The sequence below is a fragment of the Flavobacterium solisilvae genome (assembly GCF_012911605.1).
Classification (GTDB): domain Bacteria; phylum Bacteroidota; class Bacteroidia; order Flavobacteriales; family Flavobacteriaceae; genus Flavobacterium; species Flavobacterium solisilvae.
Genome location: NZ_JAAMPT010000194.1, coordinates 1 through 45,536 on the forward strand (window position 1 = coordinate 1; position 45,536 = coordinate 45,536).

General features: G+C 32.8%; 33 protein-coding genes. 16 read left to right on the forward strand and 17 right to left on the reverse strand.

The features are described from left to right. Positions 1-342 precede the first annotated feature (342 nt). Positions 343-744 (reverse strand): TerB family tellurite resistance protein, encoded by a 402-nt coding sequence (locus G6042_RS02340; RefSeq protein ID WP_169522654.1) that lies wholly within the window; start codon positions 742-744, stop codon positions 343-345. 57 nt (positions 745-801) lie between these two features. Here G6042_RS02340 and G6042_RS02345 point away from each other — a divergent pair, with 57 nt between their 5' ends. Genes G6042_RS02345 through G6042_RS02355 form a run of 3 tightly spaced genes read left to right on the forward strand, consistent with a single transcriptional unit; the run spans position 802 to position 2,528 of the window. Beyond that, complete coding sequence (locus tag G6042_RS02345) at positions 802-1,602, forward strand: alpha/beta hydrolase (RefSeq protein ID WP_317168030.1); 801 nt, start codon at positions 802-804, stop codon at positions 1,600-1,602. A 41-nt stretch (positions 1,603-1,643) separates the two neighbouring features. Then, positions 1,644-2,063 (forward strand): DUF1456 family protein, encoded by a 420-nt coding sequence (locus tag G6042_RS02350; protein ID WP_169522655.1) that lies wholly within the window; start codon positions 1,644-1,646, stop codon positions 2,061-2,063. A gap of 6 nt (positions 2,064-2,069) precedes the next feature. Continuing rightward, positions 2,070-2,528, forward strand: a complete 459-nt coding sequence (locus tag G6042_RS02355) for a DUF1569 domain-containing protein (protein ID WP_169522656.1) — start codon at positions 2,070-2,072, stop codon at positions 2,526-2,528. Between the two features lie 124 nt (positions 2,529-2,652). Here G6042_RS02355 and G6042_RS02360 read toward each other — a convergent pair whose 3' ends face one another. From G6042_RS02360 to G6042_RS02375, 4 genes are all read right to left on the reverse strand, one after another. Next, positions 2,653-3,540 (reverse strand): bifunctional 5,10-methylenetetrahydrofolate dehydrogenase/5,10-methenyltetrahydrofolate cyclohydrolase, encoded by an 888-nt coding sequence (locus tag G6042_RS02360; RefSeq protein WP_169522657.1) that lies wholly within the window; start codon positions 3,538-3,540, stop codon positions 2,653-2,655. A gap of 126 nt (positions 3,541-3,666) precedes the next feature. After that, a complete protein-coding gene (ffh, locus tag G6042_RS02365; RefSeq protein ID WP_169522658.1) occupies positions 3,667-5,004 on the reverse strand; it encodes a signal recognition particle protein in 1,338 nt (445 codons plus the stop codon). A 135-nt stretch (positions 5,005-5,139) separates the two neighbouring features. After that, positions 5,140-5,589 (reverse strand): hypothetical protein, encoded by a 450-nt coding sequence (locus G6042_RS02370; protein WP_169522659.1) that lies wholly within the window; start codon positions 5,587-5,589, stop codon positions 5,140-5,142. 136 nt (positions 5,590-5,725) lie between these two features. Then, positions 5,726-6,760: a hypothetical protein gene (locus G6042_RS02375; RefSeq protein WP_169522660.1), complete on the reverse strand. Its 1,035-nt coding sequence runs from the start codon at positions 6,758-6,760 to the stop codon at positions 5,726-5,728. A 105-nt stretch (positions 6,761-6,865) separates the two neighbouring features. On the opposite strand from G6042_RS02375, the gene G6042_RS02380 reads away from it, so the two are divergent. The 3 genes from G6042_RS02380 to G6042_RS02390 are packed head-to-tail and all read left to right on the forward strand — an operon-like array spanning position 6,866 to position 10,857. Beyond that, positions 6,866-7,387, forward strand: a complete 522-nt coding sequence (locus tag G6042_RS02380; protein ID WP_169522661.1) for an RNA polymerase sigma factor — start codon at positions 6,866-6,868, stop codon at positions 7,385-7,387. 45 nt (positions 7,388-7,432) lie between these two features. Further along, on the forward strand, positions 7,433-8,335 hold the full coding sequence (locus tag G6042_RS02385; RefSeq protein WP_169522662.1) for a FecR family protein: 903 nt from the start codon (positions 7,433-7,435) through the stop codon (positions 8,333-8,335). After that, positions 8,335-10,857 carry a TonB-dependent receptor gene (locus tag G6042_RS02390; RefSeq protein ID WP_169522663.1) on the forward strand — a complete coding sequence of 841 codons (2,523 nt, stop codon included), beginning with the start codon at positions 8,335-8,337 and terminating at the stop codon, positions 10,855-10,857. The genes G6042_RS02385 and G6042_RS02390 overlap by 1 nt, the downstream gene beginning before the upstream one ends. 39 nt (positions 10,858-10,896) lie before the next feature. Here G6042_RS02390 and argS read toward each other — a convergent pair whose 3' ends face one another. Further along, positions 10,897-12,678, reverse strand: a complete 1,782-nt coding sequence (gene argS, locus G6042_RS02395) for an arginine--tRNA ligase (protein ID WP_169522664.1) — start codon at positions 12,676-12,678, stop codon at positions 10,897-10,899. A 198-nt stretch (positions 12,679-12,876) separates the two neighbouring features. On the opposite strand from argS, the gene G6042_RS02400 reads away from it, so the two are divergent. Next, a complete protein-coding gene (locus tag G6042_RS02400) occupies positions 12,877-17,484 on the forward strand; it encodes a T9SS type B sorting domain-containing protein (protein ID WP_169522665.1) in 4,608 nt (1,535 codons plus the stop codon). Between the two features lie 149 nt (positions 17,485-17,633). After that, on the forward strand, positions 17,634-20,084 hold the full coding sequence (locus G6042_RS02405) for a TonB-dependent receptor domain-containing protein (protein ID WP_169522666.1): 2,451 nt from the start codon (positions 17,634-17,636) through the stop codon (positions 20,082-20,084). 100 nt (positions 20,085-20,184) lie between these two features. Here the strand turns inward: G6042_RS02405 and G6042_RS02410 are convergent, their stop codons facing one another. Together G6042_RS02410 and G6042_RS02415 are read right to left on the reverse strand one after the other, a co-directional pair. Further along, entirely contained in the window at positions 20,185-21,192 is a 1,008-nt protein-coding gene (locus G6042_RS02410; RefSeq protein ID WP_169522667.1) for a 3-oxoacyl-ACP synthase III family protein, read from the reverse strand. 150 nt (positions 21,193-21,342) lie between these two features. Further along, positions 21,343-21,672: a YegP family protein gene (locus G6042_RS02415; RefSeq protein WP_169522668.1), complete on the reverse strand. Its 330-nt coding sequence runs from the start codon at positions 21,670-21,672 to the stop codon at positions 21,343-21,345. 259 nt (positions 21,673-21,931) lie between these two features. On the opposite strand from G6042_RS02415, the gene G6042_RS02420 reads away from it, so the two are divergent. After that, a complete protein-coding gene (locus G6042_RS02420) occupies positions 21,932-22,468 on the forward strand; it encodes a DUF2975 domain-containing protein (RefSeq protein WP_169522669.1) in 537 nt (178 codons plus the stop codon). A 3-nt stretch (positions 22,469-22,471) separates the two neighbouring features. Then, positions 22,472-22,687, forward strand: coding sequence for a helix-turn-helix domain-containing protein (locus tag G6042_RS02425; RefSeq protein ID WP_169522670.1), 216 nt, complete (start codon positions 22,472-22,474; stop codon positions 22,685-22,687). Positions 22,688-22,693: 6 nt separating this feature from the next. Here the strand turns inward: G6042_RS02425 and G6042_RS02430 are convergent, their stop codons facing one another. The 5 genes from G6042_RS02430 to G6042_RS02450 all read right to left on the reverse strand — a co-directional run bounded on the left by G6042_RS02430 (position 22,694) and on the right by G6042_RS02450 (position 27,024). Next, the gene (locus G6042_RS02430) at positions 22,694-23,617 is read right to left on the reverse strand and encodes an ABC transporter ATP-binding protein (RefSeq protein ID WP_169522671.1); all 924 of its coding nucleotides are present in this window, start codon (positions 23,615-23,617) and stop codon (positions 22,694-22,696) included. A 108-nt stretch (positions 23,618-23,725) separates the two neighbouring features. Then, positions 23,726-25,036 carry an ABC1 kinase family protein gene (locus G6042_RS02435; RefSeq protein ID WP_169522672.1) on the reverse strand — a complete coding sequence of 437 codons (1,311 nt, stop codon included), beginning with the start codon at positions 25,034-25,036 and terminating at the stop codon, positions 23,726-23,728. Next, positions 25,036-25,704: a TetR family transcriptional regulator C-terminal domain-containing protein gene (locus tag G6042_RS02440; RefSeq protein ID WP_169522673.1), complete on the reverse strand. Its 669-nt coding sequence runs from the start codon at positions 25,702-25,704 to the stop codon at positions 25,036-25,038. Before G6042_RS02440 ends, G6042_RS02435 begins: the two co-directional genes overlap by 1 nt. 145 nt (positions 25,705-25,849) lie before the next feature. After that, positions 25,850-26,545: an OmpA family protein gene (locus G6042_RS02445; protein WP_169522674.1), complete on the reverse strand. Its 696-nt coding sequence runs from the start codon at positions 26,543-26,545 to the stop codon at positions 25,850-25,852. 5 nt (positions 26,546-26,550) lie between these two features. Beyond that, complete coding sequence (locus G6042_RS02450) at positions 26,551-27,024, reverse strand: lipocalin family protein (protein WP_169522675.1); 474 nt, start codon at positions 27,022-27,024, stop codon at positions 26,551-26,553. Positions 27,025-27,193: 169 nt separating this feature from the next. Between G6042_RS02450 and htpG the strand changes: the two genes are divergently transcribed. From htpG to G6042_RS02480, 6 genes are all read left to right on the forward strand, one after another. Then, on the forward strand, positions 27,194-29,077 hold the full coding sequence (gene htpG / locus G6042_RS02455; RefSeq protein ID WP_169522676.1) for a molecular chaperone HtpG: 1,884 nt from the start codon (positions 27,194-27,196) through the stop codon (positions 29,075-29,077). A gap of 234 nt (positions 29,078-29,311) precedes the next feature. Beyond that, on the forward strand, positions 29,312-31,186 hold the full coding sequence (locus tag G6042_RS02460) for a tetratricopeptide repeat-containing sensor histidine kinase (RefSeq protein WP_169522677.1): 1,875 nt from the start codon (positions 29,312-29,314) through the stop codon (positions 31,184-31,186). A gap of 87 nt (positions 31,187-31,273) precedes the next feature. Continuing rightward, positions 31,274-32,035 (forward strand): LytR/AlgR family response regulator transcription factor, encoded by a 762-nt coding sequence (locus G6042_RS02465; protein ID WP_169522678.1) that lies wholly within the window; start codon positions 31,274-31,276, stop codon positions 32,033-32,035. Between the two features lie 103 nt (positions 32,036-32,138). Further along, on the forward strand, positions 32,139-35,639 hold the full coding sequence (locus tag G6042_RS02470) for a T9SS type A sorting domain-containing protein (RefSeq protein WP_169522679.1): 3,501 nt from the start codon (positions 32,139-32,141) through the stop codon (positions 35,637-35,639). Between the two features lie 180 nt (positions 35,640-35,819). After that, the gene (locus G6042_RS02475) at positions 35,820-37,103 is read left to right on the forward strand and encodes a citrate synthase (protein ID WP_169522680.1); all 1,284 of its coding nucleotides are present in this window, start codon (positions 35,820-35,822) and stop codon (positions 37,101-37,103) included. Positions 37,104-37,202: 99 nt separating this feature from the next. Further along, positions 37,203-38,015: a DUF3667 domain-containing protein gene (locus G6042_RS02480; RefSeq protein ID WP_169522681.1), complete on the forward strand. Its 813-nt coding sequence runs from the start codon at positions 37,203-37,205 to the stop codon at positions 38,013-38,015. Between the two features lie 39 nt (positions 38,016-38,054). On the opposite strand, the gene pafA is transcribed toward G6042_RS02480, so the two are convergent. From pafA to G6042_RS02500, 4 genes are all read right to left on the reverse strand, one after another. Further along, positions 38,055-39,668: an alkaline phosphatase PafA gene (gene pafA / locus G6042_RS02485; RefSeq protein WP_169522682.1), complete on the reverse strand. Its 1,614-nt coding sequence runs from the start codon at positions 39,666-39,668 to the stop codon at positions 38,055-38,057. 143 nt (positions 39,669-39,811) lie between these two features. After that, a complete protein-coding gene (locus G6042_RS02490; protein WP_169522683.1) occupies positions 39,812-41,692 on the reverse strand; it encodes an OmpA family protein in 1,881 nt (626 codons plus the stop codon). Between the two features lie 9 nt (positions 41,693-41,701). Beyond that, positions 41,702-42,655, reverse strand: a complete 954-nt coding sequence (locus G6042_RS02495) for a PorP/SprF family type IX secretion system membrane protein (RefSeq protein ID WP_169522684.1) — start codon at positions 42,653-42,655, stop codon at positions 41,702-41,704. A gap of 17 nt (positions 42,656-42,672) precedes the next feature. After that, a partial coding sequence (locus tag G6042_RS02500; RefSeq protein WP_169522685.1) for a gliding motility-associated C-terminal domain-containing protein occupies positions 42,673-45,536 on the reverse strand: 2,864 nt, incomplete at its 5' end.

The window sequence follows — 45,536 nt, forward strand, 5'->3', positions numbered from 1 at the left end:
AAAATAAAATGAGTATTTTAAATGCTATCAGAAATAAAATTATTCATAGAATTTTTGCCTTAATAAATAATGAAACTATTTATCAAAAAGATTTTGTAATATCATAGAAATCGAACTGACGGATGGTTGACGCTAGTGATTGTGTTTGTGGAATTGTTTATGGTGATGGATTGATATAGTACTAGGCGAAGGGATTCGCGCGGTAGCTGGGATTATCAAAGCTCGAAAGTTTAGATGTTCTTCTAAAAAAGACTTGGTTTTTGTAACTTTCAAGAAAGGATACACCATTCAATTTCAAATTGTTGATGGTAAAATAAATGCTGTTGAGAATAAATTGAGAAACTAATTTAACTGCTCGTGAAAGACTTCCAGTAAAAACTCAGGAGAAATCATTTTGGTTGGCGACTTTTCCATGGCTTTCAAGACGCGTTTAATGGCATGAGGATTTAAACCCATGTTGATGCCTATTTCGTGGATTTTTATTTGTTCGCGTTCATGAAGTATACCGTCGCAATGCATTAACAAAGCCAAACGATAAAATTGTTGAATGCGCTCAAACTCACTTTTGATGATTTCACTTCGATGTTCTTCATGGAATAGTTGGTTTAACTCTGTTTTGTTGATGCCTAATTCTACTGCTACAATTGACAAAAATTGATATTCTCTATCGTGGAGTTCGCCATCAACAATGGCAAAAGCAATCATATCGGATAATAAAGCTAATTTTTGTTCGTAGTTTTCCATCAAATGAGTAATTTTAGCTAAAATATAATTTTTTGTTAAAACTTTAAAACAAACCGCGTGAAATTTCTTTTAATCTTCTTCTGTTTTTTAAGTTTCCTGCTTACTTATGCGCAGCAAGCCGAAACCAATCAGCGCTATTCAACCTTTACTATTGATGCGCCACAACTGAAAACCAAAAAGAAAATTTGGGTTTACCTTCCAAAAGATTATGAGAAAACTACCCAAAAATATCCTGTCATCTACATGCACGATGGTCAAAATTTGTTTGATGCAAAAACATCCTATGTAGGCGAATGGAATGTGGATGAAACACTAGACAGTATCAATGCCAAAGTAATCGTAATCGGTATCGAACACGGCGGCGAGAAACGAATTGAAGAACTAACGCCTTTTCCTCATGCCAAATATGGTGGCGGAAAAGCTGATGATTATCTAGATTTTCTGGTAAACACTTTAAAACCTCATATTGACAAAACCTACCGAACTAAAACCACTGCAAAAAACACCGCTATTTTTGGGAGTTCACTCGGTGGATTGATTTCTTTTTATGCTGCTTTAAAATATCCCGAAGTCTTTGGAAAAGTAGGTTGCTTCTCGCCTGCTTTTTGGTTCAACCGAAATGAATTAATCGAGTTAATGCAAAAAACAGAGAAATTTAAAACCAAAATCTACTTCCTTTGTGGCGATAACGAAGGCGATGCCGATGTAGTTCCTGATATGGAAAACGTGGTAAAATGGGTAAACTCTATGCGATGTGAATGCAAAAAACTAAATAAATCCGTAATCATAAAAGGCGGACAACATAATGAAAAACTTTGGCGTGAGAACTTTAAAAACGCTTACCTTTGGCTGTTTTAAAGAATTTAGAATTTAGAATTAAGAATTAAAAAATAGGAATTATGAATAACAACGATATATTTAAAAAGCTTCGCGTTGCGCTTCAATTGCGTGATGATCAAATAGAAGAAATCCTTAAACTGGTAGATTTCAGAATGTCGAAAGGCGAAATTGGAAACTTCTTCCGCAATGCTGATCATCCTAAATATATGGAATGTGGCGATCAGGTTTTGCGTAATTTCTTGAACGGATTGGTAATCTATCTTCGTGGTACGAAAGAAAACCCAACGAATGCCATGGATGTTATCAAGAAAAATCAAGCGGAAGTTAAAAAGAACATTGCTGCCAAAGCAAAACCAGAAACCAAACCAAAGGTTGAAGTAAAAAGCAAACCAGCTAATAAACCGAAACCAAAGCCAAAAACTCCAAAAGTTCAAGTGGTAGAGAAGTTTCAGTACAAAAGCGGAAAGAACAAAAAATAACTTGATATGCAAGAGCTAAAAGAGTTAATTCATCAGCTGGAAAACCATATTGCGGTAGAAAATAAATTGAATGCAAAGGTTTCAAAAGTTGCCGTTGGTTGGCATATAGATCACAGCTTGCGACTAATAACTGCTGTAATTAATGGTTTAAAAAAATCAAATCCTGATGAATTCAAGAAGACTTTTAGCTTGAAGAAAAAGATTTTGTTTGGATTAGGTTTTTTTCCAAGAGGAAAAGCCAAAGCTCCAAAATATGTTAGAACTTATGAACCTATTACCGAAAATGATTTGGTTTTGATGGTTCAATCTGCAAAAAAATCGGTGGAAGAAATTCCAAGTTTACATCCAGATAGTTTTATTGCACATCCACTATTTGGTGATTTAAAACTGAAAGAAACTATTTATTTCATTAAACTTCACACCAAACATCATATCAAAATTATTGAAGATATTATTAAGAAGTAATTTTTTTTATTTCACAGAGTTGCGCAAAGTATTGCACAGAGTTTCACAATGGAATTTTAAGAATAAAAAAAGGAATCTCAACATGGTGTTTTGAGATTCCTTTTTTATTTAAAAGACTATTTTATTATTCTAAACTCAATCGTTTTTGCTCTCTTGCCAATAACGTATTTTTCAGCAACATAGCAATTGTCATTGGTCCAACTCCACCAGGAACTGGCGTAATGTAAGATACTTTTTTAGATACCATTTCAAAATCTACATCGCCTGTAATTTTATAACCACGCGGATCGGTTTCGTCAGCAACTCGTGTAATTCCAACGTCGATAACGACAGCATCATCTTTTATCATTTCGGCTTTTAAATAATTAGGAACGCCAAGTGCTGTAATGATAATATCGGCTTGCGTGGTGATTTGAGCGATATTTTTAGTATAACTATGCGTTAAAGTTACCGTTGAATTTCCTGGAAAACCTTTTCTTCCCATCAAAATACTCATTGGTCGTCCAACAATATGACTTCTTCCGATAACAACAGTGTGTTTTCCTTTGGTTTCTACATTGTATCGTTCTAATAATTCCAAAATCCCAAATGGCGTTGCTGGAATAAATGTACTCATATCCAAAGCCATTTTTCCAAAGTTTTCAGGATGGAAACCGTCAACATCTTTGCTTGGATCGATAGCCATCAAAACGCGTTGTGTATCAATTTGTTCGGGTAACGGCAACTGAACGATAAAACCGTCGATGTTATCATCTTCATTTAATTCGATGATTTTTTTTAGCAATTCGGTTTCTGAAGTTGTGCTTGGCATTTTGATTAACGTAGATTCAAAACCTACCAATTCGCAGGCTTTTACTTTACTGCCAACATAAGTTAAACTTGCTCCGTCGTTACCAACAATAATGGCAGCAAGATGTGGCACTTTTTCGCCATTTTTTTTCATCTTGTTTACTTCGGCTGTAATTTCTGCCTTGATGTCGCTGGAGATTTTTTTTCCGTCTAATAATTCCATTTCTGTTTCGGGTTTAAATGTTTCATGTTCAAAGTTGTGTAAGCAAACATGAAACGCAGTAGTTAGTTGTTATTTAAAAAACTTAAGGTTTAAAATTTCGCACTCGAAACTTTAAACCTTACCTTATTATCTCATTCCTTTCATTCCGCCCATCATTCTCATCAAATTTTTTCCGCCTGAACCTTGCATCATTTTCATCATTTTGCTCATTTGGTCAAATTGTTTCATCAATTGATTTACTTCCTCGATTTTTCTACCAGAACCTTTTGCAATTCTAGTTTTTCTTTTCATATCGATGATTGACGGTTTTGTTCTTTCTTTTGGTGTCATCGAATAAATGATGGCTTCGATATGCTTGAACGCGTCATCTTCTATTTCTACATCTTTTAATGCTTTTCCAGCTCCAGGAATCATTCCGACTAAGTCTTTCATGTTACCCATTTTTTTCACTTGCTGAATTTGTGCCAAGAAATCATCAAAACCAAATTCGTTTTTAGCGATTTTCTTCTGAATTTTTCTTGCTTCTTCCTCGTCATATTGTTCTTGCGCTCTTTCAACTAAGGAAACAACGTCTCCCATTCCGAGAATTCTATCTGCCATACGCGAAGGATAGAACACGTCGATAGCTTCCATTTTTTCACCTGTTCCGATGAATTTGATTGGTTTATTAACTACCGATTTAATCGAAATAGCTGCTCCACCACGAGTATCTCCATCTAATTTGGTTAAAATAACTCCGTCAAAATTCAATCTATCGTTAAATGCTTTTGCTGTGTTTACCGCATCTTGACCTGTCATGGAGTCAACAACGAACAACGTTTCTTGTGGTTTAATTGCCGCATGAACATTGGCAATTTCGTTCATCATTTCTTCATCGATTGCTAAACGACCAGCTGTATCGACAATGACTACGTTGAATCCGTTTGATTTTGCGTGTTGGATAGCATTTAATGCAATTTGAACTGCATTTTTATTTTCTGGTTCTGAATAAACCTCAACACCTATTTGGTCACCAACTACGTGCAACTGATTGATTGCCGCTGGACGATAAATATCACAGGCTACTAAAAGTGGTTTTTTATTTTTCTTAGTTTTAAGATAGTTTGCTAATTTTCCAGAAAAAGTAGTTTTTCCCGAACCTTGCAAACCAGACATTAAAATAACCGATGGATTTCCCGAAAGGTTAATTCCTGTAGCTTCGCCACCCATTAATTCGGTTAATTCGTCTTTAACAAGTTTCACCAATAATTGTCCTGGTTCTAATGTTGTTAAAACGTTTTGCCCGATTGCTTTTTCTTTAACCGCAGTTGTAAAATCTTTTGCAATTTTAAAATTGACATCGGCATCAAGTAATGCACGACGTACTTCTTTCAAAGTTTCGGCTACATTGACTTCGGTAATTTTTCCGTGTCCTTTTAAAATATGAAACGCTTTATCTAGTTTATCACTTAAGTTATTGAACATAATAGTAAGCTTTGTTATTTTTAATGAAGTGGCAAAGATAACTTAAAGTTAGAAAGTTGACAAATAAAGAAAGTTGAAATTATGCAATAAAAAAACCAACTTTTCAGTTGGCTTATTTTTAGTTTTTGTTCTAAATTAATTTTTCTCAAAAGTAAGTAAATCGATACTTCCATCGCCGCCAGAAACGTGCTTTAGTTCAAGCTTGGTTGCCGATGAAGATAGAACTCTCCAATCTTCGGTTATTTCTTCAAATGGTCCATTGGCATCAGGAAAAGTGATATCAAATTTTGTTGAACCACTATCAGAATACGTTGACCATGTTCCGTTTTTGGTCGTTGAACCGTTAACCGCTACCATTGTTCCATTAGAATTAATAGAAAAATTATATCCATTAAAATTACTGGTTTGGTTGGTTCCATCTTCTTGAAACAAAGTTACACGCCAAGTTCCCGAAGTAACATTTGTAGTAACGGTTGATGTTGATGGCGAATTATCATCAGAATTATCGTCATCAGAACTGCACATTGATGCTACATTTAGCATAAAAAGGAAAAATAAAGCTGGGATTAAAATTAGTTTTTTCATTTGGTTACGTTTTAAAAGTTATTGTTTTAAGAAAAAATATGCTATTGATGTAATTGTTATCCAAATTATTACTTGCAATGCAATGTAAGCAACTGACTTTTTATTGGGATTTTCACAATTCATAATTCAACAAGATTTAGTTTTTAGTAAAAGTCAAATAGTCAATGCTACCATCACCACCGCTAACGTGTTTTAATTTTATTACGGTCGTAGAAAACTCAATTATTCGCCAATCTTCTTCAATTTCGTCAAGCACATTGCCGTTAAATTCTAATTCTAACTTGTTATAACCGCTATCGAGATATTGTTCCCAAGTTCCGTTTATAGTCGTTGAATTTTTTACTGTTATTGATGTTCCATTATTTGAAAAAGTGAAATTATATCCAGCAAAATAATCTGTTTCTATATCATCATCTTCTTGAAAATAGGAAATGTACCAAGTTCCTGAAGTTAATACTTCTGAAAAATCAGGATTACTTCCACCACCAGAATTATCATCACAATCATCGATTGAATCTTCAATAAAATCTTCCAGCTGGGAATTTGAATTAATTGTAATGGTTTGACCATTAGAATTTACTGCCGAAATTGGATAACTAATGGCAACAAAAGTGGCAGAAGACAAATTAGCTAAAAAATTAAAAAACATTGAGTTACTAGTTATCGTTACGGTATCTGCTATTTGATTATTACTATCATAAACATTTATTACAATTGGATACACTAATGAAATACAATCAATCTCATCAAAACCATCATCGTCGCCACAATCGTCTAAAATATCATCTAATTGATCGGGAGTTTGAACTACAAGAGTTTGAAAATTTTGGAATTGGATTGTTATTGGATAAATGAAGTTTACAATATCATCATCGTTTGAAAATTCGTTAATTGCATCTTGCACTATTTGATAATCATTTTGATTTGTTACCACTATTTCTTGCGAATTGACAATAACCGTAACGGGAAGCACAACGCTGAAACAACTTGAATTGTCTAATATATTATCGATAGACGTTGGGTTCTGAGAAGTTCTTGCTAACAAACTAGCTATTGGCGATGTTTTTGCAAAACTTTGCGTGTTGTCTTGAATTATAGTTTCTTCTTCTTTTTGACAACTAGTCAATAAAAGAAAAACAAAACCAAGCAATATGTAAAAAGATGTTTTCATACAATATAAATCCGTTTGATTTATTAGTTAAACAATTGATTTCAAAGTTACCCTACTTTAATCAAAAAAAATAATTATTTTTACTTCAAGTTTATCACAAAAAACATGTCAAAAGACAAAATCACAGGTATTTGCAAAGAAAATATTTTTTCTTCTTTTTTTAAAAGCCACGCTAAATCGCTCCGAAACTATTTATACTATAAGTTTGGGAATGAAGAACAAGCTGAAGATGTAACTCAAGAAGCTTTTATCAAATTATGGCAAAATTGTGCTGATGTTCCATTAGAAAAAGCAAAATCTTATATCTATACTATTGCCAATAATGCTTCTTTGAATGTAATTGCGCATCAAAAAGTTGTGTTGAATTATGCCAAAAGTTCTGCAACTAAAGAAAGTACCAACGAAAGTCCTGAATTTTTATTAGAAGAAGAACAGTTTAAAACAAAATTATTACAAGCAATAGAAAAACTGAATGAAAAACAGCGAGTTGCCTTTTTGATGCATCGAATAGACGGAAAAAAATATGCAGAAATTGCTTTGGAACTCGAAATTTCGGTAAAAGCCGTGGAAAAAAGAATTCACTTAGCACTTTTAGAATTAAGAAAAGAATTTGAAAATTTTAAGTAGGGTAAAATTACTTTAATATGTTTTAGTATTGAAATGTATTAGATTATGGAAGAAAATTACAAATTATCAAAATGGCTAAACGATGAAATGACTGCTGAGGAATTTACTGAATTCCAAGCAGACAAGGACTTTGCCATTTTTGAAAAAATAAAAAAATATTCCTCAGAGTTGCAAACACCAACTTTTGATGAAGAAAAGATGCTTTCCAAAATTGTGACTTCACCTAAAAAAGAAGTCAAAACCATTTCTTTATATAAACATTGGGCTTTGAGAATAGCTGCAATTTTTGTGATTAGCATTGGAATATTTTTTGGTGCAAGAAATTTTGCTTCCTATACAGAATATGCTGGCAATGGAACGCAAAACACTTTTTTACTTCCCGATAATTCAGAAATTGTATTGAATTCGGCTTCTGAAATACAATATAAAAAATGGAACTGGGACAACAACAGAAGTTTAAATCTTGATGGCGAAGCTTTTTTTAAAGTAGCCAAAGGGAAAAAATTTGAAGTAAATACTTCACATGGAAAAGTAACGGTTCTTGGAACGCAGTTTAACGTAAAACAACGAGAGAATTATTTTGATGTAAGCTGTTACGAAGGAAAAGTAAAAGTAAATTTTGACACCAAAGAATATATTTTAACCAAAGGAATGAGCGTTGCGTTTCGAGATGGAAAAGCATTAGATATTCCATTAAAAAACAATACAAAACCCGAATGGTTATCTGATGAAATGGTTTTTTATCAAGAAAGTTTACCATCAATAGTAGCCGAATTTGAAAGACATTTTAATATAGAATTAGAATTAAATACTACTGGAAATGGACAACTATTTACAGGAACAATTCCAGCAAAAAATAGTGACACAGCGCTCCAAATTTTGTGTACTACTTATCATTTGAAACCTACAAAAGTGACTAAAACTAAAATCATTTTAGAAAACAATTAATGTTTCAAAAGAGAGCGGTTTTTCTATTTATTTTTTTACTCTTTTCTATCTTGAGTTATGCCCAAGAAGATAAGACGGTTATTCCTTTGAAAAATATATTAAATCTTATTACTTCACAACACGATGTGAGATTTAATTATATTGAAGATGAAATTATAGTTTATGCTATTGTTTCACCTAACAAAAAATGGTCGTTGGAACAAAAAATAAAATACTTAAAAAAACAAACTAATCTTCAATTTAAACTTGTTAGCCAAAAATATTATTCCATATACAATGACAAAAAATTGGACAAACCACTTTGTGGGTTTTTGCTTGATTATGAAACAGGAAAACCGATTGAAAACGCACTGCTAACTATTGAAGGAACAACAAATACAACTTTTACTGATGCTGATGGTCATTTTAAATTGCCGAAAGTTTCTTCAAATAATATCAAAATCCAGCATCCAAGCTATAATTCTATCACATTAAATCCAAAAGAATTATATGTTGTTGACTGCCCAAAATTCAAATTACAAGCAATAATTCAATCCTTAGACGAAGTCATAACACAACGTTATATAGCAACTGGTATCAGTAAAAAAAATGATGGAACCATTCAAATTAAACCGAAAAAATTTGGAATTCTACCTGGTTTAATCGAACCCGATGTTTTACAAACCATGCAACAAGTTCCGGGAATTATTAGTGTTGACGAAGCCATTTCAAATATTAATGTTCGCGGCGGAACGCATGACCAAAATTTATTCCTTTGGAACGGAATGAGGATTTTTCAAACTGGACATTTTTTTGGATTAATCTCAGCTTTTAATCCATCATTATCCCAAGAAATAACCATATCAAAAAACGGAAGTTCAGCTTTTTTTGGCGAAAGTGTTTCCAGTTTAGTAACCATTTCATCGCGAAGTAACACTATTGAAGAAACCCATTCGAGCCTGAGTTCCAATTTAATTAGTGCCGAATTTTTTTCTAAAATTAAACTTTCAGATAAAGCAAATGTAACTGTAGCTGGAAGACGTTCTTTAACCGATTTTTTTTCATCACCAACCTACAAAAACTACAGTAATCGAATTTTTCAAAACACGATTATTACTGATTTGAATGACAATCAAATTATCAACTACAATAACGATGTTGATTTTTATTTTTATGATGCAAGTCTTCAATATCAACAAAAAATTGGAACAAAAAATGAACTTAACATTGATTTTTTAGTAATCGAAAATTCGTTAGATTTTAATCAAACAGTATCCAACTTAAGCGAAAACAGTAAACTTACTCAACAAAATTTTGGAAGTACATTTCGATGGAAAACCAATTGGAACAAAAACAATTTTACCGAAATAACCGCTTACCTATCACAATATGATTTACAATCAAACAATAAATCAATTGAAAATGACCAAATTTTATCGCAAAGAAATAAAGTTTTGGATTATAGTTTGAAAATTAAAAGTTCAAACAAACTATCATCTAGTTTTACCTTAAACTCAGGTTATCAATTTAACGAAACTGGTGTTACTAATTTTGATGAAATTAATTTGCCCATTTTCTCAAGAACAATTACAAATGTCTTACTTACTCATGCTGGAATTGTTGAAGGAATTTATGAACCTGAAAGTAAAAAAACATTAATTACTGCTGGATTGCGAGCCAATTACTTTGACAAATTTGGAACTTTTCTTTTTGAACCAAGATTGCAATTTAATCAATCCATAACTCCAAGTGTCAGATTAGAAATTTTAGCCGAACAAAAAAGCCAAACCTTGTCCCAAATTATTGATTTACAGCAAGATTTTCTTGGCGTTGAAAAAAGAAGATGGACTTTGGCTAACAACAATACAATCCCAATTCAAAAAAGCAATCAATTTTCGATTGGGTTCAATTTTAAAAAGAACAATTGGTTGATTACACTTGATAATTTTTATAAAAAAATCACTGGAATTACAACAAGCAGTCAAGGATTTCAAAATCAATTTGAGTTAGAAAAATCGGTTGGTGATTATCAAGTTTTTGGAACAGAATTTTTAATTCAAAAATCATTTAACCAATTTTATACTTGGCTAAGTTATTCTTACAATGACAATAAATATGATTTTAATCAATTAACTAATTTCAATTTTCCAAACAATTTTGAAGTAACCCATGCCATTTCTTGGGCAGGAATTTATGAATGGAAACAGGTAAAATTTGCGCTTGGAACCAAATGGCATACTGGAAGACCAATTACAACTCCTGTAAATAATTTTGTAACCCAAACCAATCCAAAAATTGTATATAATTCACCGAACAATAGCAAACTTGAAGACTATTTTCAAGTAAATTTTTCGGCATCAAAAAAATGGAATTTGAGCAATACCATCAAACTAGAAACTGCAGTTTCTGTTCTTAATTTATTGAATACTAAAAATAGTATTAATCGTTTTTACAGAGTAAATTCAGCTAATAATTCGGTGGAAAGTGTGGATACTTTTTCACTAGAAATGACACCTAACTTTAATGTAAGATTGAGTTTTTAGTATAAAAAAAGCGATTGAAATTTCAATCGCTTTTTGTTTTTACATTCTTTCTGGAACTTCTATTCCGAGTAAAGCAAATCCTGATTTTATAGTATCGGCAACTTTTTTGGAAAGCTGAACACGGAAAATCTTTTTATCTAAATTGTCTTCGCCTAAAATCGAAACCGATTGATAGAACGAATTGTATTCTTTCACTAAATCATACGTATAATTGGCAACCAACGCCGGACTGTGATTTTGAGCTGCATTTTGAATTACTTCTGGATAAAGTTCAATCTGTTTGATTAATTCTTTTTCTTTATTATGAAGCTCGCTTTCGTTCAGACTAACATTTTGGTAATCAAAATCGGCTTTACGTAAAATGGACTGAATTCTGGCATAGGTATATTGAATAAACGGACCAGTATTTCCTGCAAAATCAACTGATTCTTCTGGGTTGAATAAAATTTGTTTTTTTGGATCAACTTTCAAAATATAATATTTCAAAGCACCAAGTCCGATGGTTTTAAACAATTTTGCTTTTTCTTCATCGGAATAACCATCAAGTTTTCCTAATTCAGAAGCAATATCTCCAGCGGTTTTGGTCATTTCTTCCATTAAATCATCGGCATCAACAACGGTTCCTTCACGCGATTTCATTTTTCCTGAAGGCAATTCTACCATTCCATAAGAAAGATGGAAAAGATTTTCTGCCCATTCGAAACCGAGTTTTTTTAGAATTAAAAACAATACTTTAAAATGGTAATCTTGTTCGTTTCCAACAGTGTAAACCATTCCGCCAACATCGGGAAAATCTTTTACACGCTGAATTGCCGTTCCGATATCTTGTGTCATGTAAACCGCAGTTCCATCAGAACGCAACACGATTTTTCTATCCAATCCATCAGAAGTTAAATCAATCCAAACTGAACCATCGGGATCTTTTTCAAAAATTCCTTTTTCCAATCCAAATTTAACGACTTCTTTTCCTAATAAATAAGTATTTGATTCGTAGTAATAACTATCAAAATCAACACCAAGATTTTTATAGGTTTGTGCAAAACCATCATAAACCCATTGGTTCATTTTTTTCCAAAGTTCGATTACTTCTGGTTTTCCGGCTTCCCAATCGAGAAGCATTTGTTGTGCTTCTTGAATGAATGGAGCTAATTTTTTAGCTTCATCTTCGGTTTTTCCTTCAGAAATTAAAGCGTTTATTTCTGATTTATATTGTTTATCAAAAGCTACATAAAAATTTCCAACCAACTTATCGCCTTTCAGACCTGATGTTTCAGGCGTTTGTCCGTTTCCGAATTTTTGCCAAGCCAACATCGATTTACAAATATGAATTCCTCTATCGTTTATGATTTGGGTTTTATACACTTTTTTGCCTGAAGCTTTGATAATTTCAGCAACGGCATATCCTAAAAGATTGTTACGAACGTGACCAAGATGCAAAGGTTTATTGGTATTTGGCGAAGAGTATTCAACCATTACCGCCTTTTCATTTGGCGAAGCCGAAACAAATCCGAAGGTTTCATTATCTTTTATTTGGTTGAAAAAATTAAGATAATAAGCATCCGAAATTACTAAGTTCAAAAATCCAGAAACTACGTTAAAACGAACAACTTCCTGAGTGTTTTCGACTAAATATTGACCAATTTTAGTACCAATTTCAACAGGATTTCCTTTGATTACTTTCAGTAACGGAAAAATCACCATTGTAATATCACCTTCAAAATCTTTCCTGGTTTGTTGAAATTCAATTTTTTCAACAGCAGTATTGAAAACTAATTCAATAGATTTTTTAATGTGTGGCAATAAAATTTCGGATACATTCATGATTATTAATTTAAGTGTGCAAAGATAAGGATTAATAAAAATATTTCTGCAAGATTTTATTATCGAACAAAAACGACATGGTTGTAATTTTAATTGTAAGTTTTAAACTTCAAAATATATAAATTTTATGTATTTCATCGATTTTTTTTGCTTTTAAACGATAAACTAAACAATATTTGTTGTGTCAAAATCACAATTATGAAAAAGTTATTACTATCAATCACATTATTGTTATCTGCTATTGGGTTTTCGCAGCCCATTTCGGTTAGTTCAACAAGCCATTCGGTTTCTCAATTGGTTAATGATGTTTTAATCAATACGCCATGTGCATCGGCTACAAATATCATGTGGCGAACAGGAACAAATTTTGGTTCATCAAACGGAATTGGTTATTTTCAAAATACAAATCCGAATTTTCCAATGCAAAGTGGTGTTATCTTAAGTACAGGAAATGCTGTAAATGCTGCAGGTCCAAATACTACTTTGTTAAATAATGGAAACAACGCTTGGACAGGTGATAGTGATCTTGAAGCGACTTTGGCAGCAGCAGGAATTCCTATGTCATCGGCAAACGCAACCGTTTTAGAATTTGACTTTACTCCAATTTCACCAAATTTTAGTTTTGATTTTATTTTTGCCTCAGAAGAATATGGTAATTATCAATGTCAATATTCCGATGCATTTGCTTTTCTTTTGACTAATTTGAATACAGGTGTAACGACAAACTTAGCTGTTGTTCCTAATACAACCGATCCTATTTCAGTAATCACGATTAGAGATTTTTTATATAACTCATCATGTCCATCGGTAAATGCGGATTACTTTGGACGATTTAATGGAGGTTCAAATGCTGCTTCATCGGCAATTAATTTTAATGGACAAACAAAAGTTTTAACAGCTTCATCGGTTTTAACAACTGGCGTTCCATACCACATAAAATTGGTTATTGCTGACCGATTAGATTATCAATCGGATTCGGCTATTTTTATCTCATCAAATAGTTTTAATATTGGTCAAGATGTTCTTGGTGCAGATTTAACAGTTGCAAATAATACAGCACTTTGCAATGGAACTTCTTATACAATTGATACTCAATTAGATCCAAGTGCTTATACTTTCGTTTGGAAAAACGGAACAACTGTAATTCCTGGACAAACTGGTCCAACTTTGACTGTAAATTCAGCAGGAACGTATAGTGTTACTTATCAAAATTCTTTTGGAGCTTGCTCGGCAATTACTAATGATATTGTTATTGAATATTCATCCCAAATTGCTGTAACAAACCCATACAATCTTTACAGATGTAATACTGGTGCAGGAAGTTATATTTATAATTTAGATTCTAATACTGCTCGTTTAAAAACTGGTTTAGATGCAAATACAATAGTTAGTTACCATACTTCATTAAGTGATGCCAATTCATCCAGTAATTCTTTGCCATTACAATACACTAGTGCGCCGAACACGACAATCTATGCTCGAGTTGAAGTTCCTGGTGGTTGCTTTGTAATTAAAACTTTTGTTTTATATGCTATTGCTCCTGCAATTGCAAATCAACCTCAAAATTTAACAAGCTGTGAAAATTCATATGGTAGTAATGTAGCGAGTTTTAGTTTATCAACACTTAGAGCTACTATTCTGGGTTCACAACTTTCTTCACTATATGATGTGTTTTTTTACAGCTCACAAGCCAATGCTGATAGTAATAACAATCCTTTAAATTCAGTCAATTACACAAGTGGTAACACCACTATATATGTTAGAGTTCATAACAAAAGTGATGTTGCCTGTTATAGTACAACAAGCTTTAATCTAATTGTAGCTCCATTACCTATGGTTGATGTATTACAAGACATTGTCGTTTGTACAGAATATATCTTACCTACAATTACAAATGGAAATTATTTTACAGAACCAAATGGAGGTGGAACTCCATTATTTGCTGGTGATTCAATAACTCAAACGCAAACTATTTATATTTTCAATCAATCAAATGGAACTAATGGATGTTCTGCCAGTAGTTCTTTTTTAGTAACTATTATTGACATTAATAATTTTGCTCCAACAGATGTAATAAAATGTGGAAGCTATAAATTACCTATTTTAACTAGTGGTAAATATTATACACAACCTGGAGGAAATGGTACGCAAATAAATGCAGGAACTGTAATTACAAGTACACAAACTATTTATTTTTATTACCAAACTACCATAGTACCTGTTTGTACAGTCGATACAAGTTTTACAGTTACCATATTGCCTACAGTCGAAGTAGGAACAAGACCTGATGTATTTGAATGTACTTCATATACTTTACCTCCATTAACAATTGGAAAATATTATACTCAAACTAATGGTGGTGGAACAGAAATTCCTGCTGGAACTATTATTACTACAAACAGAACTATTCATGTTTTTGCCACTACAGGTGGTGATAATCCATGTACAGATAGAGATTCTTTTAAAGTATTTATCGGGATAAACCAACCAGCAGATATTAATCAATGTAATGGCTATACACTTCCTAGTTTACCAATTGGAAAATATTATACTGGTCCAATGGGAACAGGACAAGAAATTCCTGCTGGGACATTAATTGATACTAATTCAACTATTTATATCTATGCACCAACTACAAGTGGTCAAAACAATTGTACGGATAACTTATCATTCAATTTAGCTTTTTCTGCACCGCCAATCGATACTTTACCTAGTGTTTCTGCTTGTGTAACTTACACTTTGCCAACAATAACAAATGGAGAATATTTTACTAGTGCTGATGGAACTGGAACGATGCTAAATGCTGGTGACGAAATTACTTCAACACAGACGATTTACATTTTCAAAAGACTGAATGCTTCTTGTGCAAACCAATCGAGTTTTACAGTTACTATTCATCCACTTCCTGTAATTGACTCTAGAGCTGATATTGATATTTGTGACCAATATGTTTTAACTCCTTTAACCGCTGGAAATTACTATACTGGACCAAATGGAACTGGAGATTTATTAACTGGTGGAACTGTGATTACTTCTACGCAACGAATTTATATTTATGCTATTTCCAATACAACTCCAGCATGTAGCATTGAGAATAGCTTCCAATTGAATATTTTCTCAACTGTTGCCGATGATCCAGCTGATGTTACCGTTTGTGACACTTATACTTTACCAACACTTTCTGCAGATAATCATTACTATACTGCAACTGGTGGACCAAATGGTTCTGGTGTAGAATTACTTCCTGGAACTCAAATCACAACTACACAAACTATTTATGTGTTTAGAGAAGCTTTAATTAGAACTTCATTCTCTTGTAGTGCCGAAAATTCATTTGTAGTAACTGTAAATCATACGCCAGTTATCGCGACAATTGCGAACATCAACGTTTGTAACTCGATAGATTTAGCAATTTTACCTGTTGGAAATTATTTTACTGGAACAAACGGAACTGGAACTATGCTAACGGCTGGAACTACAATAACATCTCCGCAAACGCTATATGTTTATGCCGAAACAGCAACCGAACCTAACTGTTCTGCTCAAAGAAGTTTCAATATTAATGTTTTCAATGTAAGCGAATTACCTAACATGACAATCTGCGAAAGTTTTACTTTACCTACTTTACCTGTTGGTCGCTATTATACTGGTCAAAACGGAACTGGAACTCAATTATTATCAGGACAAACAATAAACACTTCACAAACTATTTATATCTATCAACAAGCTCCTTTTTCACCAGCTTGTAGTGACGAAAGTTCATTCACAGTAACTATTATCGATACACCTGTTGCTAATAATGCAGCATTAGCATCAAGAACAGTTTGTGACGAAGATGGAACAAATGATGGTATTACTAATTTTGATTTGACAACTTTAAATTCCGAAGTTTTAGGAACTCAAACTGGTAGCGAGTTTACCGTTCAATATTTTAAAAACTACAATAATGCATTAACGCAAACCAATGCCATTACTTCTACCGATTTAACTTCGGTTTTTGTTAGAGTAAATAATACTTTGGCTCCAAATTGTTTTGACATTAAACCTATCACAATTATTGTAAACAAATTACCAGAACCAACTCCGCTTGATGGCTACGTTTGTATTGACAATGAAACTGGAAATCTATTAAAATCATATACTATATATAGTGGTTTGAGTGCAACAAAATATACATTTGAATGGAAAAATGAAAATGGCGAAGTTGTAGGAACAAATACTGCTTATACAACACTTGTTCCTGGAATTTTCTCACTGGTTGTAACCAATATTACTACTGGATGTGTATCAGAAGTTTTTGAAACAATCGTTGAACAATCAGAACCTGCAGAAGTTACGTATGTGGTTGAAGATGATTTCTCAGATAATCAAAGAATTATTGTAACAGCAACAGGTTTAGGTGGAAATTATGAGTATCAATTAGACAATGGTCAATTTCAAGACAGTAATATTTTTGAAAATGTAACATCTGGAATTCACACCATAACTGTTAGAGATAAAAACGAATGTGGTTCAACAACTATTCAGGCATTGGTTATCAATTATCCAAAATTCTTTACTCCAAATGGTGATGGATACAACGATACTTGGAATATTGGAGATTTAAAAAATCAAACAAATGCTGTAATCATGATTTATGACCGATATGGTAAAGTTCTTAAGCAAATAAGACCAAATAGTCAAGGTTGGGACGGAACTTATAACGGAAATCAAATGAACTCTGACGATTATTGGTTTACGGTTTCATATACTGATGAAAACCAACAACAGCGAGAATTCAAATCCCATTTCGCTATGAAGCGATAACCTACATAAACTATGTTTTAAAAAACTCTCAAAAAAATTGAGAGTTTTTTTCTTTAAATCTGTAACAAAAAAGAGTTGATGTAGTCTATTAAGCAACATTTAACAATTGTTAAATAATAAACATTCAAAATATTCTAATCATCATCAAAATGAAATTTAAAATTTTACTCCTTTTAGTTATTAGTAATTTCTCATTGCTTTTTGCTCAAGGTTCTGGAAATCCAGGTTCGGTTTCTGGAAAAGTAATTGATAACACGAGTAAGCAACCTTTGCCTTACGTTAACGTATCAATTCTTGAAAACGACAAAATCGTTACTGGTGGAATTACGCAAGAAAATGGTAGTTTCAACATTAAAAACCTAGCTTTAAAATCATACAAAGTTGAAATTCAATTTATTGGTTACAAAAAAATCATTAAAAACATTACTTTATCAGAAGATGATAAAAACATCAACTTGAGCAGTATCTTTTTAGAAGAAGATGCGGTTCAATTAAACACAGTTGAAATAGTAAAAGAACGTTCTACTATCGAACAAAAAATCGATAGAAAAGTAGTAAACGTTGGAAAAGATTTAATTGCTTCGGGAAATACTGCTTCCGAAATTATGAACAATATTCCAACCGTTAGTATTGATCCACAAACCAAAGAATTGAGTTTAAGAGGAAATTCTAACGTTAGAGTTCTTATTGATGGAAAACCGTCAAACATTGATGCAGCTCAATTGTTACAACAAATTCCGTCTTCATCAATCAAACAAGTGGAATTAATCACCAATCCTTCGGCAAAATATAATCCGGAAGGAATGAGTGGAATTATCAACATCATTTTGCATAAAAATGCCAACGAAGGTTTCAACGGAAGTATTAATTCGGGTGTAACCTTTGGAATTACGCCAAAAACAAATCAGGCTTTGAACTTAAATTACAAAGTTGGAAAAGTGAACTTCTATACCAACTATGGTTTCAACCACGGAATTAATACTAATAATGGATTTATTGACAGCTTTAGACCAACGCTAGAAAACGAGCAAGACTTTGAGTTTAGAAACAAAAACACTTCTCATTTAGTGAAATTTGGAATAGATTATTATATCAACGAAAAAAATACACTTTCGTTTTATACTAACCAAAACATCGTTGACGGAAGCGGAAGAGGTTTAACAGTTGTTGATTATTTAAACGCAGGTCAACGTGATTCTCGTCAATTATTTGATTCCAGAAACGATAATTTTACCCAAACCTATGACATGGTTTACAAACATGATTTTGACAAAAAAGGTGAAACTATCGATTTTCAAACCAATTTTTCTAATACAAAAGGTCCAGAATATACCGATTATAATTTAGGACAAATCAATCCAACCTCAACTACTTTAACTAGTAATGACATTAACCGAGTTACAAATTCACTTCAAGTAAATATTGATTATGTTAATCCACTTTCTGAAACATTAAAATTAGAAATTGGTGCCGAAAGTAGAATTCAAAGAATTACAAACAACTTTGATGAAAATATAAACGAAGCTTCTGTAGGTTACAATCGTGACGGAAATTCGAACTTTGAATTCAAAAGACAAATTCACTCATTATATACAAACATTGGAAAACAATGGAATAAATGGAGTGCGCAAGTTGGTGTTAGAATTGAAAACTACGACATCGATGCTGATTTTGAAAACGTGGTAAATTCAAGTAATCCTTCTGAAAACATCAACGATAAAAGCAATGTAAAAGACCATATTTTCACTGCTTATCCATCGCTTTTCTTCAACTACAAAGCAAGCGAAAACGACTCGTTTAACTTCAATTATTCTCGAAGAGTTGACCGACCAGGAATTGGTCAAATTAGCCCAATCCGAGAATGGACAACACCATTAGTTGAATCAAGAGGAAATCCAGCATTGGAACCACAATTTACCAATTCGTTTGAAGTAAATTATAATAGAACTACCAAAATTGGTTCAATTACAACTGGTGCTTTTTACCGTCAAATTAATGACGAAATCAGTAGAGTAATCTATAAAAATCCAGATAATCCAAACCAAGATATTCTTTCGTATGATAATTTTGATGACAATCATGCCTTCGGAATTGAAGCTTCGGCTAACTTGAAATTCAACTCTTGGTGGTCAGCTAATTTAAGTGCCGATAGTTATTTCAAAACCGTTAGAGGAACCGTTCAAAATGCCAATACTGGTGACCAAGAAAGAGCTGAAGTAGATGTTACTGTTTTCAATGCCAGAATGAACCACAATTTTACGGCTACTAAAAAATTACGTTTCAATTTATTTGCCATGTATCGCGGTAGAGATTTAAGTTTACAATTTGACCGTTCGCCAATGTATCGTGTTGACCTTGGTTCTACTTATACTATTTTAAAAGGAAAAGGAAGCATCACAGCGCGTTTTAATGATATTTTTGAAACGATGAATTTTGCTTTTGACGGAAGCATTCCTTACAGACAAACCGGAGCTTTCTACTGGGAAAGTCAAACGTTCTACATTGGTTTCAACTACATGTTTGGTGGTGGAAAAAACAAAGCGTTACAACGTAAACAAAGAGATGCAAACGAAACGCAAGGAAGTGGCGGAATGATGTAAAATCATCTCATAAAATGAATTAGTTATAAAAAAACCCGTTTCAAAATTTTGAAACGGGTTTTTTTATTATCTATTGTCTTGTAATCTATTATCTAAAAAACTACCACTTAATAATAGCACTTGCCCAAGTAAATCCTGAACCAAATGCGGCTAAAACAACCGTGTCACCCGATTTAATTTTTTCTTGTTCCCAAGCTTCGGTTAACGCAATAGGAATTGACGCTGCGGTTGTATTTCCATATTTTTGGATGTTGTTATACACTTGGTCGTCAGTCAATTTGAATTTCTGTTGAATGAATTGCGAGATTCTTAAATTCGCCTGATGTGGAACAAGCATATCAATATCGGAAACTTGTAAATTATTGGCTTGCAAACCTTCCATAATTACTTCGCTAAAACGAACGACTGCATTTTTAAACACAAATTGTCCGTTCATGTAAGGAAAATAACTTTCATCGTTTGGATCATTATCAGCAATAATATCATTTACCCAGCGTTTTCCCATTCCCGGAGCAATCAACGATAACTCTTCTGCGTGTTGTCCTTCGGAATGTAAATGAGTTGACAAAATTCCTTTGGTCAAATCTTCTTCTCTACTAATAACCGCTGCTCCTGCTCCATCGCCAAAAATCACGGAAACGCCACGACCACGAGTTGTCATGTCCAACCCATGCGAATGTAGTTCAGAACCAATAATTAAAATGTTTTTATACATTCCTGTTTTTACATATTGATCTGCAATAGAAAGTGCATAAACAAATCCCGAACATTGATTACGAATATCCAATGCACCAACGGTTTTTAAGCCTAAATCACGCTGAACTAAAACACCTGGACCAGGAAAATAATAATCAGGACTTAGTGTTGCAAAAATTATAAAATCGATATCGTCATAAGAAACTCCCGAACGCTCAATGGCAATTTTTGCCGCTTTTACTCCCATAGAAGTCGTTGTGTCTTCGCCTTTAATAACGTGACGTCTTTCTTTTATGCCGGTTCGTTCTTGAATCCATTCGTCATTAGTATCCATTATTTTGGACAAATCGTCATTGGTTACTACATTTTCTGGAACATAAAACCCTAATCCTGATATTTTTGAATGATACATAACTTGTCAATTAATTAAAAATAGAGGTTAAAAATAATCAACTTATTAAAAACCACAGCATAAAACACCTACTTTTTATCAAATTCTAATTTTTACAAAAAACAAAAGCCAGTTAAACTAACTGGCTTTGTATTAATTTTTGTGCTTTTGTTATGATTGGTCATCAACTGCAGCATCAGGCGCATTTTTCTTAACCGATTCAATTCCGTTATCGCGTGCAGCAACACTTTCATACATTTCACTTGTTCCAATGATTTGTCCATTAGTCGCTTTTAAATTAAAGTAAGGTTTTCCATTTTTAGCTTCTAATCTTTCAAAACGAGCATCGTCTTGCGAATTTTTCTTAACCGATTCTACTCCATTTAAGCAAGCTGCTTTAGTAGTATAACCTTCGCTTCCAAGAATTTCTTGACCATTTCCTGCTTTTAAACTGAATTGAAACTCACCGTTTTTTCTAGTTGTAATTACAAATTTTCCCATGTTTATTTATTTTGTTTTAATTTTTATCAGAATTATAAAGATAAGAAATTCCTTTTAATTATAATTTCAAAAAAAGTGTTTTTTTTAACAAAACCCGATTTCTATTTGTGACAAACAATTGATAAGTTATTAAAATCATAGCGTAAAAAAACAAACTCATGTAAATTTGAAGTTGCTTTTTTTTGAAAAAAAAACATTATTTATTGTTTATCAATAAATTTTTATTATTTTTACACCATAATCAATTCACTAATTCATTATGAAAACGAAAAACAATTTTATATTCAAAGCGCTGCATCTTGTAGCTTGGCTCATCTTTGTTGGTTTAAGCATCGAAGCTTGTGGTTTATTAGTCAACTTTATTGTTAGCATTTACAACCCTGAATTTGTTCCGAATTTGTATCAAAAATTAGATTTAACCGAAATGTACCGTCAAAACAAGTGGTATTTTTACCAAATCTATTCGCTTACTTTATCTATCCTATTTTTAAAAGCAATTCTTTTTTACGTTGTTATAATGCTCATGTATAAATTAGACTTGTCTAAACCTTTCAGCCAATATGTATCTGACACCATACTAAAGATTAGTTACTTCACTTTTTCGATAGGAATAGTAAGCTATATTGCAAAGGAAACCATCAAACACATTCAACACAAAGGTTTTGTTATCAATAATCTAAGTCCATTTGCTACCGATAGTGAAGCTTTTATATTGATGTCAGCAATTATCTATATCATCGGCATTATTTTCAAAAAAGGAATTGAAATTCAAAACGAAAACGAATTAACCATTTAAGTTATGCCAATAATTGTAAACGTAGATGTGATGATGGCAAAACGAAAAATGTCATTAAACGAACTTTCGGAAAAAGTAGATTTAACGCTTTCTAATCTTTCCATTCTAAAAACAGGAAAAGCAAAAGCCATCCGATTTAGCACGCTTGAAGCCATTTGCAAAGCTTTGGATTGTCAGCCAGGAGATATTTTGGAATATGTAAATGAGGAAAAAAAGTAACAAAAACTATCGTTTTATTTGCAAAAATACCTTTGCTCCTTTTTCTAACGATGAATGGCTTTCAAAATACAAAATGGTGTTTTGAAATACAGCTTCAACCAAAAAATGATTGCCTCTAAAAAATGATTGCAAAACCTCAACTTCAACTGTTGATTTTTCCACAATTTCTAGTTGATGAGGATAAACTAATTGCGATTTTCCGTCAATTTCAATTTCATTGACATCGCCAAAAAGAGAAGCGACATATTTATCTTTTGGGTTTTCATATAAATAATTAGCCGAGCCTTTTTCGATAATTTTGCCATTTTTCATTACCAAAACCTCATCGGCAAACGACAAAACATCGGTACTATCGTGAGTAGCAATAATCGTTGTAATTTTTTTTTGTTTCAAATACGCAAAAAGTTTTCGTCGTAAACTATTTTTTCTGAAATTATCAATATGACTGAAAGGTTCATCGAGCAAAAGCACTTCGGGTTCCAATGCCAAAACTCTCGCCAAAGCCACGCGTTGCATTTGACCACCACTTAAAAACTGAGCTTTTATAGTGGCAAATTCGGACATTTCTACAATTTCAAGAAGCTCGGCTACACGTTGGTCTTTCTTGTCTTTGTATATATTCGACAAGTATTTTCCAACATTTTCAGCAACCGTTATAAACGGCATTAAGTCAAAATCCTGAGCCAAATATTTCATGTATTCCATTCCGGGAATTAAATGATATTTTGGACCGAGAACTTCTTTTTCATTCCAAAATATTTGACCTTCGTTTAAGTCGTATAAACCATAAATGAGTTTCAACAAAGTACTTTTTCCACAACCACTTTCGCCGATAATTGCGACTATTTTTCCTTTTTCGGTTGAAAAAGAAATGTTTTTTACGGTTGGTTTTTGAAGATAGGAAAAAGAGACTTTTTTGAGTTGTAGCATGATAAATTTCTTGGTTACAAATTTAGGAAACTTTATTTGAAAAGATAAGAGCGACTTAACTTTAAAAGAAAAAGTGTCGCTCTTATCAACCTAACCAATAAATTAAAACTATTGTATATATTCTCTAAAAGTTGTGGTTTGAATTCTCGCTTTTAAATCATGAAGCAAATTATACAATCCGAAGAAAGTTCTGTTAATGTACAAAAAATGTTTTGAACCTCGGTTTCCATTCATTTTTCTAAGTTGAGTATCTTTTGAAAATTCTTCGCCCATTTGAGCTATTTTTCCAAAAAAATCTTCATCCGAAAAATCAAAAAACTCGCCATGAAAAGGTTTTGTAAACAAACTCAATAAATCATGGAATATTTTGGTAAAATAAATTATTTCTTCTTTCGTATCATCGTGGCGTAAAATCTCTAATTCGTATAACTTTTTATTAAAAAGCTCTGGATTATTGATAACTTCTGGTTTTGCTAATTCAAAATAAGGAACATAAAAATCCTCTGGAACTTGTTTTATACAACCAAAATCTATTGCAACCAGTGTGTCATTTTTGTCAATTAAAAAATTTCCTGGATGTGGATCAGCATGAACTTGTTTTAAATGATGCATTTGATACATATAAAAATCCCATAACGCTTGCCCAATTTTATCGCCTTTTTCTCTATCTTGATTATAAGCGGTAAACTCCGAAATATGTTCGCCATCAATCCATTCCATCGTTAGGATTTTCTCAGATGAATAGGCTGGAAAATACTTTGGAAAACGTAAATTTTTAATTTTTCCACATTGCTCCGAAACCTCCAAGCTTTGTTTAAGTTCCAAAACATAATCGGTTTCCTCGAGTAATTTATTTTCAACTTCTTTAAAATATTTTTCCGAATCTTTGCCTTTCAAATTAAACATTCGAGTTGCAAATGGTTTTACCAATGCCAAATCAGAACTAATACTTTCAGCTACGCCAGGATATTGAATTTTTACAGCAAAATTTTCTCCGCTTATTGAAGCCTTGTGAACTTGACCAATACTGGCCGCATTTACAGCATCTTGCGTAAAAGTATCATAGATATCTTCGGGATATTTTCCTAAATATTTTTTAAACGTTTTTCTAACTAATGGTGCCGATAATGGCGGAACCGAAAATTGTGAAAGCGAAAATTTCTCTACATAAGCTTGTGGCATGATACTTTTGTCCATACTCAACATTTGAGCTACTTTCAACGCACTTCCTTTTAAATTCTTTAATCCGTCATAAATATCTTCGGCGTTTTCTTCGTTCAATTTTTCTTTTGTCAAAGAAGGATTTACGATTTTTTCGCCATAATAAGCAACATAATTACCGCCAACTTTGATACCGGTTTTAACTAATTGCGTTGCTCTTTCAATTTTACCAGTTGGAATTTTATCGAGTGTTTTCATTAGTTAAATTTTTCTTTCCAAAGGAATTTCCCCAAATCAACAATATTTTCCAAATGCTTCGTTTCCATTAAATCCATAACCGTATTCACTGATTTTTCAATTAAAACGTCGGTTTTTTCAAATCCTTTGGATGTATCATCCAACCAAAATTTCAACAGAAATAAGAATTGCATCCACGCACCTTCTGCATAAGCCGATTGGGTGACTTTAGTAAATTTCTCCGAAATTATATTTTCCTTACGACTACAGTTTTCTTCAATGAATTTCTTGAATTCTGTTCGCAGCGATTTTAAATTACTCAAATTAGAAAGACCTTCTTTTTTGTCTTTAAAATAAAAAAGTATGTAGGTTCTGTTTAATGTCAAAACTTCAAAAAAAGTGAAGTAAAGCGTTAGCAATTTATTTTTATTAGAATATTCGCTGAACTTACTGTCTTGAATAATTGTTTGTGTAGTATTTTCAAAAAACTTAAGCCAAATAGACTGTTTCAACGAATCTAGTGAACCAAAAAAGGAATAAAATTCGCTTTCTTCAATGGCATGTTTTTGACAAAAAACATAAACATTTTTAGGTTCTTGATTCTCTTGAAGTACATCATTCATAAATTTTTCAATGATGATATCTTCAGTAATAGGTAACTTTTTTGATTTTTTTGTAGCTGTTGCCATAATCGTTTGGTTTACTGAATGTAAATTTACAAATAGATAATTTTAACGAACATAAACTAACTATAATTTATTGTTAAAGTTCTTTCAAAAAAAAAGCTACCCAAAATGGATAGCTTAACTTTTATTACTAATTAGACAAAACAAATTACTTTCCTGCTTCTTTTTGAGCATCTTGAACCATTTTTTCGTTTGCAGTAATAGCAAATTCTACTCTACGGTTTTTACTTCTTCCTTCTGGAGTATCATTGGTAGCAATTGGATCAGCAATTCCTAAACCAGTTGTTACAAAACGAGTTGCAGCTAAACCTTTGCTAGCCAAATAAGCTTTTACAGATGCAGCTCTTTGGTCTGAAAGTTTTAAATTATAATCCGCTGCGCCAGTACTATCAGTATATCCATAAATTTGAATATTTGTATCAGGATATTGATTAAATACAGGAACTAATTTATCCAAATTTGCTTTTGCAGCTGCTGTAAGTGTTGATTTATTAGTATCAAAACGAACCGCATTTTCTCCTAAAACTAATTTAATTCCTTCTCCTACTCTTTCTACATCTGCACCAGGCAAAGCTGTTTCAATTTCGCGCGCTTGTTTATCCATTTTGTTACCAATAACGCCACCAGCAACTCCACCGACAACTCCACCAAGAACTGCACCCATTGCTCCGTTTCCGCCTTTTCCTAAATTGTTGCCTAAAACTGCTCCAAGAATAGCTCCACCAGCTGCACCAATTGCTGCACCACGTTGCGTATTATTGGTATTTTTTACCGCTTCACAACTAGTAAAAACTGTTGAGAACAACATAAAACCTCCTAAAATGATTATACTATACTTTTTCATATTTCTTAATTTAATTTTTCAAATTGATAAACAACATCTGTTAATTTTCCTCCTACATTGATTTTGTCAACTAATTGGAAACTTGTTTCAGTTACGTTTGCTACATTCAAAACATAACCCGATTTTACTTTCTTAGCCTTTGCTTCATCCAAAATCTTCATTACAAATTGACCTTCTTTATTGATAAACCACGTAATTGGTGTTGAATAAGCAGTACAACTCGGGCTATTTAAGGCAAAATTTCCTTTGTTATTATTAGATACAAATTTCCAATTACTTCCAACAAAACATTTCGAATCGGCTAAATCAAATGAAGTAACTTTTATAACATCAGAACCTGGATAATTTACAGCAGTAATTTGCCAATTTCCCTTAATTACTCTTTCTGTTTTGTTATCAACTTGACTATTAGTTGCTGACTTCGATTTACAACCTATTATCAGAACCGAAAACACTAGAGTTAAAATAATTTTTTTCATACTATGTGATATTAATTTATTTAGCAAAGATAAACACATTTTACTTATACCTTTTACATAATAATTCTATTTCGTTATAGAATTATTTCTACGTCATTTTGTCACCTCTAATTAATTTGGTATTAGATTTGAGTAGTTAAGAAAAAAAATAATAACTAAAAATAACAATATGACAACAGGAAAAATTAATGTATCAGTTGAAAACATCTTTCCGCTAATCAAGAAGTTTTTATACAGCGACCACGAAATTTTCTTGCGAGAACTAGTTTCAAATGCGACAGATGCTACTTTAAAATTAAAACACCTTACTTCTATTGGCGAAGCAAAAGTGGAATATGGCAATCCAATTATTGAAGTAAAAATTGACAAAGAAGGAAAAAAACTTCACATTATTGACCAAGGTATAGGTATGACAGCTGACGAAGTTGAAAAATACATCAATCAAGTTGCGTTTTCTGGTGCTGAAGAATTTCTGGAAAAGTATAAAGATTCTGCCAAAGATTCAGGAATTATTGGTCATTTTGGTCTTGGTTTCTATTCAGCTTTTATGGTAGCAGAAAAAGTGGAGATTATTACTAAATCTTTTAAAGACGAACCAGCAGCACATTGGACATGTGACGGAAGTCCAGAATTTACTTTGGTTGCTCATGATAAAACTGAAAGAGGAACTGAAATCATTCTTCACATAGCCGAAGATTCGCTAGACTTTTTAGAAGAATTCAAAATCCGTGAATTGTTGACCAAATACAACAAATTCATGCCGGTTCCGATTAAATTTGGAACCAAAAAAGAAGCATTACCTAAACCAGAAGATGCGCCAGAAGATTATAAAACAGAATACATTGACGTTGATAACATTATCAACAACCCAAATCCAGCGTGGACAAAACAACCTGTTGATTTAACCGATGAAGATTATAAAAACTTCTACCGCGAGTTGTATCCAATGCAGTTTGAAGAACCGTTGTTCAACATACATTTAAATGTAGATTATCCGTTCAACTTGACAGGAATTTTGTATTTTCCAAAAATGTCAGGTGATTTACAACTTCAAAAAGACAAAATTCAATTGTACCAAAATCAGGTTTTTGTAACTGATAATGTAGAAGGAATTGTTCCAGAATTTCTTGGAATGCTAAAAGGTGTTATCGATTCGCCAGATATTCCGTTGAATGTTTCGCGTTCGTATCTTCAAGCCGATGGAAATGTGAAGAAAATCTCAAATTACATCACTAGAAAAGTAGCCGATAAATTGAAATCGCTTTTCAATGAAAACCGCGAAGATTTTGAACAAAAATGGAACGACATCAAAATCGTTTTAGAATATGGAATGTTATCTGAACCTAAATTCTATGAAAAAGCTGGCGATTTTGTTTTGTATCCAACGGTTGATGACAAATATTTTACGTTAGCCGAATTAAAAGAAGCTATCACTGCAAATCAAACCGACAAAAACGGAAAATTGGTTGTTCTTTATGCTTCTAACAAAGATGCGCAACACAGTTATATCGAAATTGCCAAAGAAAAAGGATACGAAGTATTGCTTTTAGATTCGCCAATCGTTTCACATTTAATTCAAAAATTGGAAGCTGATAACGAAAATCTAACCTTTACTCGTGTAGATTCAGATCATATTGATAAATTAATTCAGAAAGAAGAAACTCAAATTTCTAAATTATCGGAAGAAGAACAAGGAAATTTAAAAACAGTTTTAGAAGAAATTGTTCCAAAAACAACCTATTCAGTTCAATTAGAACCAATGGATAGCAACGCTTCGCCATTTATCATTACGCAGCCAGAATTCATGCGAAGAATGAAAGAAATGAGCCAAACTGGCGGTGGCGGAATGTTTGGCATGGGTAATTTCCCAGAAATGTACAATTTGGTTGTAAACACCAACTCCGAATTGGCAACCACCATTTTAAACTCTGAGAAATCGGCACAAGAAAGTTTGGTTAAACAAGCTTTGGATTTGGCAAAAATTTCTCAAGGATTGCTTAAAGGCGAAGAACTAACGGCTTTTGTAAAACGTAGTTTTGAACTAATTAAATAAAAAACAATTAGTACTTAGTAATTATTAAAAACCTGTAAGCGAAAGTTTGCAGGTTTTTTTTTCAAATTCTAATTAAAACCATTCAAATTCTCATTTATCGATTATTGACAAAAAGTAAATCTTACATTTGTTTGACAGTAGCGATTTTTTTTAATGAGAACAAAATACTTTTTAACGGTTTGCTTTAGCTCTTTGGTGATATCATCTTGGTGTCAATCCACAAAAGCGGATAGCTTGATTTCAGTTTTACAACGTACACAAAACGATATCGACAAAGCAAAACTCCTCAACACTATTGCCGATACCTATAAATCTAGCAATCCAAAATTAATGCTTCACTATGCAAACGAAGCGTTGACACTTTCAAGAAAAATAAATTTTGCCACTGCCGAAGGAAATGCGTTACTCAATTTAGGGAATACCAATATTATTTCGGGAGATTATGCAAAAGCATTGACCTTTTTTGCAGAAGCGCAACATCTTTTTGAAACGATTTCGGAGAAAGAAAAACTAGAAAACAAACAAGGTTTAGCCAAAGCATTAGGAAGTATTGGCATCGTATTTTCCGAGCAAAGTAATTATGGAAAAGCGTTGCAATATTATCTAAAATCGGTAAAAATCTACGAAGAAATCAAGGACGAAGAAAAATGTGCCAAACTATACAATAATATAGGTGTCGTTTATCAATCGCAATCGTCCTACTTTAAAGCGTTGAATTATTTTGTTAAAGCTCAAAAAATTCAGGAGAAAAGAAAAGACACCAATTTAGGAATTACCTATACAAATGTTGGAAACAGCTATTTGCATCAAAACGATTTGGCGCAAGCACATTATTATTATACGAAAGCCAAAAAAGAATTTGACCAAAACCAAAACCCAAGAGCTTTGGGCGAATGGTTTAACAATATTGGTTTATATTACAAAGCCAATCACGAAATTTCAAAAGCGATAGAAAGCTGGAATGATGCCATTAAAACCTTTACTTCTATTGATGATAAATTTGGAATTGCAGATAGTTATCTTTATTTAAGCCAGTTGTATTTAGACCAAAATAATCTAGAAGAAGCAAAAGAAAATGCTGAAAAAGCGAAGCAATTTGCCCGAGAATTAAAAGTTTGGGAACAAATTGTTCTTTCAGAAAAACTATTGAGTGATGTTTTTTCTAAACAAAATAATCCTTCGCAAGCATTACATCATTTCAAATTATACAGTCAGGCAAAAGACAGTTTGACCAATGAAAAAAACATTAGAAAAAGTGTTGAAGAAGAATTGACTTTTGATTTTGAAAAACGCGAAGCCATTCAGCAGAAAGAAATTGAGAAAAAAGAATTATTGCTTCAAGAACAATCAAAGCAAAGTAAAATGCAATTGTTTTTTGCAGCTTTGTTTGGATTATTGCTTTTTGGAATTGGGTTTTTAATTCACAACCGAATTCAGTTGAAGAAAAACTTGACGTTGCAAAAAGAACTAGCAGAATACGAACAAAAAGCATTACATCTTCAGATGAACCCACATTTTGTATTCAATTGCTTGGGTTCGATTTCGAGCTTTATTGTGCAAAACGGAACCGACTCGGCTATAAAATATTTGTCTAAATTTTCTAAACTAATGCGATTAACATTAGAATATTCTAAAGAAAGTTTAATTCCAATTGATAAAGAAATTGAAAGTTTGCAAAACTATTTGGAACTGGAGCAATTGCGTTTCAACAATAAATTTTCGTTTTCTATTCATAAAAGTGATGCGATAGAAGATGATATGGCTTTGCCTCCATTATTATTGCAACCTTTTGTAGAAAATGCCATCATTCATGGAGTAATTCCAAAAAAAGAAATGGGAACGATTGCTATACGTTTTAACATTGAAAAAGAAAACTTGGTTTGTACTGTTGAAGACAACGGAATTGGTTTTGAACAATCAAAATTAGCCAAAGAAAATACAGTTTTGGCACATAAATCGATGGCGTTAGACATTACCAAAAAACGTCTAGAAATGATTGAAGCCACAACAAAACAACGAACCGATTTTAGCATAGAAGAAATAAAAAATGATAGCGAAGTTCAAGGAACAAAAGTAGTTTTGAATTTGCCGATACAATATAGTAAGTGAATAGTAATTAGTGAAAAGTGATTAGTTAAAAAACGGCTAATTGCTTTCACTAATTACTAATTACTTTTCACTAATTACTAAAAAAATATGATTACAGCAATACTAATAGATGACGACGATAATTTAAGAAACGGAATGAAAAGTCTGTTTGAACGTTATGCGCCCGAAATTAAAATTATAGGCGAAGCCGACAGCGTTGAAACCGGAACACATTTGCTAAAAGAACAGCAACCGCAAGTGGTTTTTCTTGACATTCATCTTGGCGACGGAACTGGATTTGATTTATTGGAAGAAGTTCAAAAAAAAGGTGTAAAACTTTCGTCGCAAATTGTTTTTATCACCGCACATGAACAATATGCTATTAAAGCGTTTCGATTTAGTGCGTTGGATTTTCTGCTAAAACCCGTTGATCCCGATGAATTGCAGAAAGTAATCACGAAACTCAAAAATATCATTGACAAAAACGATAGCGTTGCTCATATTGATTTATTACTGGAAAACATTCGTAAAAAAGTAGATAATTTTAAACGAATTGCACTTTCTAATGCCGATGGAATTCATCTTTTTGACGTTAGCGATATCATCCGATGCGAAAGCGAAGACAATTACACTAAGTTTTTCATCAAAAACAATAAACCTATTTTGATTTCAAAAACCTTGAAAGAATACGAAGAGTTATTAACTGAGCATGGATTTGAGCGCATTCATCAAAGTCATTTGATAAACATTGCCTATTTGAAATCCTATATTAAGAAAGACGGCGGATATGTAATTATGGCAGACAACAGTAATTTGCCAATTTCGCAACGAAAAAAAGACCGATTACAAGAAATTTTGAAAACGTTATAACGAATTCTAAATATAAACAACCGTTTACTCATTTGCTGTAAACAGAATGATTGAGTTGTACTAATTTTATAAAAAAATCAAAAAACGAACACATTATATAGTTATGAAAAGAATTTTATACTTATTGATTTTATTTTCTGGAGTTGCATTTGCACAACCAGCTATTCAACAACCTATTGACATACATCTTTGTGATGACAATAATGATGGTTTTAGATTATTTGACCTATCAGTTAATACGACAACTGTTTTGGGTTCACTTAATCCAAGTTTGTATAATCTAACGTATCATGAAACGGCGATTGATGCTCAAATGGGTTCAAGTCCTATCACAAATGAAACGGCTTACTCCAATATTTTCTCAAACCAACAGCAAATCTATGTTAGAGTTGAAGAAATTGCCGATACGTCAAATTATAGTTTGGCTAGTTTTGCTTTGGTTGTATATACCTTATCAGCAGAAATTGTAACGCCAAACCAAAACGTTTGTGAAGGAAATAGTGGCGTAGTTGTCTTTCAAGGATATGGCGGTACTGCTCCTTATCTATTTACTTATTCTGTAAACGGTGGTTCAATACTAAGCATAGTAAGTAATACAAACGGAAATGTTGCTATAACACTTGGAAATTTAGGAATTTCTACCGTAGTTCTACACAATATATATTCTGCATTAAATCCTCAATGTATGACAGCAGTTACTGATCAAGAAACCACGATAACTGTTAGTCCAGTACCAGTTATTGGTCAACCTGTTGATTTATTTAGTTCAACTGGAACTTTTAACTTAACAAGCAATACTAATTTGATTGCAAGTGGAAATTCTAATCTTACTGTAACGTATTATCCAAGTTTACAAGATGCTCAAAACGGTACAAATGTTATTGCAAATGCTGTTTCTTATGTTTCTTTCATTCAAGGTGCTCAACTTATTGGAGCAAGAGCAACGGATAATGTAACAGGATGTTTTACAATAACTAGTTTCAATCTTTATATTACAAACGGCGATTTAAACATTCCATCACAAGTAACTCAAAATATATGTGATGACAGTTCAGATGGAATGGTAGTTTATAATTTAGAAAACAGTATTCCAACTATTCTTGGAGCATTAAATCCTGCCGAACACAGTGTTAGTTTTCATGCAACACAACAAAACGCAAGTAACAACACTAATCCAATTGCAAATGTGAACAACTATGTTGCTGGTGGAATGAACTGGGTAGTTTATGCAAGAGTTCAAAACACAACAAACAATCTAATTGGATATTCTACTGTATTATTGAGTGTAAAAAGAAAACCAGTTGTTTACCCAATTCCTGATTTAGTAGTATATCAAGGAAGTAATTTTACTGGAACAGCTTCGTTTGATTTTTTAAGCGATGTAGTTCAATCTGATTTTATTTCAATTCCAAATGAAAGCGGAACGATTTCGGTTAATTTTTATACTTCAGAAGCTGATGCTATCAACGGTGTCAATCCAATTTCAGGAATAAGCAATTATACTAATATTTCAAACCCACAAACTATCTACATCAGCGCTGTAAATACAACTGACCAAATAACGGGTTGTGATGCTACATATTCAAGTTTTGTGCTAAGAGTTGAAGCTGGCGATGAAGACATTGTTTTTATTCCTGATGCTAATTTTAAAGCCAAACTTTTAGCTGCTGATGTTACTAATAATACTGCTCAAAATTCAACCTTCCAAAACATGAAAATCGATGTCAATAATGATGGAGAAATTCAAATTAGTGAAGCACGAGCTGTTCAAGCATTAACGGTAACTAATTCTAACATTTCAGATCTTACAGGACTTAACAGTTTTATTTTCTTGACCAACTTTAATGCTGCAAACAATAATATTATAAATGTCTATACCTCAAATCTTCATTTTATGGTTAATTTCTTTGTAAACAACAATCCGCTTGAAGAAGTTAATTTTGTTGACCTTTCTAATATTGTGATGCTTAATGTTAGCAATTCAGATTTAGCAAGTATTGATTTGAGCAACATTCCTAGAACATTTGAATTTTTCTGTTCAAATACACCAAATCTTACCAACATAAATGCCAAAAACGGAGTTACAGGAAATATTTATATCCAACTTGGAGAATGGAATGGAAATACAGCAACCAATACAACGGCTTTAAACTTGCTTTGTGCCGATGATTTTAATATCAATTCGTATCGCAATCAGATTAGTGTATTTCCAAATACAGCCGATGTGATGATTAATTCCTACTGTTCTTATAATTCTGAAGGAAATAACAAGATTTCTGGAACCGTTACTTATGATTTTGGCAACGATGGATGTGATGTAACTGATATTACCCGATTTTCAAAAGTGGTTATCAATGATGGAACAGAAAATGGAGCATCATTCACCAATCAAAGTGGTCAATACCGATTTTTTACCCAAGCTGGAAACTTTACTCTTTCAACCGAAATAGAAAATCCATCATTCTTTAATGTAACTCCGGCACAATCAACCGTTACTTTTCCATTGGTTGATGAAAGCGAAGAAGTAGTTAATTTTTGTGTAACGCCAAATGGAGTTCACCCAGATTTGGAAGTGGTTATTGCTCCAATTTTTCCAGCTCGTCCAGGATTTCAAGCAACCTATAAAATAGTTTACAGAAATAAAGGAAATCAAGTTTTATCACAGCAATATGGTGTTAACTTCTTTTACAATCAACAATTGATGACTTTTGTATCAGCAACAGTAACACCAGAAACTCAAGCTCCAGGTGGAATGAATTGGAGTTATGAAAACCTGATGCCGTTTGAAGAACGAAACATTGAAGTAACAATGTTAATCAATGCACCAACTGATCTTACAAACCCAGTAAATATTGGTGATGTCCTTACTTTTACATCGGTAATTTCGCCTCAAGCAAATGATGCAAATGTAAACGACAATACATTTATCTTCAATCAAACCGTTGTTGGCGCTTATGATCCAAATGATATTACTTGTATTGAAGGCGAAACCGTTTCTCCTACATTAATTGGTGACGAATTACATTACGTTATCCGATTTGAAAACACAGGAAACTTCTATGCCGAAAATGTAGTTGTTGCTATGGATATAAATCCAGATGAATATGATATTTCAAGCTTAAAAGTATTATCAAGTTCGCATAATGTTAATGCTCGAGTAATAGGAAACAAAGCTGAATTTTTCTTCAACGGAATATTTCTTGATACTGGCGGACACGGAAATGTACTTTTAGTAATGAAATCTAATGCTGCTTTATCAGAAGGTGATTTAGTAATGAGCAAAGCCGATATCTATTTTGATTACAATTATCCAATCATTACTAACGAAGCTGAAACCGTTTTCCAAGCCTTGAGTAATCCTGATTTTGAAATTGATAAAAGCGTAAAAATATATCCAAACCCAACAAGTTCAATAGTCAATATTAGTGGTGATTTTAATATTAAATCAATACAATTATTTGATGTTCAAGGAAGATTGTTGCAAACAAGCCTATCCAATGATACCAATACAACCTTAGACTTAACCCAAAAAGCCAAAGGAATGTATTTTATCAAAGTGATTTCGGAAGCTGGAATTAAAGTTGAGAAAATAATTAAAAAATAGGAAGTTAATTAATGTAGTAAAAGACACAAGCAATTGTGTCTTTTTTGTTTATATACCATTTTTGCAAAATTTATCAAATAATTAACGAAAACGTTGTCTTAATTCTTTTTTATTTCATTCTGAATTCCCTATTTTTGTTAAATTATTAATTTTAATAAGATTTAATTTCCGTTTTATATCATGTCAAAAACTGCTATATTAGAATTTGATGGCAAAAAATATGAATTTCCAGTAATCGTTGGAAGCGAAAATGAAGCTGCTATCGACATTGAAAAATTACGCGCACTAACTGGTGCAATTACACTTGATCCAGGTTATAAAAACTCAGGATCATGTACAAGCGACATCACTTTTCTTGATGGTGAAGAAGGAATTCTTCGTTATAGAGGTTATGCTATCGAAGATTTAGCCGAAAAAGCTGGATTTTTAGAAACAGCTTACTTAGTTATTTTTGGAGAATTACCAACCAAAGCTCAATTAGAGCAATTTGAAACCGACATTCGTAAATACACTTTAGTAAACGAAGAAATGAAAAACATCATTGATGGTTTTCCAAAAACAGCACATCCAATGGGCGTTTTATCTTCGTTGACTTCAGCTTTAACAGCATTTAATCCAAAAGTTGTTAATGTTGAAAACGACAAAGAAATGTATGAAGCTGTTTGTAAAACAATGGGGAAATTCCTTGTAATTGCAACTTGGACATACAGAAAAATGATGGGTTATCCTTTAAACTATTATGACAATACAAAAGGATATGTAGAAAACTTCATGCACTTAATGTTTGAATTACCAACTGGACCATACAAAGCAAATCCTGTTGTAATTGATGCATTGGATAAATTATTCATCCTTCATGCGGATCACGAACAAAACTGTTCAACATCTACGGTTAGAATTGTAGGTTCATCTCATGCTGGATTATTTGCATCAATTTCTGCTGGAGTTTCAGCACTTTGGGGACCATTGCATGGTGGTGCAAACCAAGCCGTTCTAGAAATGCTTGAAGCTATCCAAAAAGATGGTGGCGATGCTGCAAAATATATGGCAAAAGCCAAAGACAAAGACGATCCATTCCGTTTAATGGGATTTGGTCACCGCGTTTACAAAAACTTCGATCCAAGAGCAAGAATTATCAAAAAAGCGGCTGATGAGGTTTTGGCAACTTTAGGTGTTAATGATCCAATCTTAAATATTGCAAAACAATTAGAAGAAGCAGCCTTAGTTGATGATTACTTCGTATCTAGAAAATTATATCCAAACGTAGATTTCTATTCAGGGATTATTTACCGTGCGTTAGGAATTCCAACGGATATGTTTACCGTAATGTTTGCCATTGGTCGTTTACCGGGTTGGATTGCACAATGGAAAGAAATGCGTGTAAACAAAGAACCAATTGGAAGACCAAGACAAGTTTATACGGGTTATCCTTTGAGAGATTTTACTCCAATGGAAAAAAGATAATATTCAATTTTTTCAATAAAAATAATTTACCCCGAAACTTTTCGGGGTATTTTTTTTGTAGATTTGGTTCATAAAAAAACGATTTACTGCCAAAACAACATGGAAGATAACTGTAAAAACTGCGGAACTTTAATCACTGGTAATTTTTGTAACAATTGTGGTCAAAAAAAATACAAACGAATTGACAAAAAATACTTGATTGACGAATTTCAATACACCATTTTACATACTAATAAAGGTTTTTTCTATACCGTTAAAAATCTATTTAAAAATCCCGGAAAAACAACGCGTGAATTTATTGATGGCAATCGAGTAAATCATTACAAACCTATTTTATTGGCTTTTGTATTAACAGGTATTTCAACCTTTTTAGCTTTCAAAGTAATTGGAATGAATCATATGCAAGCAAAAGCTTTTGCTATGAATAACAACAATGATCCTAATACTCAAAAAATAGCTGAACACATCTTTAAAGAAGTAATTTCCTTTTATTCAAACTATTATACGATATTAATGATGCTTGCAATTCCATTTTTTGCCTTTGCTTCAAAAATTTGCTTTAAAAAATGGAACCATAATTACTACGAACATATCGTAATGAATGCGTTTTTTTATTCAACATATACAATATATAGTATCATTTTCATTTATCCAATATTATATTTTACTCGAGAAAATTTTACAGTAGCAAGTTTAATCTCTTTACTTTCATTTTTTGGCTTGTCCGTTTTACTAACTTGGTTTTTTAAAGAAATTTATAACACCAAACCACTTGGAGATGTTATTATTAGAGTTCTCGGCATAGGAGCAATAATGATTTTTCTATTCATCTTTATTATCATAATTGGATCTTTTGGATTCGCATTTTACTTAGCAAAAACCGGAGAAATAGAAAAAATTATTTCTCGATAATATAAAAAAGTCTGCATTTCTGCAGACTTTTTACTTTTACTATTTCTCTAAAACCTCGTTTAAAACTTCACTATCCGTTCCATTTGGTAAGGTGATTTTTAATTTTTGTGATAACGTTGGCGCTATTTGAGTAATCACTTTTTTATCGTGTGATTTCCCTTTTGGGATATTCCATCCGTAGAAAATACACGGTACATTTGTATCATAAGAATATGGCGAACCATGAGTTGCTCCGGTCGCTGAATATTCTACAAATCCGGGTTTGTAAACAAAATACAAATCACCGTTTTGTGTTGGATCATAACCTTTAAAAACAAAATTTAGCAATTGGTCATTACCCGATGAAGCCAAAATTTCTTCCTCAGTGTAAACTCTTTTTACGTAACTTTTAGTATAAAGAAAATCCTTGAAACTTTGTTTCACTTTGGTTAAATCCAATCCTTTACTTTTGATAGCTTCTCTATCTAAATGCACGTTATAACTATCATATTTCAGCAAAAGATTGGTTCCAAATGTTTCGTTAGAAAACGCAATTAAATCTTTTGAAACATCTTTATAACTAATATTATCTACTTCGTATTTATGATCTTTTAAATGTGTAGAATTTTCGGCACAAGCATGATCAGCTGTCAAGAAAACCAAATAATTTCCTTTGCCAACCGTTTTATCCAAATAATTTAGAAAATCAGCAATCGTTAAATCCAAACGCAAATAAGTATCCTGAATTTCAATAGAACGCGGTCCAAAAGTATGTCCAATATAATCGGTGGAAGAAAAGCTTACCGCTAAGAAATCCGTAATATCGTCTTTTCCTAAATTTTCTTTTTCGATAGCGCGTTTTGCTAAATTTGCCAAAACATCATTTCCAAAAGGTGTTACTCTTAAAACTCCAGCATCATTTGCTTCATACATTTCTTTTAAATCATAAGGAAAAACAGGTGACTTTTTATATAGTTTACCTTCATAAGGATTATCGTCAACCAAACTTTCATTATACGTTTCGATAGGTTTCAATAAACTCCAACCTTTTTCTAAATAAGGCAAATATTGTTTTTCATTATTGAATTCTTCAACCCATTTTGGCATTTCTTTTCCATAAAATGAACTCGAAATAAAGTTTCCAGTTTTGGTGTACCAAAATGCCCAATCAGCAAAATGTCCTGCAGGAAGAATGGCACCACGATCTTTGATACTCATTCCAATCACTTTTCCTTTGAAATTAGTTGCCAATTTTAATTCGTCGGTAATAGTTGTGGCTTGTAGATTTTTTGGTGACATTTTCCCTTCTTTTTCAGTTCCTGGAACTAAAGTCGAAACCGATTCGTCATCAGTACAATACACTTCCTTTTTCAACGTTCTGTGAAACCATTCATTGCTTACAATTCCGTGAATGGCAGGTGTTGTTCCTGTATAAACCGATGCATGTCCTGGCGCAGTATACGTTGGCATATAATTGTAATGCATATTGTAAAAAGTGTAACCGTCATTCATCAATCGTTTAAAACCATTTTCAGAAAAATCGCTGTGGAATCGGTATAAATATTCGGTTTTCATTTGGTCGACAACAATACCAACGACTAATTTTGGTTGCTTATTTTGGGCAAAAACTATTGTTACAAAAAACAATAATGCGAAGTGAAGGTTTTTTTTCATGTTCGTAATTTCAGAAAGACAAAAATAGAGATTAGTTATAGAATGTTGTCTATTTTTTATGTTAATCTATGATTATAAAAAACAAATGCACACTAAAAAAGTGTGCATTTGAACCCATTTAAACAACTAAAAAATATAACTAATTACTTTAAAATTCTAAAGGTACATCTACGATTGGTAGCATGTTCATCATCGGTACAATCGTTTTTTGGACAAATAATCAATGGTCTGCTTTCGCCATAACCAATAGAACGAAGACGCTTTCTTTCAATTCCATTTTGAACTAAATATTCCAAAGCTGATGCTGCTCTACGATTGGATAATCGCAAATTATACATTTCAGAAGCACGCGTATCGGTATGCGCGCCAATTTCGATTTCCATGTATTTGTATTTTTTCAAAAGTGCAACCAATCCATCCAAAACTTGTGCGGCTTGTGGCTTTATAACCGATTTATCTAAATCGAAATAAATATTTTCTAACTCAATAAAAAATGATCCTTCGGCATCTTTTCTAATGTTTTTCTCCGCATCAGAATAGGATTCAACTCTCATTTGTAAATCGATGTAAACTTTCCCTTTTTGGCTCGTTTCAAATTCGGCTTCGGCTGGAATATAGAAATCTTTGAACGCCATGATTTTGTATTTCTTATCAGGTTCAGTATTGAAAGTAAAAGTTCCTTCTTTACCAACCACAACTTCTTCGACCAATTCGCCAGCTTCGTTGAACAATTTTACCACAGTTCCAGGAAGTAACTGCAACGAATTTTTATCGCGAACTTCACCTTCAACTAAAAACTGTAATTTATTTTCTTCAACCGCAACAGTATATAGATTGTCATCACCAGTTCTATTGGAAGAAAAATAGCCTTTCCCTGTTTTATAATCCAAAATAAGATTGAAATCATCCATTTCGCTATTGATAACCAAACCTAAATTTTGAGGTTTGTCAAATTCGGTATCACTTATTTTATAACTCATAAAAACATCCAAATTTCCATGACCTTGATGTCCATCGGAAGCAAAATACAACGAACCATCATCAGCTACAAACGGAAATTGTTCACGATGAATGGTATTGATATTTTCGCCTAAATTCCTAGGTTGACTATATGTTCCATCTTCGTTTATATCAACCACAAAAATATCAAACGAACCAATTGTTCCTTTCATATCACTAGCAAAGTATAATTGCTTTCCATCTTTGGACAATGCAGGATGTTGTACTGAATATTCGTCACTGGAAAAAGGCAGCATCATCACATTTGTCCATTTTCCGTTAACAAATTCGGCTTTGTATAATTTTACCGTAGCATATTTTTCGTTACCAATTTCTACTTGTTTTTCGCCAGTTCTGTTGAAATACATTGTCTTTAAATCCGATGTAAAAACAGCCGAACTTTCATGAGTTTTGGTATTGATTTCTTCGGAAAACGGTTTAACATCAACTAGCAAACCTTCATCATTTACTGAAGCAGAAAACAAATCAAGATATGGTCTTTCATTCCAACCGTATGTGGCATTTTCTCCATTTCGTAATGACGCAAAAGCAACTTTATCGCCATAAAAAGAAATTCCAAAATCGCCATTTCTTTTATTTTTTGACATCATTACCAACTTATAAGTAAAAGCACTATTTCGGGTAATATTTTTCATGAATTTAGGCGTATTTTGCTCAAAACCAAGATATTCACTCATTATCGCATCGCCTTTTTCAAAATCGGAAGTTCCTTTTAGAGCATTGGCATATCGAAAGAAAACTTCGGGTTTTAAACTGTCTTTATACATAAAAAACAGCTGTCCATAAGCACGAACAGCATTCAGCATTTGGAAGTTATAAAAGTAACTGTCACCAAGATTTTGTAATACTTCTTTATCTGTTCCAAGTTGTTCATACATTTCGGCAGCTTTGACATAGGCTTTTCTTTCAAACAATTTATTGGCTTGCTTGACGGTTACTTTTTTCTGTCCAAATAGATTTGAAAAGCATCCAAGAATAAATAGTATGTAAAATATTTTTTTCATATCAACGTATTAAAAGAAACGTGGTGATTTATCATATCCGTTGCCCGAAAATTTACCAAAATCTATATCAAATAACAGAAACACTTCATGTGAACCCGAATTAAAGTTTCTCAAATTTGTTAATGTATAATCATAGGAATAACCAACTCTCAACGTTGGCGTTAGATAAAAACTGGTCAATCCTGAAACCGAATCGCCATGACGATAACCAACACCAAGTTCAAACTTATTATTAATCAAAACATTGGTTGTAAAATCAATAGAAAGTGGCGCGCCAGAAACCGCTTTTGCCATAAAAGCTGGTTTTAATTTGAAATTATCATTTCCGTTGAACGTAAAAACATAACCACCAGTAATAAAATAATGCATGGCTTCTACTCCATCGGCAATAATTCCATCTTGGCGTTCTAAATGCTTTGTCATTAATAAATTAGGAACAGAAATTCCGGCATAGTAATTTTCACCAAACAAATACATTCCAGCACCAATATTTGGAAAAACTTTACTAATATTATTTGCAAAAGCAGGATCAAGTTCTGGATCAGTATATTCAAATCCGTTGAAATTAGTATCAAAAAATGTTGCACCAGCTTTAGCTCCAAAAGACAGTTTCGTTTTTTCTGAAACAGGTAAAACATAAGCAAAATCCACAAACACATTATTCTCGTTTACGACATCGCCAATTTGGTCATGAACAACAGAAATCCCTAATTCTACTCGTTTTGAAATGGGTTTATGAGCAAAAAATGTTCCCGAAGTTGGTCCACCAACAGCACCAACCCATTGTGCACGATACAAACCTCCAAGATTTAACACATCGGCATTATCGGTTGCATACGCAGGATTAATCACACTCATGTTGTACATATAATGTGTAAACATTGGATCTTGTTGCGCAGACGAATTTGCAGCCATTAAAATTAATGCTGTTGTAATGAGATATTTTAAAAATCGGTTTTTCATACTTTTACTCATTTACATTATCTGCTTAAATAAACTCTACCTTGAAGCGGTTTTCTAATTCCGTCATTGAAATATAAAATATAGAAATAAACGCCTGTTGGTAAAAGATTGCTTCCAACTCTCAAACTTTTTTCAGAAGTTGTTCCGTCCCAATTTGGTGTGTTTTTATTTCCGGTATATAATAGATTTCCATAGCGATTGAATATTTCTAATTTGAAATTTGGATAAGCAATCGGTAAATTTTTAATTTCAAATGTATCGTTGATGGTATCGTTATTTGGCGAAAAACCGTCTGGAATTACAATATCGTCACAAACCGTTAAATCAACTGTAACTTCCAATCGAGTTGTTCCTTCGCAACCACTTTCTGCAACCAAAGCAGCATAATAAGTTGTTCCGTGAACTAACAAATCAGTTGCTGCATAAGCTGTTCCACCTGATGATGAATTGTACCAAATGACGGTTTCTCCATTTAGAATATTTGCCGATAAGCTAGCAATCGTTGGATTATCAGTTTCACAAAAAAGATTTCCTTCTTGAACTAAACTTGGCGTTCCAAGGTTTTGTACTTCAAAAGTATATGCTGGGAAAGTTATGCCGTTTAAACCACATGTTACACCTGTCAAAACTATATCAGTAATGGTAATCGTCGTTGAACCTGCATTGGTCAAAGAAGTTTGTGCCAATGGAAAACTTGCCGAACCTGATGCAAATGGAATAGTGATTGTTTCAGTAAATGAATTAGCGCCCGAAAGCACATAGGTAATCGTATAATTTCCATCTGAAATTCCAGTTGCATTAGAAATTGTCACTAAACTTTGAAAATTTGTACAAGTACTTTGTGCTGAAACCGTTGCTCCAGTGATATTCAATGATGGTAAAATGGTAAACTGAACCGTTGTAGAAACCGAACCACAAGAATTGGTTACGGTATAAGTATAACTATATGTTCCAGGCAAAAGACCAGCAATATTCAATGGCGAAATTACGGTTTGATTTGTGCTATCTGTCCAAGTTCCGCCAACATTTTCATTGTTTAGAAGCGAAAATAAATCCAAAGTTCCAGCCGAAGGACAAATGGTTATTACACCATTAAATGTTCCTGAATTTGGCGGTGTTTGAATTTCAAAATTTAGAACAATTGATTCGTTTGAATTAGAACATTCATTTGTAGAAAGTATCGATGTTATCGTTACCGAATAATTCCCTGCCGAAGTAAAAATTGTTCCTGGAATTGTAAACTGTCCATTTCCACCAGAAATTACAACATTTCCAGAATTTCCAGAAACAGGAGTTGGAGTTGTAATAGCATAATCAAATTGGTATGTTCCATCAGGTAAACTTGAATTTGTAAATACAACTACTACATTGCTTCCTAAACAAGTATTAGCAATAGAAACTTCGCTTGTTTGCACATCCAATATTGGTTTTACAGTAATTACCGAAGTAATATTAGTCAACGTTGCTTGACAATTTGTAATTGTATTTGAAATATTTTGGAAAGTTATGGTTGAATTTCCAACATTGGTTAACGAAGTTGCTGGAATTGTAAAACTTCCTGTTCCCGATGTAATAGTTACCGTTTGTGTTTGTGTAGCGATTGTATTTACTCCCGAAACACTATACGTTATTGTATAAGTTCCATCGGTCATTCCGCTAAATTGAATTAAAGTACTATTACCAATACAAACTGGTGCGATAGTAACATTGGCAGTTAAAATTTGTGGTGTTTGTAAAAGTTCGAGTTGCACAATCTGTGTATCGATACCACAAGAATTTGTTACTTGATAAGTGAAATTATACGTTCCAGCTGCTAACGATGTTATTGATATAGGATTAACAATTATAGTATTGGTAGCATCAAGCCAATTTCCGCCTAAATCTTGAGCAGTTAATAATGTATTCAAATCAAACGTTCCAACCGATGTACAAACTGGTGAAGTTGGCACAAAATTTCCAGCTTTTGGCAATGGATTAACAGTTACTGTAACCGTTGCTGTATCAGTTGTACAAGGTGATGTTCCGCCAGTTACCGTATAGGTAAAAGTATATGTTCCAGCACCAACCATTGATGGATTAAATATAGTTCCAGTTAAAGCTCCGGTTGCATTATCATCTGTCCAAGTTCCAGCTTGTTGCGTTCCGTCTAAACCAGAAGTCAAATCCAAACTTGTTATATTTTCACAAACTGCTAATGAACCATCAGCTCCAGCAATTGGCGATTGGACAACAGTAACAGTTACACTTGCAGTATCAGTATCACAAAGATTTCCTCCAATGGTATAAACATAAGTTGTAGCTAAATCTACTAAAGGATTGAAAACTCCTGTTCCACTAGCTAATGCTGGTGACCAAGTTCCGCCTGTTTGTGGCGTTCCATTTAAGAAATTAAATAAATCTTGCGGCGAATCATTAGTACAAAAAATATGTGAGCCGTTTTCACCTGCATCTGGAACTGGATTAACAATTACTGTAATAGTAGCTTCATCGTTATCACATGGATCGTTTCCAGTTAAACTATAAGTATAACTTCCAGACAAATCAACTGCGGGATTGAAAATACTTGTTCCACTGGCTAATGCTGGCGACCAAGTTCCACCTGTTTGTGCATTTGGACCTAAAAGTGGAAACAAATCTTGCTGTGGACTATTTTGACAAACCGTAATTGAATTATTATTTCCTGCTTCTGGACCTTGATTGATTATCACTTCAACGGTTGCAGTATCATCAACACACGGAGCAATTCCAGCTACAGTATAAGTATAAGTTGCTGAAACATCAATCGCTGGATTTAAAATTCCTGTTCCACTAGCTAATGCTGGTGACCAAGTTCCGCCTGTTTGAGCGTTTGAACCTAATAAAGAAAATAAGTCTATCGCAT

What these genes read in the sequence shown, in the direction of transcription:
- G6042_RS02340 (WP_169522654.1), bottom strand. Translation starts at nt 744, where the DNA reads ATGGAAAACTACGAACAAAAATTAGCTTTATTATCCGATATGATTGCT.
- G6042_RS02350 (WP_169522655.1), top strand. Translation starts at nt 1,644, where the DNA reads ATGAATAACAACGATATATTTAAAAAGCTTCGCGTTGCGCTTCAATTG.
- G6042_RS02355 (WP_169522656.1), top strand. Translation starts at nt 2,070, where the DNA reads ATGCAAGAGCTAAAAGAGTTAATTCATCAGCTGGAAAACCATATTGCG.
- G6042_RS02360 (WP_169522657.1), bottom strand. Translation starts at nt 3,540, where the DNA reads ATGGAATTATTAGACGGAAAAAAAATCTCCAGCGACATCAAGGCAGAA.
- ffh (WP_169522658.1), bottom strand. Translation starts at nt 5,004, where the DNA reads ATGTTCAATAACTTAAGTGATAAACTAGATAAAGCGTTTCATATTTTA.
- G6042_RS02370 (WP_169522659.1), bottom strand. Translation starts at nt 5,589, where the DNA reads ATGAAAAAACTAATTTTAATCCCAGCTTTATTTTTCCTTTTTATGCTA.
- G6042_RS02375 (WP_169522660.1), bottom strand. Translation starts at nt 6,760, where the DNA reads ATGAAAACATCTTTTTACATATTGCTTGGTTTTGTTTTTCTTTTATTG.
- G6042_RS02380 (WP_169522661.1), top strand. Translation starts at nt 6,866, where the DNA reads ATGTCAAAAGACAAAATCACAGGTATTTGCAAAGAAAATATTTTTTCT.
- G6042_RS02385 (WP_169522662.1), top strand. Translation starts at nt 7,433, where the DNA reads ATGGAAGAAAATTACAAATTATCAAAATGGCTAAACGATGAAATGACT.
- G6042_RS02390 (WP_169522663.1), top strand. Translation starts at nt 8,335, where the DNA reads ATGTTTCAAAAGAGAGCGGTTTTTCTATTTATTTTTTTACTCTTTTCT.
- argS (WP_169522664.1), bottom strand. Translation starts at nt 12,678, where the DNA reads ATGAATGTATCCGAAATTTTATTGCCACACATTAAAAAATCTATTGAA.
- G6042_RS02400 (WP_169522665.1), top strand. Translation starts at nt 12,877, where the DNA reads ATGAAAAAGTTATTACTATCAATCACATTATTGTTATCTGCTATTGGG.
- G6042_RS02405 (WP_169522666.1), top strand. Translation starts at nt 17,634, where the DNA reads ATGAAATTTAAAATTTTACTCCTTTTAGTTATTAGTAATTTCTCATTG.
- G6042_RS02410 (WP_169522667.1), bottom strand. Translation starts at nt 21,192, where the DNA reads ATGTATCATTCAAAAATATCAGGATTAGGGTTTTATGTTCCAGAAAAT.
- G6042_RS02415 (WP_169522668.1), bottom strand. Translation starts at nt 21,672, where the DNA reads ATGGGAAAATTTGTAATTACAACTAGAAAAAACGGTGAGTTTCAATTC.
- G6042_RS02420 (WP_169522669.1), top strand. Translation starts at nt 21,932, where the DNA reads ATGAAAACGAAAAACAATTTTATATTCAAAGCGCTGCATCTTGTAGCT.
- G6042_RS02425 (WP_169522670.1), top strand. Translation starts at nt 22,472, where the DNA reads ATGCCAATAATTGTAAACGTAGATGTGATGATGGCAAAACGAAAAATG.
- G6042_RS02430 (WP_169522671.1), bottom strand. Translation starts at nt 23,617, where the DNA reads ATGCTACAACTCAAAAAAGTCTCTTTTTCCTATCTTCAAAAACCAACC.
- G6042_RS02435 (WP_169522672.1), bottom strand. Translation starts at nt 25,036, where the DNA reads ATGAAAACACTCGATAAAATTCCAACTGGTAAAATTGAAAGAGCAACG.
- G6042_RS02440 (WP_169522673.1), bottom strand. Translation starts at nt 25,704, where the DNA reads ATGGCAACAGCTACAAAAAAATCAAAAAAGTTACCTATTACTGAAGAT.
- G6042_RS02445 (WP_169522674.1), bottom strand. Translation starts at nt 26,545, where the DNA reads ATGAAAAAGTATAGTATAATCATTTTAGGAGGTTTTATGTTGTTCTCA.
- G6042_RS02450 (WP_169522675.1), bottom strand. Translation starts at nt 27,024, where the DNA reads ATGAAAAAAATTATTTTAACTCTAGTGTTTTCGGTTCTGATAATAGGT.
- htpG (WP_169522676.1), top strand. Translation starts at nt 27,194, where the DNA reads ATGACAACAGGAAAAATTAATGTATCAGTTGAAAACATCTTTCCGCTA.
- G6042_RS02465 (WP_169522678.1), top strand. Translation starts at nt 31,274, where the DNA reads ATGATTACAGCAATACTAATAGATGACGACGATAATTTAAGAAACGGA.
- G6042_RS02470 (WP_169522679.1), top strand. Translation starts at nt 32,139, where the DNA reads ATGAAAAGAATTTTATACTTATTGATTTTATTTTCTGGAGTTGCATTT.
- G6042_RS02475 (WP_169522680.1), top strand. Translation starts at nt 35,820, where the DNA reads ATGTCAAAAACTGCTATATTAGAATTTGATGGCAAAAAATATGAATTT.
- G6042_RS02480 (WP_169522681.1), top strand. Translation starts at nt 37,203, where the DNA reads ATGGAAGATAACTGTAAAAACTGCGGAACTTTAATCACTGGTAATTTT.
- pafA (WP_169522682.1), bottom strand. Translation starts at nt 39,668, where the DNA reads ATGAAAAAAAACCTTCACTTCGCATTATTGTTTTTTGTAACAATAGTT.
- G6042_RS02490 (WP_169522683.1), bottom strand. Translation starts at nt 41,692, where the DNA reads ATGAAAAAAATATTTTACATACTATTTATTCTTGGATGCTTTTCAAAT.
- G6042_RS02495 (WP_169522684.1), bottom strand. Translation starts at nt 42,655, where the DNA reads ATGAAAAACCGATTTTTAAAATATCTCATTACAACAGCATTAATTTTA.